This window comes from Rhizobium sp. 01L419 (assembly GCF_056400025.1).
Genome location: NZ_JBFTSM010000015.1, coordinates 112790 through 168246 on the forward strand (window position 1 = coordinate 112790; position 55457 = coordinate 168246).

59 protein-coding genes and 1 tRNA gene (2 of these 60 running past the window's edge) are annotated in these 55457 nt (G+C 57.7%); 35 read left to right on the top strand and 25 right to left on the bottom strand.

All coding sequences use genetic code 11. From position 1 onward, the window contains the following. Positions 1-82, top strand: partial view of an FMN-dependent NADH-azoreductase gene (locus AC1DUP_RS26295; RefSeq protein WP_477835549.1) — the final stretch only. It extends 533 nt beyond the left edge of the window; 82 of the gene's 615 nt are visible here — the last part of the coding sequence; its start codon lies beyond the left edge, outside the window; it ends in the stop codon at positions 80-82. Positions 83-234: 152 nt separating this feature from the next. Here the strand turns inward: AC1DUP_RS26295 and AC1DUP_RS26300 are convergent, their stop codons facing one another. Further along, positions 235-813, bottom strand: a complete 579-nt coding sequence (locus AC1DUP_RS26300) for a TetR/AcrR family transcriptional regulator (RefSeq protein WP_477835551.1) — start codon at positions 811-813, stop codon at positions 235-237. Positions 814-919: 106 nt separating this feature from the next. Between AC1DUP_RS26300 and AC1DUP_RS26305 the strand changes: the two genes are divergently transcribed. Continuing rightward, a complete protein-coding gene (locus tag AC1DUP_RS26305; RefSeq protein WP_113297843.1) occupies positions 920-1696 on the top strand; it encodes an SDR family oxidoreductase in 777 nt (258 codons plus the stop codon). A gap of 11 nt (positions 1697-1707) precedes the next feature. Here the strand turns inward: AC1DUP_RS26305 and AC1DUP_RS26310 are convergent, their stop codons facing one another. The 3 genes from AC1DUP_RS26310 to ilvA form a co-directional block, all read right to left on the bottom strand. Continuing rightward, positions 1708-2976 carry a GGDEF domain-containing protein gene (locus AC1DUP_RS26310; RefSeq protein WP_113297844.1) on the bottom strand — a complete coding sequence of 423 codons (1269 nt, stop codon included), beginning with the start codon at positions 2974-2976 and terminating at the stop codon, positions 1708-1710. A gap of 240 nt (positions 2977-3216) precedes the next feature. Then, positions 3217-3546: an HlyU family transcriptional regulator gene (locus tag AC1DUP_RS26315; protein WP_477835554.1), complete on the bottom strand. Its 330-nt coding sequence runs from the start codon at positions 3544-3546 to the stop codon at positions 3217-3219. A gap of 36 nt (positions 3547-3582) precedes the next feature. Then, complete coding sequence (ilvA, locus tag AC1DUP_RS26320) at positions 3583-4833, bottom strand: threonine ammonia-lyase (RefSeq protein WP_477835556.1); 1251 nt, start codon at positions 4831-4833, stop codon at positions 3583-3585. A 195-nt stretch (positions 4834-5028) separates the two neighbouring features. Between ilvA and AC1DUP_RS26325 the strand changes: the two genes are divergently transcribed. Next, positions 5029-5391: a VanZ family protein gene (locus AC1DUP_RS26325; RefSeq protein ID WP_477835558.1), complete on the top strand. Its 363-nt coding sequence runs from the start codon at positions 5029-5031 to the stop codon at positions 5389-5391. 295 nt (positions 5392-5686) lie between these two features. Here AC1DUP_RS26325 and AC1DUP_RS26330 read toward each other — a convergent pair. Then, positions 5687-5772: transfer RNA gene (locus tag AC1DUP_RS26330), tRNA-Leu, on the bottom strand. Between the two features lie 150 nt (positions 5773-5922). Then, the gene (wrbA, locus tag AC1DUP_RS26335; protein ID WP_113297848.1) at positions 5923-6519 is read right to left on the bottom strand and encodes an NAD(P)H:quinone oxidoreductase type IV; all 597 of its coding nucleotides are present in this window, start codon (positions 6517-6519) and stop codon (positions 5923-5925) included. A gap of 230 nt (positions 6520-6749) precedes the next feature. Here wrbA and AC1DUP_RS26340 point away from each other — a divergent pair, with 230 nt between their 5' ends. From AC1DUP_RS26340 to AC1DUP_RS26385, 10 genes are all read left to right on the top strand, one after another. Further along, entirely contained in the window at positions 6750-7526 is a 777-nt protein-coding gene (locus AC1DUP_RS26340; RefSeq protein WP_477835560.1) for a competence/damage-inducible protein A, read from the top strand. A gap of 99 nt (positions 7527-7625) precedes the next feature. Then, positions 7626-8468, top strand: a complete 843-nt coding sequence (locus AC1DUP_RS26345; RefSeq protein WP_113297850.1) for a universal stress protein — start codon at positions 7626-7628, stop codon at positions 8466-8468. A 168-nt stretch (positions 8469-8636) separates the two neighbouring features. Further along, the gene (gpt, locus tag AC1DUP_RS26350; protein WP_113297851.1) at positions 8637-9134 is read left to right on the top strand and encodes a xanthine phosphoribosyltransferase; all 498 of its coding nucleotides are present in this window, start codon (positions 8637-8639) and stop codon (positions 9132-9134) included. A 182-nt stretch (positions 9135-9316) separates the two neighbouring features. Further along, positions 9317-9907, top strand: a complete 591-nt coding sequence (locus AC1DUP_RS26355; RefSeq protein ID WP_113297852.1) for a hypothetical protein — start codon at positions 9317-9319, stop codon at positions 9905-9907. A gap of 582 nt (positions 9908-10489) precedes the next feature. Continuing rightward, entirely contained in the window at positions 10490-14302 is a 3813-nt protein-coding gene (locus AC1DUP_RS26360; RefSeq protein ID WP_477835563.1) for a vitamin B12-dependent ribonucleotide reductase, read from the top strand. 172 nt (positions 14303-14474) lie between these two features. Beyond that, entirely contained in the window at positions 14475-15977 is a 1503-nt protein-coding gene (locus AC1DUP_RS26365; protein WP_477835564.1) for an SAVED domain-containing protein, read from the top strand. A 2-nt stretch (positions 15978-15979) separates the two neighbouring features. Further along, complete coding sequence (locus AC1DUP_RS26370; RefSeq protein WP_477835566.1) at positions 15980-17119, top strand: SMODS domain-containing nucleotidyltransferase; 1140 nt, start codon at positions 15980-15982, stop codon at positions 17117-17119. A gap of 200 nt (positions 17120-17319) precedes the next feature. Next, the gene (locus AC1DUP_RS26375) at positions 17320-18906 is read left to right on the top strand and encodes a ThiF family adenylyltransferase (RefSeq protein WP_477835568.1); all 1587 of its coding nucleotides are present in this window, start codon (positions 17320-17322) and stop codon (positions 18904-18906) included. Further along, positions 18899-19438 (top strand): Mov34/MPN/PAD-1 family protein, encoded by a 540-nt coding sequence (locus AC1DUP_RS26380; RefSeq protein WP_477835570.1) that lies wholly within the window; start codon positions 18899-18901, stop codon positions 19436-19438. Before AC1DUP_RS26375 ends, AC1DUP_RS26380 begins: the two co-directional genes overlap by 8 nt. Before the next feature lie 142 nt (positions 19439-19580). Beyond that, positions 19581-19919 (top strand): PIN domain-containing protein, encoded by a 339-nt coding sequence (locus AC1DUP_RS26385; RefSeq protein ID WP_477835572.1) that lies wholly within the window; start codon positions 19581-19583, stop codon positions 19917-19919. Positions 19920-20397: 478 nt separating this feature from the next. Here the strand turns inward: AC1DUP_RS26385 and AC1DUP_RS26390 are convergent, their stop codons facing one another. Both AC1DUP_RS26390 and AC1DUP_RS26395 read right to left on the bottom strand, forming a co-directional pair. Next, a complete protein-coding gene (locus AC1DUP_RS26390; protein WP_477835574.1) occupies positions 20398-21588 on the bottom strand; it encodes an AlbA family DNA-binding domain-containing protein in 1191 nt (396 codons plus the stop codon). A 273-nt stretch (positions 21589-21861) separates the two neighbouring features. Next, on the bottom strand, positions 21862-23313 hold the full coding sequence (locus AC1DUP_RS26395) for a PIN domain-containing protein (RefSeq protein WP_477835576.1): 1452 nt from the start codon (positions 23311-23313) through the stop codon (positions 21862-21864). A gap of 183 nt (positions 23314-23496) precedes the next feature. On the opposite strand from AC1DUP_RS26395, the gene AC1DUP_RS26400 reads away from it, so the two are divergent. Next, entirely contained in the window at positions 23497-24207 is a 711-nt protein-coding gene (locus AC1DUP_RS26400; RefSeq protein WP_477835578.1) for a hypothetical protein, read from the top strand. A 22-nt stretch (positions 24208-24229) separates the two neighbouring features. Here AC1DUP_RS26400 and AC1DUP_RS26405 read toward each other — a convergent pair whose 3' ends face one another. Then, positions 24230-24826 carry a hypothetical protein gene (locus AC1DUP_RS26405; protein ID WP_477835580.1) on the bottom strand — a complete coding sequence of 199 codons (597 nt, stop codon included), beginning with the start codon at positions 24824-24826 and terminating at the stop codon, positions 24230-24232. A 168-nt stretch (positions 24827-24994) separates the two neighbouring features. Here AC1DUP_RS26405 and AC1DUP_RS26410 point away from each other — a divergent pair, with 168 nt between their 5' ends. Both AC1DUP_RS26410 and AC1DUP_RS26415 read left to right on the top strand, forming a co-directional pair. After that, entirely contained in the window at positions 24995-25510 is a 516-nt protein-coding gene (locus AC1DUP_RS26410; RefSeq protein WP_477835582.1) for a metallophosphoesterase, read from the top strand. A 300-nt stretch (positions 25511-25810) separates the two neighbouring features. After that, positions 25811-26164 (top strand): hypothetical protein, encoded by a 354-nt coding sequence (locus AC1DUP_RS26415; RefSeq protein ID WP_477835584.1) that lies wholly within the window; start codon positions 25811-25813, stop codon positions 26162-26164. Between the two features lie 474 nt (positions 26165-26638). Here the strand turns inward: AC1DUP_RS26415 and AC1DUP_RS26420 are convergent, their stop codons facing one another. Next, the gene (locus tag AC1DUP_RS26420; protein ID WP_477835586.1) at positions 26639-27349 is read right to left on the bottom strand and encodes a DUF2971 domain-containing protein; all 711 of its coding nucleotides are present in this window, start codon (positions 27347-27349) and stop codon (positions 26639-26641) included. Positions 27350-27396: 47 nt separating this feature from the next. Next, positions 27397-28497, bottom strand: coding sequence for a DUF4062 domain-containing protein (locus AC1DUP_RS26425; RefSeq protein ID WP_477835588.1), 1101 nt, complete (start codon positions 28495-28497; stop codon positions 27397-27399). A 388-nt stretch (positions 28498-28885) separates the two neighbouring features. Here AC1DUP_RS26425 and AC1DUP_RS26430 point away from each other — a divergent pair, with 388 nt between their 5' ends. Further along, on the top strand, positions 28886-29305 hold the full coding sequence (locus tag AC1DUP_RS26430; RefSeq protein ID WP_477835590.1) for a hypothetical protein: 420 nt from the start codon (positions 28886-28888) through the stop codon (positions 29303-29305). Positions 29306-29869: 564 nt separating this feature from the next. Here AC1DUP_RS26430 and AC1DUP_RS26435 read toward each other — a convergent pair. Beyond that, a complete protein-coding gene (locus AC1DUP_RS26435) occupies positions 29870-30070 on the bottom strand; it encodes a dehydrogenase (RefSeq protein ID WP_477835592.1) in 201 nt (66 codons plus the stop codon). Between the two features lie 223 nt (positions 30071-30293). Here AC1DUP_RS26435 and AC1DUP_RS26440 point away from each other — a divergent pair, with 223 nt between their 5' ends. Beyond that, positions 30294-31133 (top strand): hypothetical protein, encoded by an 840-nt coding sequence (locus AC1DUP_RS26440; RefSeq protein WP_477835594.1) that lies wholly within the window; start codon positions 30294-30296, stop codon positions 31131-31133. An 8-nt stretch (positions 31134-31141) separates the two neighbouring features. On the opposite strand, the gene AC1DUP_RS26445 is transcribed toward AC1DUP_RS26440, so the two are convergent. Next, positions 31142-31378, bottom strand: a complete 237-nt coding sequence (locus tag AC1DUP_RS26445; RefSeq protein WP_427147109.1) for a hypothetical protein — start codon at positions 31376-31378, stop codon at positions 31142-31144. A gap of 141 nt (positions 31379-31519) precedes the next feature. After that, positions 31520-31702 (bottom strand): DUF3606 domain-containing protein, encoded by a 183-nt coding sequence (locus tag AC1DUP_RS26450; protein WP_477835596.1) that lies wholly within the window; start codon positions 31700-31702, stop codon positions 31520-31522. A 335-nt stretch (positions 31703-32037) separates the two neighbouring features. Between AC1DUP_RS26450 and ku (AC1DUP_RS26455) the strand changes: the two genes are divergently transcribed. The 3 genes from ku (AC1DUP_RS26455) to AC1DUP_RS26465 are packed head-to-tail and all read left to right on the top strand — an operon-like array spanning position 32038 to position 34035. Next, a complete protein-coding gene (gene ku, locus AC1DUP_RS26455; protein ID WP_477835598.1) occupies positions 32038-32946 on the top strand; it encodes a non-homologous end joining protein Ku in 909 nt (302 codons plus the stop codon). A gap of 11 nt (positions 32947-32957) precedes the next feature. Continuing rightward, the gene (gene ku, locus AC1DUP_RS26460; protein ID WP_477835600.1) at positions 32958-33770 is read left to right on the top strand and encodes a non-homologous end joining protein Ku; all 813 of its coding nucleotides are present in this window, start codon (positions 32958-32960) and stop codon (positions 33768-33770) included. A gap of 4 nt (positions 33771-33774) precedes the next feature. Further along, positions 33775-34035: a hypothetical protein gene (locus AC1DUP_RS26465; RefSeq protein ID WP_113309191.1), complete on the top strand. Its 261-nt coding sequence runs from the start codon at positions 33775-33777 to the stop codon at positions 34033-34035. Between the two features lie 207 nt (positions 34036-34242). Here the strand turns inward: AC1DUP_RS26465 and AC1DUP_RS26470 are convergent, their stop codons facing one another. Then, positions 34243-34686, bottom strand: a complete 444-nt coding sequence (locus tag AC1DUP_RS26470) for a hypothetical protein (protein WP_477835602.1) — start codon at positions 34684-34686, stop codon at positions 34243-34245. Here AC1DUP_RS26470 and AC1DUP_RS26475 point away from each other — a divergent pair. Beyond that, complete coding sequence (locus AC1DUP_RS26475) at positions 34679-35278, top strand: hypothetical protein (protein WP_477835604.1); 600 nt, start codon at positions 34679-34681, stop codon at positions 35276-35278. The genes AC1DUP_RS26470 and AC1DUP_RS26475 overlap by 8 nt on opposite strands. Positions 35279-35341: 63 nt before the next feature. Here AC1DUP_RS26475 and AC1DUP_RS26480 read toward each other — a convergent pair whose 3' ends face one another. Further along, a complete protein-coding gene (locus tag AC1DUP_RS26480; protein WP_477835606.1) occupies positions 35342-35572 on the bottom strand; it encodes an HNH endonuclease in 231 nt (76 codons plus the stop codon). A 193-nt stretch (positions 35573-35765) separates the two neighbouring features. Here AC1DUP_RS26480 and AC1DUP_RS26485 point away from each other — a divergent pair, with 193 nt between their 5' ends. Further along, the gene (locus tag AC1DUP_RS26485; protein ID WP_477835608.1) at positions 35766-36512 is read left to right on the top strand and encodes a hypothetical protein; all 747 of its coding nucleotides are present in this window, start codon (positions 35766-35768) and stop codon (positions 36510-36512) included. Here AC1DUP_RS26485 and AC1DUP_RS26490 read toward each other — a convergent pair. The 5 genes from AC1DUP_RS26490 to AC1DUP_RS26510 form a co-directional block, all read right to left on the bottom strand. Continuing rightward, positions 36509-37318: a DUF429 domain-containing protein gene (locus AC1DUP_RS26490; RefSeq protein WP_477835610.1), complete on the bottom strand. Its 810-nt coding sequence runs from the start codon at positions 37316-37318 to the stop codon at positions 36509-36511. The two genes, AC1DUP_RS26485 and AC1DUP_RS26490, sit on opposite strands and share 4 nt — an antisense overlap. A 398-nt stretch (positions 37319-37716) precedes the next feature. After that, positions 37717-38931: a COG3904 family protein gene (locus AC1DUP_RS26495; protein WP_477835612.1), complete on the bottom strand. Its 1215-nt coding sequence runs from the start codon at positions 38929-38931 to the stop codon at positions 37717-37719. 14 nt (positions 38932-38945) lie between these two features. Beyond that, a complete protein-coding gene (locus AC1DUP_RS26500) occupies positions 38946-39434 on the bottom strand; it encodes a hypothetical protein (protein WP_113309196.1) in 489 nt (162 codons plus the stop codon). A gap of 24 nt (positions 39435-39458) precedes the next feature. Beyond that, a complete protein-coding gene (locus AC1DUP_RS26505) occupies positions 39459-40748 on the bottom strand; it encodes a trypsin-like peptidase domain-containing protein (RefSeq protein WP_477835614.1) in 1290 nt (429 codons plus the stop codon). A gap of 340 nt (positions 40749-41088) precedes the next feature. Further along, positions 41089-43437: a hypothetical protein gene (locus AC1DUP_RS26510; protein WP_477835616.1), complete on the bottom strand. Its 2349-nt coding sequence runs from the start codon at positions 43435-43437 to the stop codon at positions 41089-41091. A gap of 495 nt (positions 43438-43932) precedes the next feature. Here AC1DUP_RS26510 and AC1DUP_RS26515 point away from each other — a divergent pair, with 495 nt between their 5' ends. Both AC1DUP_RS26515 and AC1DUP_RS26520 read left to right on the top strand, forming a co-directional pair. Then, positions 43933-44133, top strand: coding sequence for a hypothetical protein (locus AC1DUP_RS26515; protein WP_113309198.1), 201 nt, complete (start codon positions 43933-43935; stop codon positions 44131-44133). A gap of 1035 nt (positions 44134-45168) precedes the next feature. Then, entirely contained in the window at positions 45169-46173 is a 1005-nt protein-coding gene (locus tag AC1DUP_RS26520) for a GlxA family transcriptional regulator (RefSeq protein ID WP_113309200.1), read from the top strand. 229 nt (positions 46174-46402) lie between these two features. Here the strand turns inward: AC1DUP_RS26520 and AC1DUP_RS26525 are convergent, their stop codons facing one another. Then, on the bottom strand, positions 46403-46939 hold the full coding sequence (locus AC1DUP_RS26525) for a carbonic anhydrase (protein WP_477835619.1): 537 nt from the start codon (positions 46937-46939) through the stop codon (positions 46403-46405). Positions 46940-47035: 96 nt separating this feature from the next. Next, on the bottom strand, positions 47036-47917 hold the full coding sequence (locus AC1DUP_RS26530; protein WP_477835621.1) for an NmrA family NAD(P)-binding protein: 882 nt from the start codon (positions 47915-47917) through the stop codon (positions 47036-47038). A gap of 818 nt (positions 47918-48735) precedes the next feature. On the opposite strand from AC1DUP_RS26530, the gene nthA reads away from it, so the two are divergent. The 10 genes from nthA to AC1DUP_RS26580 all read left to right on the top strand — a co-directional run bounded on the left by nthA (position 48736) and on the right by AC1DUP_RS26580 (position 54223). Beyond that, positions 48736-49365 carry a nitrile hydratase subunit alpha gene (gene nthA / locus AC1DUP_RS26535; RefSeq protein ID WP_113309203.1) on the top strand — a complete coding sequence of 210 codons (630 nt, stop codon included), beginning with the start codon at positions 48736-48738 and terminating at the stop codon, positions 49363-49365. 9 nt (positions 49366-49374) lie between these two features. Continuing rightward, positions 49375-49686 (top strand): hypothetical protein, encoded by a 312-nt coding sequence (locus AC1DUP_RS26540; protein WP_477835623.1) that lies wholly within the window; start codon positions 49375-49377, stop codon positions 49684-49686. A gap of 2 nt (positions 49687-49688) precedes the next feature. Continuing rightward, on the top strand, positions 49689-50051 hold the full coding sequence (locus AC1DUP_RS26545; protein WP_477835683.1) for an SH3-like domain-containing protein: 363 nt from the start codon (positions 49689-49691) through the stop codon (positions 50049-50051). Then, positions 50048-50488: a nitrile hydratase accessory protein gene (locus AC1DUP_RS26550; RefSeq protein ID WP_477835625.1), complete on the top strand. Its 441-nt coding sequence runs from the start codon at positions 50048-50050 to the stop codon at positions 50486-50488. The genes AC1DUP_RS26545 and AC1DUP_RS26550 overlap by 4 nt, the downstream gene beginning before the upstream one ends. An 11-nt stretch (positions 50489-50499) precedes the next feature. After that, positions 50500-50715, top strand: coding sequence for a CbtB domain-containing protein (locus AC1DUP_RS26555; protein ID WP_477835627.1), 216 nt, complete (start codon positions 50500-50502; stop codon positions 50713-50715). Between the two features lie 58 nt (positions 50716-50773). Next, complete coding sequence (locus AC1DUP_RS26560) at positions 50774-51205, top strand: OsmC family protein (protein ID WP_477835629.1); 432 nt, start codon at positions 50774-50776, stop codon at positions 51203-51205. A 91-nt stretch (positions 51206-51296) separates the two neighbouring features. Continuing rightward, entirely contained in the window at positions 51297-51758 is a 462-nt protein-coding gene (locus AC1DUP_RS26565) for a DUF302 domain-containing protein (RefSeq protein WP_477835631.1), read from the top strand. 85 nt (positions 51759-51843) lie between these two features. Further along, positions 51844-52473, top strand: a complete 630-nt coding sequence (locus AC1DUP_RS26570; RefSeq protein WP_477835633.1) for a hypothetical protein — start codon at positions 51844-51846, stop codon at positions 52471-52473. Next, on the top strand, positions 52445-53044 hold the full coding sequence (locus AC1DUP_RS26575) for a hypothetical protein (protein WP_477835635.1): 600 nt from the start codon (positions 52445-52447) through the stop codon (positions 53042-53044). Before AC1DUP_RS26570 ends, AC1DUP_RS26575 begins: the two co-directional genes overlap by 29 nt. 333 nt (positions 53045-53377) lie before the next feature. Continuing rightward, positions 53378-54223, top strand: a complete 846-nt coding sequence (locus AC1DUP_RS26580) for a class I SAM-dependent methyltransferase (RefSeq protein WP_477835637.1) — start codon at positions 53378-53380, stop codon at positions 54221-54223. Here the strand turns inward: AC1DUP_RS26580 and AC1DUP_RS26585 are convergent. Both AC1DUP_RS26585 and AC1DUP_RS26590 read right to left on the bottom strand, forming a co-directional pair. Beyond that, positions 54215-55087 carry a hypothetical protein gene (locus AC1DUP_RS26585; protein ID WP_477835639.1) on the bottom strand — a complete coding sequence of 291 codons (873 nt, stop codon included), beginning with the start codon at positions 55085-55087 and terminating at the stop codon, positions 54215-54217. The genes AC1DUP_RS26580 and AC1DUP_RS26585 overlap by 9 nt on opposite strands. A 281-nt stretch (positions 55088-55368) precedes the next feature. Continuing rightward, positions 55369-55457: the end of a lipase family protein gene (locus AC1DUP_RS26590; RefSeq protein WP_477835641.1), read on the bottom strand. The gene runs 1222 nt beyond the window's last position; the window shows 89 of its 1311 coding nt (coding positions 1223-1311); the start codon falls outside the window, past its right edge — the gene reads right to left on this strand; its stop codon occupies positions 55369-55371.

Consider the following 55457-nt stretch of genomic DNA (forward strand, 5'->3'; position numbering starts at 1 on the left):
CCTGGCCTTCGGCCCGGAAGCTGCGGAAAAGGCCATCGGCGCCGCCAAGTCGCGCGTCGAGGAACTCGCTCTCGCTGCCTAAAGCGTGTCGCGATCTTTCAGATCGCTTGCCACGCTTTAGATCTTTGTTCGATGCATGTCGTTATCGCAAAACCGCTGCACACTTTTGCGCGACATGCTTTAGCCGACAAATTCAAAAGTTCCACTCGAGGGGGCCGGTGCAAGCCGGCCCTTTCATTTTGCCGAGAAACCATCGACGAAGGACCGGACCGTCTCCAGGATTTCTTCAGAGAGTTTTTCGTCGTCGGCAATGCGTGCAAGGCCGATCGCCCCGGTCATCAGGCACGAAACGATGATTGCCTTGCGGCGCGCTTCCGCCTCGTCGGCCGCGTTCATACGGCCTGTCATATTTCCGAGATTCGTCTTCAGCTGATCGGTCGCAAGCGAGCGGCATTTCTCACCGCTGCGGGCAAGATCAGCGGTAAGCGCGGCAAAGGGGCAACCGCCGCTTACGTCATCGCGATGGACCTCGCTCAGGTAATTGGCGGAATATTCCGCCATCGGAATATCTGCCGGCGCCCTGCCCTCTGAACGCACCTTCGCTTCCCAGGAGCCGAAAGCCAGTTTCATGGCTTCGGCCACCATCTCGTCGCGCGACGCAAAATGCTTGTAGAAACCGCCGACCGTCAGGCCCGCCTCCTTCATCAGATCGGCCACGCCGAGCCCTTCCAGTCCTCTCTCTCGCAGGCGCTTCGAAGCGATCTCGACGATCCTGTCGTGCGTCTTCTGCTTTTCCAGTTGCGAATGACCCATCGAAAATCTCCCGATATGCGGACTTGACTCAAGTGGATTACAATCATAATCCTTATAGATGTCGATCATAATCCAGATCGAGCCATTTTCCAATAGGAGCCATTCCATGCGTCTCAAGAACAAGATCGCGCTCATTACCGGCGGTAACAGCGGCATCGGACTTGCCACCGCCAAGGTGTTTCTCGCCGAAGGTGCCAAGGTAATCATTACCGGCCGCAATCCGGAAACGCTCGCTGCAGCCGAAAAGGCGCTTGGTGGTCAGGTGCTGGCGCTGAAGATCGATCTCACCGACGTTGCGGCAGCGGAAAAGATCTTCGCCGAGGCCGCTTCAAAGGTCGGCAAGTTCGATATCGTCTTTGCCAATGCCGGCATTGGCGGCGCGACGCCTCTCGGTCAGACCTCGCTGGAACAGTTCGAGAAGATCATCAGCACCAACCTGACCTCGGTCTTCTTCACGGTCCAGTCCGCGTTGCCGCATCTGAACGATGGCGCTTCGGTTATTCTCAACGGCTCCGTCCACGCCGTTCTCGGTGCGCCGGGCTGGTCGGCCTATGCCGCCACGAAGGGCGCCGTGCGCTCCATGACCCGCAACCTCGCCTCCGAGCTTGCGCCGCGCGGCATCCGCGTCAATCAGGTAACGCCCGGCGGCACACGCACGCCGATCTGGTCGCCCTATGCGCAGTCGGAAGATGCGATGACGGCACTGGAAGAAAAGCTCGGGAACATGAGCGCGCTCGGCCGCATGAGCGAAGCAGACGAAATCGCAAAGGCCGCGCTCTATCTCGCCTCCGACGATTCCAGCAATGTCACGGGGATCGAAATTACCGTCGACGGCGGTATGACGAGCGCTCCCTCCGGCGCCAAGATTTTCCGCGCCGCCTGAGCGAACGGAAGCTAGCCGACTTTGACGACACCGGAGCGGCCGACAACACAGTTGCGGCCGCTCTTCTTTGCCTCGTAGAGGCGGCTGTCTGCCGCAGACAGCACGGTGGTGAAGCTGATGCCATCTTCGTCGGCGGTTGCAACCCCTATGCTCACCGATACCGATGCATCATCGGGCGTCTTTACACTGGTCACGATCGTCCAGCGCAGGCGCTCGGCGAGCAGCAAGCCTTCGTCATGACCCGTGCCGGGGCAAACGGCGACAAACTCTTCGCCGCCAAAACGGAAGATACGATCGCTCGAGCGCAGCGTCATTCCGAGCCTCGCGGCAATGGCCTTTAGAACCTCGTCGCCCTGTAGATGGCCGAAGCCATCATTGACGTCCTTGAAATGATCGGCATCGATGATGAGAACGGTGGCATACTGGCCCTGCCGAAGCGCCTCACGCACCATCAGCGGCGCCTCCAGCTCCATGCGGCTGCGATCATAGACGCCGGTCAGCATGTCGCGGCCGGTTCGCTCCAGTAGGTCGTTATAACGCTCACGGAATGTCAGATCGCCAAAGAGGTCGCTGATCGAGCGGGCGGAGGCGGCAACGCCGTCCCGGCGGATATGGTATTCATAGATGGCAAACATCAGAGAATAGAGGCAGACGGCCAGCATCTTGGCTTTCCATCCCGCCCAGAAGGCCGTCATCGGAACGCCCATGAAATAGTGCAGCCCGCTGAAGAATAAGATCTGGTCAAAGGTCAAAAGCACCAGGCCAGAGGTCATGAAACGCAGCACCACGCGCCGGCGCATGAAGTCGCCAAGCTTCTCGTAAAGCAGGATGATGCCGAGCGAGTCGAGATAGAGGATTGCCGTTCCCCACACCATCAGCCAGCCCATTTCCTTCAGGAAATTGACGTCTGCCGGATGGCCGGGCGACAGTTCCAGCGGCTGATGAAGCTGCAGCACCCAGGCAATGGCGACGGTCAGGAGATTACCGAGAAACAGACCATAGATCGGCTGGCGGACGGTTGCCGCATCCTCCTGCAGGTAGAGCATGAGGATCATCATCAGCTTACCGGAAAAGAAGATCGAAGACCCCGGCGAGACGTTCCCGAACGGCAGGGAAACATAGAAGACCGCGGCGAGATAGGTCTCCATGAAATGCATGACGCCGAGCGCAGTCAGGAAGACGCCCAATCCGAGGCGTTGGCGAAAATGCAGGAGACTGACCATCAGCACGAAATAGCCGACAGCTTCGACGATGAAGAGCCCGGCGTTGAAGAGCTCCATTACGGCCCTCCGCCGACAGGACCGCGCGAGACAGCCGCAGCCGCTGCGGCAGATCTTCTGGTCAATCGTCCGGAAAGTTCAAACACAAGCGGCGCCCTGCAAAACCTGCAGGCGCCACCTTCACCAAAATCCTTTAAGATTAGGTGAGCAAACCAGCAGTTTCCGTCACGGAAATGCTGTCATAGTTTTGAAAAACAACGGGAAATTTGGTCTTAAACAAGGCTTGCCGGCTAACGGCGCTCAGACCTGCCGAAGCTTCTCGCCATCGCCGAAGAGAGAAGGGCCGTGCTGATCAATGATCTGCTGCGCCTTGCGCACCGTGCATTCGATCGCATCATCGGACGAGGAAAAGAGATCGGCGCGAATGAACTTGCGCACAAGAACGTCCTCACCAACCTTCTTTTCGATGCGGCCGGCCAGACGATACTGGCCGCCTTCCTTCTGCGGCTCGGCATAGATAGTGCAATCGCCATAGAGCTGCGGCTCGCCGGAAGGACCCGCAGATGCCTCGTTGGAGGATTTACCGCCGCCGGAGAAGACCGAAAGAATGTTTGAAAGGAACGAAGCCATAATTCGCCTTTAGCACGCAGTGCAGTGGACGCAAAGTCAAATGATCAGGTTTGCGAGGATCTCGTTTTCGGTAATGTCCTCGAACCCCATGCCTGACCTTTCGAAATTGGCGACGAGCGTCGCGAAGTTTTCCGGAGCCGTCGTTTCGATGCCGATCAGGATCGAACCGAAATTGCGCGCCGATTTCTTGAGATATTCGAAGCGGGCGATATCGTCATGCGGTCCGAGAAGATTGAGGAAGTCGCGCAGCGCGCCGGGGCGTTGGGCAAGGCGCAGAATGAAGTATTTCTTCAAGCCGGCGTAGCGCATGGCGCGTTCCTTGACATCGGGCAGCCGCTCGAAATCGAAATTGCCACCCGAGACGACGGCAACGATCGTCTTGCCCTTGATGGCCTGGCGATCCATGGCGGCGATCGCCGTCAGCGACAGGGCGCCGGCCGGCTCCAGCACCACGCCTTCGACGTTCAGCATCTCCTGAATAGTGACACAGATGGCGTTTTCCGGCATCAGCCTGACCTGGTCGGGAGAAAACGTCTTCAACGCTGCGAAATTCAGGTCGCCGATACGAGCAACCGCTGCTCCATCGACGAAATTGTCGACTTTGGGCAGCGTCACCACCTGCCCCGCCTCGAGGCTGCGCCGCAGGCTCGGCGCGCCGGCAGGCTCGGCAAAAACGAAATCGGATGGCGGTACGATGCCATCGAGAAAGCCGGTGATGCCAGCCGCAAGACCGCCGCCGCCGACCGGCAGGACGACCATGTCAGGCACCGTGCCCTCGGGAAGCTGCTGCATGATTTCTGCGGCGACAGTCGCCTGCCCCTCGATGATATCGACGTGGTCGAATGGCGGCACCATGACGCCGCCGATTGCCTCAACGTGATCGCGGGCAGCCTGATAGCACTGGTCGAAGAAATCGCCGATGAGTTGGATAGTGATGAAACCGGCGCCGAACATGCGAGTCTTGTCGATCTTCTGCTGCGGCGTGGTGACCGGCATGAAGACGACACCCGGCACGCCGAAATGGCGGCACACGAACGCAAAACCCTGCGCGTGATTGCCGGCGGACGCGCAGACGAAGGTCTTGCCGCCCGCACCCTCGGCGATCGCCTTGCGGAAGAAATTGAACGCGCCGCGGATCTTGTAGGATCGCACCGGCGAAAGATCCTCGCGCTTCAGCCAGATATCGGCGCCATAGCGAGCGGAAAGGTGATCATTAAGCTGCAGCGGCGTGGCGGGGAAAAGGCTGCGCATCGCCTCTTCGGCGCCTTCGACATCGTGTCTTGTCACGTGCGTTCGTCCATTTTTCAGAAATCCAACGCCGCTATGACACAGCCAGCCAGCGGAAAGAAGCCCGTTTGCGCCATTTGCGGTTCGCTCGATGAAAGGCTTCCTTAAGTGCGTCTTCAGATCACGCCCACTATCCGCGTCACGTGGACGGCTTTTAACTTGATGGCGCATAGCGATTGCTAATATGACGATATCATGACATCCAAGATCGCAAAGCCACTGGCCTGGCTTCTTCTCGCCTTCATCGTGTTCGTGACAGTTTCGCCGATCGAATTGCGACCACACACGATCGAGACACCGGATATTGACCGTGCCGCGGCTTACCTGGCGGCAGGACTGGCTTTCGCTCTTGCTTATCCGAGACAATGGAAGACAGTCGCCGTGCTGCTGATCTTAGGTGCCATCGCGATCGAATATCTGCAGTACCTGTCGCCGACGCGGCATGCGCGCCTTCACGATGCAGGCGTCAAGGCAATGGGCGCGGCACTCGGCCTGATCGCTGGCTGGGTCTTCAACAAATGGCGTGAAGCGAAAACCGGGGCGGATGCCGCCGCGTAATTTGCCAGACGCTGACAAGGGACTTGGACGTTAAAGCCCGCGTATCTGCAAGGCCCAGAAGAACAGTGGCACTGCTGTCACCACCGTTGCCATTAGTAGAACGGCACTCATTTTGAAAAGTCTGACGCGCCGCGTTCTTGCTCCATCCCAATCGTAAACCATCGTCTTACTCCCACTAAGACAATACCTACTCAACCGCACAGTGCCTGCATTTCTTGCACCGTTGAGACCACAGACAAGCGCTGCCTATGGTTCATTCATCTTATACAAGCACATTCGAACGCGTTTATGAAGATGGTGCGAGCGACGGGGATCGAACCCGTATAGCCTAAGGCCGAGAGATTTTAAGTCTCTTGCGTCTACCAGTTTCGCCACGCTCGCGCGCCGTCCAGATCAACGACTTGGGCGGATTCGTCAAGAAAATGTTTGCGCGACCCCACGGCGACCGGAGAGCCTACCTAAGGTATCACCGTGTCAAAATAAAACGGCGGCCCCAAGGACCGCCGTCTCACAGAAAGATTTTAGCTGAATTCAGGCGAGCTTTGCAGTGATCTTGGCGACGTGTGCGCCCTGATACTTGGCAGCTTCAAGCTCGATTGCCGAAGGCTGGCGCGAGCCGTCGCCGTTGGTGATGGTGGATGCGCCGTAGGGCGAGCCGCCCTTGACTTCTTCCGTACCCATCTGCCCCTGGAAAGCATAGGGAAGGCCGACATAGGCCATGCCGTGATGCAGAAAGGTCGGGACGAAGCCGAGGATCGTCGATTCCTGGCCACCGTGCTGCGTGGCGGACGAGGTGAACATCGAGCCGACTTTGCCGACCAGCTTGCCGGTGAACCACAGGCTACCGGTCTGGTCCCAGAAATTGCGCATCTGCGAAGCGACCGTGCCAAAACGCGTGCCGGCGCCGACGATGATCGCATCGTAATCAGGCAGTTCGTCAACGGTGGCGATCGGCGCTGCCTGGTCGACCTTGTAGTAGGATGCCTTGGCGACTTCTTCCGAGACCAGTTCCGGAACGCGCTTGACGACGACATCAGCGCCGGCGGATTTCGCGCCTTCGGCTACGGCATATGCCATGGTTTCGATGTGGCCATAAGCCGAGTAGTAGAGGACGAGAATCTTCGCCATTGTTATCTCCATCAAAGGATTGATTGAATTTCCTGACCGCAACGGTTCTATCAGCGCATCCGGTTGAACACAGCCCTGCCCCGAAGAACTCACTGTTCACTGGCTGTAGACGAAAATTCACTTGCCCTTTCGTTTGGGGTTGAACGAGCCTTCAGTTTAGCCGCTTTGCCGTTTGCAAAACGGCCAAACGACGCTACCTATTTGCAAGCTTCACACCACGGAATATCCCCATGAGCAATGAGACCGTCGTTACCGCCGCCATGCTAGCCATCGGCGACGAGCTTCTTTCCGGCCGTACCAAGGACAAGAATATCGGCCACCTCGCCGACATGCTGACCATCTCGGGCATAGACCTGAAGGAGGTTCGCATCGTCGCCGACGAGGAGGATGCGATCGTCGAGGCGCTAAACGCGCTCCGCGGCAAATACGACTATGTCTTCACCTCCGGCGGCATCGGCCCGACGCATGACGATATCACCGCGGATGCCGTCTCGAAGGCTTTCGGCGTGCCCTGCGAACATGATGCGGCGGCGATGGTGCTGCTCGCCGAGATGTACAGGCGCCGCGAGATGGAATTCACCGAGGCTCGTCAGCGCATGGCACGCATGCCAAGCGGTGCAGCCCATATCGCCAACCCGGTTTCGACCGCGCCCGGTTTTGTCATCGGCAATGTCTATGTGATGGCCGGCGTTCCGCAGGTGTTTCAGGCGATGGTCGACAATGTGCTGCCGACGCTGCGGACGGGCACGCCCGTCGTCTCGCTCGCCATCGCCTGCCCATATGGCGAAGGGGAGATAGGCACGCCGCTGGCGGCGATCCAGAAGGCGCATCCGGAGACCAGCATCGGCTCCTATCCGCGTTACGTGGGGCAGAAATTTTCGACCGAGATCGTGGTGCGTGGTCGCTCGCAGGATATAGTCGAGGCTGCGGGTGCGGACGTGCGGGCCATGATCGAGGATATCAGACGCAGGAAGGACATTGCCGAAAACCATTCGGCGGAAGCGTGAAGACTGTGTGCGGCCTTGATCCCGGTCAAGGAACCGCCCCGCATTCCCGAGCATTTCTTTCCTCGCGGACCATCATTTCAGCCGCAACGGAGAATTGATATGTCTTATAAAACCATTCTCGCCATTCTGGATACAGCAGACAATAGTGGCGCTGTTGCCGATTTCGCCTTTGCCATCGCCGCAGAAAGCGGCGCCCATGTGATCGGCCTACATGCCGAAACGATCGCCGCCGTCCCGCTGGTCGCGCCGATGGAAATTCCCGATCCGGTCGCCGTGCAGGCGCTTCAGGACATGGCCCATGCCGAGACCATCGAGGTCGAGCGCATCTTCCGTGCCCGTGCCGATGCTGCAGGCGCTTCCTTCGAATGGCGAGCTTTTGTGACGTCGACCGGATACGGCTCTGCACCGCTGATCGAAAGCGCGCGCAGTGCCGACCTGCTGATCGCCTCGCAGGCTGATCCGGCACGGCCCTCCGACAGCCATGTGGACGTCGACGAATTCCTGTTCGAGAGCGGCCGGCCGGTGCTGATGATCCCCTACATCATCCGCCAGCCGAAGCCGATCAAGCGTGTGCTGATTGCCTGGAACGGCTCGAAGGAAGCGACGCGAGCCTGCTTCGATGCTCTGCCGATATTGAAGGCCGCTGAAGCCGTAGAGATCTTCTCCGTCGATCCGGCCGAGACCGCAACCCGATCGGCGACGACTGCCGGCGCGGAGATCGCCGCAACGCTTGCACGCCACGGCGTGAACGTGACGCTCGCCACGGCCGCAAGTGGCGACAAGAACGCCTCGCACGTCATCGAGAACCGGCTTTCGGACGACAGCATCGACCTTCTCGTCATGGGTGCCTACACGCATTCCTGGCTGTGGCAGACGATCTTCGGTGGCACGACGAAGACACTTTTGCAGTCCATGACGGCGCTGACATTGCTGTCGCGTTAACGTCGCTCTTGCGTTTTGCCTCCAAATCCCGCTAATTGCGGCGACCGATGATATCAGGCTTCGGCATCCATCGCGCAGTTCCGGCTGCGCGATTTGCGTTTTGCCAGCCGATACCCACGCGGTCGCCGGCAAACGGCGTGTTGTTTTTTCATGCCGCGGAGTAGCCCGATGTCCCTTCCCGATAAAGCCTTCCCCGTTTCCTGGGATCAGTTCCACCGTGATGCGCGTGCGCTTGCCTGGCGGCTTGCCGGACTCGGCCAGGAGTTCAAGGCGATCGTCTGTATCACCCGTGGCGGCCTCGTTCCGGCGGCGATTATTTCGCGCGAGTTGAACATCCGCCTCATTGAGACGGTCTGCGTCGCGTCCTATCACGACTACGTCAATCAAGGCGACATGGTGCTGCTCAAGGGCATTGCGCCTGAACTGATGGAAAACGGCGGCGAAGGCGTGCTTGTCGTCGACGATCTCACGGATACCGGCAAGACAGCCGCTCAGGTGCGTGGCATGCTGCCGAAGGCGCATTTCGCCTGCGTCTACGCCAAGCCGAAGGGCGTGCCGACGATCGATACCTTCATCACCGAAGTCAGCCAGGACACCTGGATCTACTTCCCCTGGGATATGGGCTTCACCTACCAGGAGCCGATCGCCAAGGGCGCTCGCGGCTAACAGCCCATGACGCGAGTAACCTCCGGCTTTACGACCGAAAATTGTCCCAATATTTGTCTCCCCGATAGCAGCTTCCAGCCCCGTTCGGTAACGTCCGTTTTATTTTATTAGCATAGGCTCAGGCAACTACCGGTCGCAATAACTGGATGTAAAGTGTAGCTGAATGCGGTTGGGGAAACGCAATGGCGTGCTGGGGCAAGATACGAACGGCAGCGGCCTTCGGGCTGATCGGCTGCCTGTTTCCCTATACTCCTGCCGGGGCCGAGCCGGCCTATATCAGCGTCGTGCGCGAATATGTCGAAACATTCGTCCGGCCGGTGGTTAAGGCTCCCGTCGTCCTGAAGGCGATCGAGGAGCAGAACGCCAGATTCAGCGATGTCAGCGAGATGGACATGCGGGTGCTGGACGAAACCTACCAGGCGGAGGTCGCCCAGGGCAATTTCCAGATGGTCAGGGCGCTGGTGGCGAAATCCGTCTCGCATTATCTCAAATCGAAGCAGGATGATTCGCAGGGAACGATCCTCGAATTCTTCGTCACCGACTGTCACGGGCTGAATGTCGGACAGAGCACCATCACGACAGACTACTGGCAGGGCGACGAGGATAAGTTTCTGCAAACCTTCGCCCGCGATTCGCAGGAGATCTATATCAGCCCGGCGGAGCGCGACGAGTCGACCCAGCTTCTGGAAACCCAGGCAAGCTTCGTGATCACCGACGAGGCGGGCAAGCCAATCGGCACGGCGACCGTCACGATTGCCATCGACGCCCTCTAGAAAGTGCTGATTTCCCTCAACGAATCGCCATGCGCATTTGCGTCTCAAAAGCCATCCCAACTTTTACCGCAGCCGGTTTTTTTGGCATTCCGGCCTCTTCCTAGCCTGGTCGTTGCTGCAAGCCCTTGTATTTTCAGGCTTACCCGACTTTCCCCAGTCTTCACAAGGCCATCCACAAGATGTTGTGGTTAGCATTCGGTTACGTTCCACCCCTTGACGGAATCAGCCGTTTCAAACTTAATGTTTCAGATGTTGCGGCGGCGACTGAACCGGAGGTAACGAGACCGGTTCTCCCAAGGAAAATTAAACGCAGAATCAGGGTGTTGGACCGCCGAACGCGGTGACGCCTGCAGGATTTTTTGCGCCTTTTTCCAGCCTCAAAAAGCGACATCGGGGACTGGTAAAAATAAGCTGTTAACACTATATTTAGTGTTTGCAGCCAGCCTCACCACAAGATACAGGACAGACATCTCCGGATGACATCCTGTCACAAGACGGAACGAGCACTGGCCGCGCGAAGGGACAACGCGTAGCCGGACGGGAATTTTGCGCCCTTTCGGGTGCCAACAAGAGGTTAAGAACATGCGCATCGAACGTCGGTTTACGAAGGCTGGTCAAGGCGCCTATGCGGATATCGAATTCCGCAAGGCGACGAGCGAGATCAAGAACCCGGATGGGTCGATCGTTTTCCGCCTCGAGAACATCGAAGTTCCCGCGCAGTTTTCCCAGGTCGCCACCGACGTCCTGGCGCAGAAATACTTCCGCAAGGCCGGTGTCCCTGCCCGCCTGAAGAAGGTCGAGGAGAACAGTGTCCCCTCCTTCCTGTGGCGCTCCGTTGCCGACGACGCTGCGCTGAAGGATTTGCCGAAGGACGAACAAACCGGCTCGGAAATCGATGCGCGCCAGGTCTTCGATCGTCTCGCCGGCACCTGGACCTATTGGGGTTGGAAGGGCGGCTATTTCTCTTCCGAGGAAGATGCGGCAGCGTTCAAGGATGAGCTTGCCTATATGCTTGCCACGCAGCGCGTTGCCCCGAACTCCCCGCAGTGGTTCAATACCGGCCTGCACTGGGCCTATGGCATCGACGGCCCCGGCCAGGGCCATTTTTATGTCGATCCCTTTACCGGCAAGATTACCAAGTCCAAGTCTGCCTACGAACATCCGCAGCCGCATGCCTGCTTCATTCAGTCCGTCGAAGACGATCTCGTCAACGAAGGCGGCATCATGGACCTCTGGGTTCGTGAAGCGCGTCTCTTCAAATACGGCTCCGGGACCGGCTCCAACTTCTCCATGCTGCGCGGCGAAGGCGAAAAGCTTTCCGGCGGCGGCCGCTCCTCCGGCCTTATGAGCTTCCTGAAAATCGGCGACCGGGCTGCCGGCGCCATCAAGTCTGGCGGTACGACACGCCGTGCGGCCAAGATGGTCGTCGTCGATATCGACCATCCCGATATCGAGGAATACATCAACTGGAAGGTCAAGGAAGAGCAGAAGGTTGCCGCTCTCGTGACCGGCTCCAAGGTCGTCGCCCAGCATCTGAAGGCGATCATGAAGGCCTGCGTCAATTGCGAAGGCGACAATGGCGACTGCTTCGACCCTGCCAAGAACCCCGCCCTGAAGCGCGAAATCCGCGCTGCCAAGAAGGATCAGGTTCCGGAAAACTATGTCCAGCGCGTCATCCAGTTCGCCCGCCAGGGCTACAAGGACATGGAGTTCAAGACCTACGACACGGACTGGGATTCGGAAGCCTACCTCACCGTTTCCGGCCAAAATTCCAACAACTCCGTCTCGATCAAGGACAACTTCCTGCGCGCTGTCGAAGAAGATGGCGACTGGAACCTGACCGCCCGCAAGGACGGAAGGGTGATGAAGACGCTGAAGGCCCGTGACCTCTGGGAAACGATTTCCTATGCCGCCTGGGCATCCGCCGATCCGGGCATTCACTTCAACACGACGATGAACGACTGGCACACGTCGCCGGCCGGCGGCCCGATCCGGGGCTCGAACCCGTGCTCGGAATATATGTTCCTCGACGACACCGCCTGCAATCTCGCCTCGCTGAACCTCCTGCAGTTCAAGGACAAGGCGACGAAGCGCATCAATATCGGCGACTACGAACATGCCGTTCGTCTGTGGACCGTCGTGCTCGAAGTCTCGGTCATGATGGCGCAGTTCCCGTCGAAGCGCATTGCCGAGCTTTCCTACGAATACCGCACGCTCGGCCTCGGCTACGCCAATATCGGCGGCCTGCTGATGTCGACGGGTATCCCTTATGACAGCTCCGAGGGCCGCGCCATTGCCGGTTCGCTGACGGCGATCATGACCGGCGTCTGCTACGCGACATCGGCCGAAATGGCTGCCGAACTCGGACCATTCCCGAACTTCGCGCCGAACCGCGAGCACATGCTGCGCGTCATCCGTAACCATCGCCGCGCTGCGCATGGCGAAAACACAGGCTACGAGGCGCTTTCCGTGAACCCGGTCGCGCTGATCCATTCGGAGAACCCCGACCAGGATCTCGTAGCCCATGCGAAGTCTGCCTGGGACAAGGCGCTTGAGCTCGGCGAAAAGCATGGCTACCGCAACGCGCAGGTCTCGGTTATCGCACCGACCGGCACGATCGGCCTCGTCATGGATTGCGACACGACCGGCATCGAGCCTGACTTCGCTCTGGTGAAGTTCAAGAAGCTCGCCGGCGGCGGCTACTTCAAGATCATCAACCGCGCCGTTCCGGATGCGCTGCGCACGCTCGGCTATTCCGAAAGCCAGATCGCCGAGATCGAAGCCTATGCTGTCGGCCACGGCAACCTGAACCAGGCTCCGGCCATCAATCCCTCGACGCTGAAGACCAAGGGCTTTACCGACGAGAAGGTGGAAGCCGTCAATGCCGCTCTGAAGAGCGCCTTCGATATCAAGTTCGTCTTCAACCAGTGGACGCTCGGCGCCGACTTCCTGAAGACCACTCTGAAGGTCTCCGACGAACAGCTCAGCGACATGAGCTTCAGCCTGCTCGACCATATCGGTTTCTCGAAGAAGGACATCGAGGCTGCCAACATCCATGTTTGCGGTGCGATGACGCTGGAAGGCGCGCCTTTCCTTAAGAAGGAGCACCTGCCGGTCTTCGATTGCGCCAATCCGTGCGGCAAGATCGGCAAGCGTTATCTCTCGGTCGAAAGCCATATCCGCATGATGGCGGTTGCCCAGCCCTTCATCTCGGGTGCGATCTCCAAGACGATCAACATGCCGAACGAGGCGACCGTCGAGGATTGCAAGAATGCCTATATGCTCTCGTGGAAGCTCGGCCTGAAGGCGAACGCCCTCTATCGTGACGGCTCCAAGCTGTCGCAGCCGCTCAACGCTTCGCTGATCGAGGACGACAACGATGAGGATGCGCTGGAGGATCTGATCCAGCAGCCGGCAGCGGCCCAGGCCGTGACGGTGACCGAAAAGATCATCGAGCGCGTGATCGAGCGTGTTTCCCGCGAACGCGAGAAGCTGCCGAACCGCCGCCAGGGCTACACCCAGAAGGCTGCCGTCGGTGGTCACAAGGTGTATCTGCGGACCGGCGAATTCGGTGACGGCCGCATCGGCGAGATCTTCATCGACATGCACAAGGAAGGCGCCGCCTTCCGCGCGATGATGAACAACTTCGCCATCGCCATCTCGCTTGGCCTGCAATATGGCGTGCCGCTGGAAGAATATGTGGAGGCCTTCACCTTCACCAAGTTCGAGCCGGCCGGCATCGTCATCGGCAACGACGCGATCAAGAACGCCACGTCGATCCTCGACTACGTGTTCCGCGAACTCGCGGTTTCCTATCTCGGCCGTCACGATCTGGCCCATGTCGATACGTCCGACTTCTCCAACACGGCGCTCGGCAAGGGTATCCAAGAAGGCAAGACGAACCTGCTCTCCACCGGCTGGACCCGCGGCTACAAGCCGACACTGGTCTCCAACACCGGTATCGAACGTCAGGGTGGCGAGCCGAAGGGTGCGGCAACCGCGGCCCCTGCCCGCGCCTCCTCGACCGGCTCGGTGACGTCGTTTGCTGGTGCTGCCGCCCGCAAGCTGGAGCCGACAGTGGCGATCTCGACTTCCGAAATCGTCGCCTTCAAGCGCGACTATGAAGAGCGCGCCAAGGAACTGGCCGAGGAGATCGCCGAAGAGGTGATCGAGGAAACCGGCACCGAGGCAACCGCCCTCTTCTCCGACAAGGCCGCAGCCGACGCTGCCTCCGCCAAGACGGAAGCCAAGAAGGTGGAAGCCGAACGCCGCGCCCGCTCGATCATGCAGGGCTACACCGGCAACATGTGCGGCGAGTGCCAGAACTTCACGATGGTGCGAAACGGCACCTGCGAGAAGTGTGACACATGCGGCGCGACGAGTGGCTGCAGCTGATTTCTTCGGGAAAATTCAGTGTAGCGCGCCACTAGGTTTTACATTGCGCCGCTGAGAATGACATTAAGTCGACCATTTTGGTCAAAACGCAAAACCTTCCGGGCACTTCAATGCCCGGAAAATGCCTCAAGGAACAAAACAGGAATCAACTAGACAGGCACGGTATTCGAGTATGGCAGACGCAGTGATTGCAAACTGGGACGGGCACGACTACCAGGCCCGGTTCTTTTGGATACATGCTTCAGGCCTTCGCAATCCGGAGACCCCGCATGTCGTCGAAGTCTCGTACGAGACTGACGGCCCGAAGGGCTTCGATGATGTCGTCGTGCGCTATAGCCCCGGCCAAACTGGGCGTCGTTCGTTCAGGGTCGAGGCTGCTCATCACCAGGTGAAATTCCACGTCAACCAGGCTGGTCGCTTCGGCTTCAAAGACCTGATTGAGCCCGAATTCATTGGAGCGACAGCCGTCTCGATCCTCGAGCGCCTAAAGGAGGCTGTGGAAAAGGCACCGCCCAATTCGACGTTTACGCTCGTCACGACCGACCGTGTGCGCGACGACGATCCTCTGTCCAAGCTTCTCAAAACAGCCGACAAGTCACTGGACGTGGAGAAGCTCGCTGTCGGAAAGACGGAGAGAAGCGAGATGGGCGAAGTCCGCGCTCTCTGGCGCAAGCATCTCAAGCTCGATACCGACGAGGAACTCTACGCCATCCTCGACACCTTCCACATCATGGAGGGCTACCACTCCCTGCAGGACATGAGGGAGCATGTGGATCTTCGGTTCCAGGTTGTCGGCCTGGCCAGCGGCGGAAACAGCCTCGAGTTCAAATTCGACGGCGCCGCCCGTGCCCTGAAAGTCACCCAGCGCAACAAGCTGACCAGGGAAGCCTTCGAAGAACTTTGCATCGAACAAGGCTGGATCAAACCCACGCAGCCGGAAGACCGGAAGAATATTTCCGTCAGGTCGTTCAGCGACGGCCCGGCGGACTATCTCGATGCGTCTCCCGAGAACACGCTGTCCCTGCTCCACATGTTTGACATCCGGCACCTGCAGCCGGGCGCCGACTGGAACACCGACGTCCGTCCCGCAGTGGAAGACTTTCTCAAGCGTGTTCGCGATACCGACAAGAACATCCGGTTGTTCCTCGACACCCACTCTTCCGTCGCCTTCCTCGCCGGGGCGATGCTTGGCTTCAAGACGAACACGCATGTGGAGCTCAATCAGAAAGGGCGCGGGCCGACGACGGTCTGGCGCTCCGATGATGGGAAGAAGGGACCACGGGCATCGACATCGGTAGTCGACATCGGTGACGGCGAGGAAATTGCTGTTGTCGTCAGCTTTTCCCGCAATGTCCTCGTCGACGTCGAAGAGTACGTGAAAGCGAAAGTACCGGGTATCGGACGGATCCTTCACGTCACTCCGGAAGGCGGGCCTGGCCAACAGTCGCTGACTGGCGGCGAGCATGCAGCCTTCCTCGCAGATCAGATAGCAGAGGCCGTTAGGGCGCTCCGTCCGGCCTTCGGATCGCAGCGGCACTTTTTTCTGTCGGGGCCGAACGCATTCGCATTTTTCTTGGGCCAGCATCGGGACGCGATGGGACCAGTCAAGCTGTACGAGTTCGATTTCAAGGGTGCCGTAGATGGTAGCTACCACCCCTCTTTCAGGATTGGTTGAGTATGGAACTTAGATCGCAATTCAGTGAATTCCTCCGCGAAATCCGTCCGACGGATCGGCAGAAGGAAAGTTGGAAAACAGGAGCGAGCACGCTCCGCTCACGCCTGTCGGCCGACGAGAACCTGAGCAAGATCGTCGTCGCCACCTTCCTGCAGGGAAGCATCCGGCGTTCGACAGCAATCCGACCGACCGGAGATAAACGGCCCGACGTGGATATCGTCGTGGTGACTGATATCGACTATCACGCCACGACCCCGCAGCAGGCTATGGACAAGTTCCTACCGTTCTTGGAACGCCACTATCCGGAAAAATGGCGTCCGCAGGGACGGTCGTTCGGCATCGAGTTGACTTATGTCGATATCGACCTGGTCATCACAGCGCTGCCGACCGATCCCGCGTCCCGGCAGGCGATGGAGAAATTGTACCGTTCACAGTCGGTTCTCACGACAGATACCCTGGAAGAAGACGCGAGCTGGCGCCTGAACGAGAGTTGGCAGCCCACACCTTTCGGGAACCAACCTCTGGCGATGGATGATGCGCCAGTCGCCAACTGGCGTCCGAACCCGTTGTTCTTGCCAGACCGCGATGTCGGCAACTGGGGGCGAACGCATCCGCTTGCCCAGATCCAATGGACGGCGGCAAAGAACCGCACATGCAATGGCCACTACGTCAACCTCGTGCGGGCGACGAAATGGTGGCGGCAGCAGAATCCCCTTATCGTGCCGAAGTATCCGAAAGGCTATCCGCTTGAACACATGATCGGGCACGTCCTCGAAAATGGCACCTCCTCGATTGCTACCGGCTTTGTGCAGGTGCTGGAATCAATGCGAGACACCTGGCGCCACCACGCATTGTACGGTTGGGTGCCGGAGCTTCCTGATCATGGCGTGCCAGAGCACAATGTCCTGAAGCGACTCTCTGCGGAGGATTTCGAAGCCTTCCATGGTGCAATCACGACAGCCGCCGGACAGGCTCGAGAGGCGCTGGATTCGGACGATGCGCAGAAGAGTGGCGAGTTGTGGCAGAAGCTGTTCGGCAGCAAGTTCCCTCTTCCCGGACCGAACGGTGGCGACCGTAAACCTGGCTTCTTCATTCCCCCGTCACAGCCTGCCGAGCCACGGAGGACCGATCGGTTCGCGTGAGGTGCTTCTAGTTGTTTGTCCCTGAAGTCCTTCAGAGCGTTGCAGACCGACTTGCGGATCATCCTCGAATTCGATGCACCAACACCTGGTCATCGGATTCGGAGGGTCGCTGGTTCCTGCCCTTCGTGGCCCTCTTGAGTGGCGATCCGACCAAGTTCATCTCGGCCGAGACGGCTTGGTATGTCGTCTTCATTCCGCGGATGAAAGACGTCACCGTTTACCCGGCGACGATCGGTGGGATTTCTGCGACCTTCCAGCACCAGTCCTTCAACCGCGAAGGAGCTGGATCGCTGCCGTGGAGGCTGGGAAATCCCTGCCTTGATCGTCCGGCGGCCGCATTCGGGCGCGCCTCGTGGAATGGCCAGCCCGATGCGATCGACGAGAAGATCGCCTGGCATCTGGAACGCCTGCTTATGTGGATTGACGCGGCGGCTATGGGCGAGTTGGCGATCGAAGGTGAACCGCTGGAGCTGCCGTCCGGAGCTGGGCAAACAAGCTTCCCAGTCGTCGGCTTCGTCGGTGCAAACGACGATTTGGCATTCTGGCAGGGTCGGGCCAATGAATGGGGATGGGTCGATCTCGCCAAGCTGCCGGCGGCGAAAACCAGCTATGCAATGACGACTTTCCGTGATCGCCAATTGGCGCCGATAAGAGAGTCGGCATGGGGGCGGGCAATAGCTGAAGCAACCCCAGCAAAAACTGGCCTCTGGATCGCGCTCGACAATCTGCCAGTGCTGGCGCCTTGGGAATTGCCGCGAACGTGGGCGGATCTTTCCGCTCAGCTCGCTTGTCAGGGCGTTAAGCTCGCTGAAGTGCTCGAGTTCGCTGGCGCCGATCGCCGGCGTCGAAAAGACGATCGGGGCATGGTGACGTTGTTCCTTGGATTTCCGATCTCGGAACTGATCGGTGGAACTCCCTCGAAATATCACTGGATCGCTGTAGGCTCGGTCGAACTGTCGGATCGGAAGACGAGGAAGAATGGCTTCCGCGCGAACGAGCACACGCGTCGCTTCATCGACCGGCTCCGGCCGACGGCGAATTCTTCATTGACCTGGCTGCGGACGGTCAATTGGGAGCCCGACCAGATCCGGACGCGCTCCGGCTTTGGCACTGGGATGGTTTCCAAGCGGGTGCTGGTTCTCGGCGCCGGGTCCCTCGGTGGCGCAGTGTCCGAAAATCTTGTCCGTATGGGCGTGACAAGGATGGGTATACTCGATCCTGATATATTGAATGTTGGAAACCTTACACGGCATGTACTTGGCATGGATGCAGTCGGCCACGACAAGGCTACCGCCCTTGCGCGCGCGCTCTCGTTGACCATGCCGGACGCCGATGTCCGAGGTATCGTCGCCAGCTTCCCTCCGGCTACCGGTGAACTCGCGGAGGAACTGCGCTCGTTTGATGTTATCATCGACTGCACCGGATCGGATGCGGTTCTCGATGCCATGGCCGAGTTCGACTGGGGCGGTGAGAAGATCTTCATCAGTCTGGCGATGACCTGGCGCGCCGAGGGCCTCCTCGTGTTCACTGCGTCAGAGTCCACCTTCCCGGCAATCGATGCGAAGGAGAGCTTTAACGAGATGAATGTGCCACCGACCGATTTCGGCGACGCCCGTATGGAAGGGATTGGTTGCTGGCATCCAGTGTTTCCGGCAACGGCCGCAGATGTCCGCATGTGGAGCGCTGTCGCGACGAGAACCATCCTAGAGGCAATCAGGTCGCCGAAACGCCGCTGCCAATATTTCCGGCAAGCGTTCGACGGCACGGTGGAGAAGCTCAATGGATGAAAAGATTGTGGTGGCATTTCAAGCTGCGAGCAAGACTGTCGAGGTTCGTCTGACAGACGCCGCCCTGCGATTGATCGAGAAGGAGGCGCTTGCGTCGGCCAACAAGGAGACGGGTGGCATCCTCATTGGTCGCTACGAGGAGGATGGGAACGTGGCGGTTGTCACCGCAGCGACAGAGCGTCCCGCTGATTCCAGCTCCGGAAGGGCCTGGTTTCAAAGGGGTATCAGTGGGCTGACGGCCAAACTTCGCGCCCGATGGGTCCGCGGTGAATACTATCTCGGCGAGTGGCACTCACACCCTGGCGGCGCCCCGGATCCTAGCAGCAACGACGTACGGGAAATGCGTTCGATCGCGATCGACACCAGCTACAAGTGCCCGAAGCCGATCATGGTCATCGCGGGGACGTTGGGGAACTCCATGCGCGTTTCGGTGAGTGTACTGGAGAACGGTGGGCTCATCAGGCTGAAACCTGCCCCTTCGCCACAAGGCAACGCGAGCGACAGCTCGCCGACCATCCTGGCCCCCGATTAGCCGCACAACATGATAGGCCACTCACCAAGGGTTCATTCCTATCGATCAGAAAAATCCCGCCGTTTACGGTTCGCCGGTGATTTCCTGCCAGTTTCCCTGGCGCCAGACGAATCCTTCGTCTGCGCCAGATAGGAAATGGAAAATGAACTTCATCATCACGACATGTGTCTTCAGCCAGTCGAGCAAACCGCGGCCGCTGGCCAGCGTGTCGGCGTTTCTCTCCAGCAACCGAATCTTCGTCACCCCATCAACTCTCGTCGACGTGGAACTTGGTATTGCAAGGCTCGCCGATGTTGATCCGGCAAAGGCTGTCAAGCTGCGAGAATGGCTCAAGTTCGAGAAGGACCGGTTTAAACTCGTCGCCGATCACAACGACGCCTACCGCAAGACAATCGCAAAATTTCTCGTCTGCAAGCCGATTCAGGGTCTATGGACGAATCAATCGGCTTCCAAGCAGCTCGCATTCCGTCACGCAGTATAGGTAGCCGCCGCTGCCCTGGCAAATGAACTGCCCATCGCGACGATGTCGCCGCGGATCTACGGCGAGATTGGCCAGCACTTTCCCCTGCCCGGCATCTACGATCCATCCGCTGATACCTGGTACACGCGCAAAACGTTCGCTCCAAAGCGGATGGCTTGAGAAAGCCATTGGCGGACAACGGTGCAACCGCGCCCGCCAATGTGATTTAACGAAAGCATTTCAAAGCAGGCTCGCGGATGGCGTCCGCGAGCTTACGCCCCCAAAACTTCGGCGCCCGGCGAACTCTAGGAAAAGCTGTCGGGCGCACTTGTTATCCCGGGAAAACCTTAACAGAACACCGGCGATCGCTCACCTCATCGCTTTCCACAATAATCAGCGTCAACGTCATCGCGCATGTGGAGGGGGAAACAGCCCACCTGCGCCGACAACGCACCGCTTGCGACCTAGGGAGACGTCCATGGGTCTGGGTTGTCAGACTTCAGCCCGATCCACCCTCGCCCAGCCATTTGCCGCCGGAATCATAGGCGTCGCATCGCTCCCGACCGAATGCGTTCCAAAGCATATCGAATGCAGGGAGCATTATGGCTGGAATGTCCACGTCCGCGTCATGCAGCAGGATCTCGGGCACCGCCAGGATTTCTCTTCCGGCAGGGCCTGTCTCGCCGTACCCGCCACCCGGCACCTCGTATCGGGTTACGGTCTTCGATGCGTTACAGATCGACAGGTTGATCGAGATGGGTAGTCCAGCTTCATAGGAATCGAGAACCTTCACGTACTGCCGAATCGTCTCGATGACCAACCGGGTCAACGACTCGCCTCTCAAGATCGACTTGCCTTCCCGATCAGTCTGGAGGTCGGCGACGCCTTCAATCGCCCCGTTACGGTGAAATTGTGCATATGCGCCCCGTTGCGTTCCATCTGACCGAGCGAAATTGACAAAGCCGTCGAAGTTGACGGTTGATTTCTTGATCAAACGAAGCTCGTCGGGGGGGAGAGGCACATGGGCGCCTTTCTCGATAATTCGCCATATGTCCGCGAGGCGTCCGTCCGCAAACGCCGGAATCGAGACGACATGGATCGCGAGTTTTCCGGATACGCTCATCGGAATGGGCGTATCCCCGGCGGTGATTTTGACCAGTCGGTCCAAGTGGAACGCTCTAACGCGCTCGCCAAGTTGAGGTCCGTTGGTGAAAAGTTGCCGAAGCTGCTCGACGTTCGGCTCGTACTTCATGGTTCCAGCACGTGCCCAGAAACGATTGCTTTTCCGTGCAATCACGCGATGCGGGGGCATGTAGCTTCTGGCGACGCGAACAATTATGACCGGTCCGCTGCTTGTTGGGATCGAACGCACTTTCAGACTAGCCAAGCGGGGTTCGATCCCGGTCATTGGAACTTGTTCGAGCCGAAGCATCTCCCTGTCGAGGTTACCTGGAAAGCCCACGATTTCGTCAGCAGCGCCATCTTGTTCGGCCAACCCAATGACAATATCGCCACCCACGGTATTCGCGAACGAGGAAATATCCTTAAGGTATTCGGAATTTCCGTCCTCCCCCGGATCGTAGCTCTCGCGCTTGTAATCCAGCACCAATGACTCGGCCACTCGCATGGTAACCAAATGCTCGATATCGGCCGCCGTAATTCTGTCGAGTGGAATATCCTGCAGCGACATGGTCTTCACCTCTCGAACCAGCAACGATCACCCAACGGTACCGTCCACGATCGGGCATCGCCTATAACGGGCCACGGTCGCGTTCAGCTGCGCCCGGGCCAGCCAAAGGATTGACGAAGATCGGCTTCAAAGCAAAGGAAGACGACCCAAGCCGCTTTGCGGACGCTTGACGCGGTATCCACCAGTCAGGCGGAAGGCCCCGTTCGCATTCCAGTCGCTTCCAAACTCCTTCGGTCGTCACGACGCTCGTACACAACCCAGGAGCCTACGAATTTAGTCAAAGGGCACAATACGAAGTCGTTGGATTAAATCCCGCGCATATTCAAAGGTTGATAAGTGTTTCGTGGTCAGCTCGACCGGTATCGTCTCACAGACGGGCTGCGACAGGTTGCTCGCGTGAATTCGAAACTCTATCGCACCTCGACCCTTGTCGGAACGGCTGAGATTCAGACGCGCCGTGAATGTTTCAGGTTTGAGTCCATGGCGCCACAGCTCGCAGTCGAGTTCCAATCGCTCGTGGGCCTTCGTGAAGTCGCGCTTCCTGTAATAGAAGCCTTCCGCCTCGCGGGGCTTCGGTATCCTAGGCATCAATACATCGTAACCGTAAACATTCTTGCGACCGCCAGCCAAGTTCTCCATAGCACGGAACGAAGCATACATATCTAGCAGCGCTCCCTTCGGCTCTGCGGGAGGAGATGGAAGGCTTTCGATATCCTGGTCCTGCCGCTCATCCTGGGATACCTGCAGCAAGCCAGTCGCGACGATCTCGACAAATACGTCATTTGCCGGGCGAGTTCCTACGTTTTCGGCGATGAACGAGATCTTCGGCCAAACGTCATGTTCCGCCAGCAGGATCCGATGGGCCGCCGTCAGAATCCTTGCCATTTCTTCGGTCCACCGATCGTAGGCACGATTGTAGGCGGCGATCTGTTCTGTGGTTGGCGGCACGTCGAGACCCATCAAGGATGCGAGAACAATTCCTTGCGGTCCCGATTTCGGAGAGCGCCCGTTGTTGACGCTGAAGTCCTGCTTCTTCGGAAACCGCGAAGTTGCGATCTCCAGAAGGCTGTCGATTTCGGGCTTCGTCAATGGATGCGCTACAGGAACTTCGAACTCAAGTGCGCCCTTCCTTTCGACATCTTCCGAACATCTCACCCGGAAAATCGGTTCCTGCAGCTGAAGCTTCTTGATTTCAGCATGCGCGGCTTTCAACTCCTTCGCCTCGTTTGTAGACGGGACTTGAAGCCTCCAGTGCTCCGGGATCGCTTTGAAATTCAACTGCGTTGCGCTCGCCGAGGCCATTACCCCTGTGTCATCAGTCAGAATTGCAACTTCGAGATCTAAGTCGGATGCTGCGAAACCGTGTGCAATGCCGACGAGGATGTCGTCAGGTTCGGCATAGTTGAGCGTACTTGCTAAGGTGGGATCAGGCCTTAGGTCGAGCCGAAGCGATAGCGTAACCTGTGGATCTGCATCGCGGATCAATAGCGGGGCGCGATCAGTAATTATGGATCGCAGTAGGCTGGAGGCATCTCGGGCTCTGCGCTGCCGTCTATCGTTTCCGCCGCTTTTATGGAGGTCAATCTCCTTCTGAACCGGACGAGGGACAAGGACTTCTATTTCACTGAAGTCACCGAGTTCGCGCCACGGAAGCTCCTGCAGCGTTCGGCACTGAAGGAAAAGATTTGTATCGGGAAAGACAGTGAGACGCCTGCTTCGTTCCATGGTCCGACCATGACGTTTAGCCCGGTGCGTGTCCAGACCGTCTGTGCCCAATCACATGGGAATTCAACTCGAAGTTTGTTGAGTGCGACTACAGTCACCGAGCCTCGAATTCAGGACTGGCAACCATCTTCTCGCATGCAAGCCCTGTCCTCATCATCTTCGGTAAGGTCAAGGAGATGATCAATGAACCAATACCACCCTGTCCGCTATCGAGCCCTGCAGACCACCATCAACGTTGCCCAGGCACAGCTCAACGAACAGATGCGCGAACTTGCCGAGAAGTACGGCCCCGGAACAGCAGAGTTTAGGGAAGCCGCCCATAGGATCGCAGACGAGGCAGTCGCGCGTGAAATTCATTTTGGGGGCGTCCTTAAGATGAAGAAGTTCATGGATCAGCAGCACGACCTCTGGGAAGAGGCCGGGTGCGCGGTCTACGATATGACCACCCTCAAAGGCGGAGATGCTTTCGATTGGAATACCGCCAAGGAAATGGATTTCACCCTCCTGGAAGAGAATTATTACATCCATCTCGGTAGGGAGGCTGGCTATTCGCTGGAACAGTGCCCCGCGCTCTTCTTCGATGGCATGTATTTGCACACAACGTCGCGGAACGACGAGCGGGGCTTAAAGATCACGTTCGTGTGCCATGATGCCATCCCTCGCCCGTTCAACTATGGAGATTCGATGGTGAGCGCCGCTCGGTTCGCAACCGGGTGGGGGCCCTTCGGCAGCCCGGTCTCCACGTCCTTGCGGGAACTTGGCATGGGTGGTGATCTCACGCTGCTGAACGACCCTACGATTCTGCGGGTGATCGATGATGTCAGCGAAGTCTTCGGCAGGCTATGTGCTGCCGAAGGAGTGATGACTCAAAAAAATGCTGCGGGCTTGCATTAGCTGGGATGGTTGGAGCCATCGATCAAGCAGCAGCTTGCAGGTTCAGTGTTTTTTCAAGAGCAGGCTCGATGACCCAGTCGTAGGCAGCCTGCCGGACAGCTTCAAAGTCCCCGACGCCGCTTGCAGGAAAATCAGGTCCGGTTTGCTCGGCTTCGAAACAACGGATGTCCGGGTTCCAGACTTCGAAGCTACCGAAGGCGCGCCATCCGCCGTCCTCTTCGTAGAGCCGAACCCAACGGTGCGTGTTGAAACGGACACTAATCGCGGCGTCGATCCATCCTTGTTCGATGCCGCCCCAGATCCGCAGCGCCACGTCACGATGAAAGTCGAATTCGACCTCCCCTTCCGTGATGTAGCCATAGGCGATCTTTTCGGCATGAGCGTACGTTAGGTTTTTGTCGACACCCACCACCATGCCCTGCCAGCAATATTCTTCATCCTCGGCCACTTTATCGAGGACGACAGTCCAACCCTGATAGCCCGACGGCTCCATGATCCACGCTCGCGCGAGAGCGTGGTCGCGCTCACCGGAAGCACAGATCCACTTTCCGTTTTCAGCGAAGAACATTCCTCCGTAGTGTCGTCCCCAGAAGAAGCCCTGCTCAATCTCGTCCAGCATGTCGATCGTCCTGTTTGTCGAGGATGGTCGTAGCGACGAACCCGGAAAAATTTTGCAACCAAGGATACCTAATCATCCTCTAAGATCGCAGTGAAAAGTGTTGCATGCATTTGCACGATTTCCAAACGCCTGCCGTGTAGAACGGCTGCAGTTACTAAGGGCAAGCGGATGTCGAGCAACCAGATCCACACCTTCGCCATCGGCGATGTCCACGGCCGTGCGGACCTTCTGAAGGCGCTCCTGAGCGATATCGCAAAGAAGGCGAGCCGCCTCGTCGATGGATATCGAGTCATCTTCCTGGGGGAAATCATCGACCGCGGGCCGGGGAGCCGAAAGGCCCTGGGCCTCGTCGCCGAAACCTTGTCAACGGTTCCAGGCTCGCGCCTGGTTCTTGGCAATCACGATTCCTATCCGCTGCGTATAATCGACGAGACCGACCCCTTCCGAAAGCAGGCATTGCTGCTGCACTGGATCTCGCAGATGGGCGGCGCAGCCACGCTCGCGTCATATGGTTTCGACTTCGGGGAAGCGACCTTGAATTTCGCCGCTGAAGTAATCGACCAAGAGCATATCGATGTCCTTCGGGCTGCGCAGCACTATGTGGAGCTAGATCACCACATTCTCGTGCACGCAGAGGTCTGGAACCCGGCGTCCCCCTCCGGAGTCAGGCCCCCTATAAGCTGATGTGGATCCGCGAACCTTTTCTCGACTATGCCGGAAGCTTCGAGAAACTCGTGGTCCACGGGCATACTCCGAACGACACGATGTGGGTCCAGCAACTTCCGAACCGGATCGCCATCGACACTGGAGCATATGAGTCCGGTCGGCTGTCGACGCTCCACATTCATCCCTCAGCACGCACCGAGGTCGGTCAGGCCTATTCGGTGGCCGGGATGATTGCCGTATCGCACGGATTGCCGACGCCGATCGAGCGTAGGAGACCCCAAAACTTTGCCTACAGCTATCAACTAAGGGAATAAACCATTGCGAACTGCTGCACTTGTACTAGCCTTCATCCTTTCCGTGTTTATCGCGATCGACGTACTGTCATCTTGGTTTGGCATGTTCACCGAGACGAGTTCGAACGCCAAAGCTTTCCTGTTCGTCGTGGCGTTGGTCATGGGTGGCCTCTCACTGCTTGACCTCTCCCATCTTTGGACTGGATCGTTGACGCTGCCTGTCGTCCTGCTTACGACCGCCACTACGCTAGTCGTTTGGTATGTAACAAGCGAAGGTACCGCGGCGGCCAAACGCGCCATCCATAGTGAAGAAAAAAGGAGCACAGACTCGGGCAATCAGATGCGGGCTGTGGAGAAAAACCTGGGGATCGGCAACTGACCATCGCCAGCGAACCGGTACGCAGGAACCTAGGCGCCGCTTGGCCGTTGACGGTCTCTATGGTCGGACCGAGAAGTTCTGGCGGTGGCAACGGCAGCGCGTCTCTGAGACCTGCGATTTCGACGTCCAACAACTCAACGATACGGATCTTAGGAGGCGGCAGCTTCGACGAGACGCCCGCCGAATCCATCATCTGCGACCAGAGCGACGCCACTTGGCTCGCGTTCTGTCCATGCTGCGTCGATGCCTAGAACCGCTCTCAACGCCGCTCTCCTCGCAGTCCAGTATAATCGGTTCCGCAGATAGCTCTTCCGCCCGTTGTCAGAGATGCAATAGCGCCCGCCACGCGGTCCCGTGCAATATGCTGCCGATCTGCAGGAGCACTCGCCGCTTACCGTTGGAGCCATTTCTGATCTAGTGCCGCCTAGCAGGTCTCCGGCATGAGATAAAGGCCGGGAGAACATCCGACCTTGATCATTTGAGCTTTTTGATTCTGGTCGTCTTCTTCGGCTCGAAGGCGATTGCATAGGTATCGACTTCCATCTTTCGGACGGGGATTTTGAGCGGCTGGAGCTCTGCTCGTATTATTCTCTCATGCTCTTCTGATATGCGCGATCCTAAATATACGGACGTGACGGCCGTCCGTAACTCGTAGGGGGCCGCCCCGATCGTCGGCCGGATTAATCTCCATTCTCTTTCGCTGGCCCATCTGACCGATTTGCATGAGAGGATCATCTTGGCACGGTTCTCGGCCGTCTCTCGATCTCGGTACAGCATCGGCGCTTTCTCGCCGTAGGTCATGCGAACGAGTTCGTTCTCATTGCCGAGATTGTCGAGAAGCCGCTTCACATTGTACTCGACACAAATCCCAGAGAAATCTTTTGCATAGTGAGCCCACATTGGTTCATGATCCATCGTCTCCGAGAACGAAGCGATACCCAGAGTATCGATGACTTGCCGCACTTCGGCAACGGTTCGATCGTGGCGGACGCTGCCCTTTAGGAGCGCGGATTCTCGATGGCTGCCCTCCATGGGGTCATTCATGGACTTGTAGCCTGGGCAATAGACGTGCCCCTGGACTACCGCGTCTAGCTCTTGCCGAAACTTCTGCAGCTTGTCCCCAACGAGCGATCGATATCGATAAAGTTGGCGCGGCCGTGCATAAGCTTTGATTTTTGCGACCATCGGTTCTCCCGCATAACGTGCTTTCTGCCGCTTACATACGAAGATGACTAGAAGGGAATATCCTTCTCGAGGTCGGTATTGTAGGCAGGAATAATGTTCACCGATATCTCGCCGTCAATTACGCCAAAGGAAGCTGCTTTATCGACGATGTGGTGCCTCCTGGCGACGCGCTGCGCGGCTTCGGTGAACGCACTCTGGCCATCTGTGGTGGAAACCATCAGCCCAGCCTCAGTGTAGTAGGCGATCAACCTATCCAAAGTTCCGCGGGAGATCGTGAACAGGTTCGTCGTGTCCACCCACGACAGTTCTCCTGCAATGGAGGATCCGAGAGCAACGCAGGATTTTTCGTGTTCGATATGCCAATAGTATTCCCCGTTCCAATCACCCGTCTGGACCACAAGGTTTGAGAAGAACAACGGAAAGAAGGATATCCAGGATCCTTGAATTTTTGCCGAGCTCCCCTCCCGCTTCTCACCGGACCGGTACTTTAATGTCAGAGGGATCAGGTTCAACACCGTCATGTCGCTGACCGCAGGGATCTGGGGCAAGGGAATATCCACGGCTAGGTTGCCCAGAGCCTCCTTGAATTTTTCGTTTTCCTTTCGGACTTCATTAAGCTCTTCGAGGGCGGTGAAACTGGCGATGGTGTCGCCACGGACCCATCCCGTCCTGGGCTTTGCCCTCTTTGCGTGATCGAGAGCTTCCCTGACGGCGAGCTTCAGGTCACCAAGCGTCTCCCAATCTTTTCGAATACGCTTGTGCTGTGCCTCGCCGATGAACTCTTTGAGCTTCTTTCGGCCTTCGTCCGTTTTCTCGGTCTTTCCGGATGCAATGTTTTCGGGCTTGCCGTGGATCATCACTAGGACAGGAACTTCCTTCTCGACTGCATACCGAAATTCCTGATGGGTGAAGCTCAGGCCGCCATCATCAATGGTTCCGTACCGGCCGCCAATAATCAGCACGTAGTAGTCGCTCTGCTCAATGAGCGGCTTGATGAAATCCATCTGCGTTTCGTCGGTCGCTGGGAACGACTCCATCTGCACCGGGAAATCGCCCATAGAAATTACGGCGTCCTGGACCGCTCGGCGCTCTTCTTGGAGATCTGTGAAGGTGCTGCTGATAAAAATCTGGTAGCGCTTGTCGGTCATGGAATTGCTCGGTGAGTCCTGTGCGCACACGATAGTTGTCCATGTGGAAAAGTCTACAATCGCCCTTGTGGATGAGAGCTACTATTCTGCTGACTCGAGGTCCTCTTGCCAGTCGCCTGCGGGGCCGATCCCGCCTTCCTCGCTCATCATCAGCATCGCGCGCTTGCCGGAGTCGTACCGGATGATGTGCGCATGCGCCCACGAAGTCTTTGTGACCTTCGTCAAACATAACAATGTTGACTTGCACCGAAGACTTCCCGACTGATCCCCGCAGGTCGTCGCTGAGTACCTTCGTGATATCGAACCCGTCCTCGAGGTCTTTCAGTTTGCCGTTTGACTTGCGAAGTGGGAGTCCGGTCGCCGGATCGTAGGCGATCCTGACAAGTCGATGGCTTCCTTCGTTCACCTCGCACGGGTCACCTCTCTTGTCGGCGTGCGAACCCGAGACATAGTAGAAGGCACCGTCGGCTGCGACCGCTTCCGCGTCCATTTCACTGTCGTCAGGACCAAGATCGATCGATTTCTTTCGAACTTCGTATTCGGTCTCGTTGATAGCAATGGTTCGGGCTGCGGCCCCCTCATCGAAGGCGACAAGGCAGACGTGCTTCCCTTCTACCGCGACAGGACATGCAACGCCGCTCAAGGATCTACGCGTCTTCTTCTCCAGATCGAAGTCGCCAGTAGTTGGCAGGGGTCCGACGATGACCTTGATTTCGGCACGAGAAGACGCAGCCGGCATCCACGAAATACCGAGCAAGGCCACAACGCTGAGGATCGTAACATCGTATTTGCCCAGATCTTTGGTTGATCAAGCAAAGCACATTTTCGCGCAATGGTAGAGCTTGAAATCCTTCGAAAGGCTTATTCTCTAGCAATAAACGGCGAAATATTGCCATAGGATGACAAGTGGGTTGTCTGCAGACTACAACCTTAAAGTAGATGTAGCTGCTGTCGATTTGCCTAGTCTCGGCGATTCAACCTTCCACGGTCAGAGCTTCCAGGATACGCGTCCAGATGCTCCCGCGGCCCAATGGTTCGAGCTCATTGTGAGGGCTTCAGACTGACAACGGTCCCGCTGTCGACGACGATCCAGAGAGTCCGGACCATATCTGCCGCTTCGCGAAGGGTTGCCGAAATATTCGCTTGGGAGATTGTGACGACGCCTTTCGCCACGGTGTCCAGCGGACGATCGCATCGTGTTCGGTACCACTTCCAGGGATGCCAGCTTGCTCGCGCAGATCGCGCACCGTGGTCATCGCACGAAGCAACAAGCTCTCGATTTCGCCCGCGGTCAGGCGGTCGGTTTCATTCGCCGCCCTCACGAGTTCTGCGACGAACTCCGGGGCGCTGCTCGTCTCCGCAGTTATCGTCATCACCCCTCGAATTCAGCGCCGGGCAGCCAACCGCGCGTATAGCCCTTGCTGATGCACTCCCGGGCGATTGCAAGCTGTTCGCACAGTCGTTCGCGATCCCTAAGCAAAGCGTCGATGGTTGCGCGCGGATCGCCTCCGTGCCAGGCCATAGCAGCGTCGACGGGGTTGGATTCCGGTGTCGTAGGACGTTCAGCAAGCATGTCGGATCCTCGTCAGTTCAAGAAGAGCATGCTCGGAGACAATGTTGCGGCAGCGAACTGCGTCATGCAACGGAGCGCGGATGCTCGAGCATCGAAAGGCTAGACACCAGAACGAGTCGTAGCAAGGATTTCGTTGAACGCTTAGCAGGTCACAAGATGCGGCGTGTCCTGACGGTTGAATTCCCCTTCCTGCCGGAGCAAAGATGGGGACGGGGGAAAATCGATGAAAACGCTAATAATGCTTGCAGTCGGAATGGTGGCGTTCGATGCCGTCGCCGCAGACTATCCCACCAATGGCATGCTCTATAACCAGCAGGAGGATTCCTCGCTGACGTATAGCTGCAAGCTTCAGGCGGGCCAACAGCGCCTCAGGTGCGACTTCCTCCAGACGGCCGTTCGCAAGAAAGTGAAGGCTGCCGATCTGGAAAAGAAGCTCGACGAAGCACGCAAGAGCTTCCCCGAGGCGGCGAAGGAATTCTCCGATCCCAAGGAATGCAACATGATGGGGGCGTGGCTCGGCATGGCCACCGGTCAGATTTCCATTGATGACGCTCTCGCCCGCAATCCTGGAATCGCGACGGATGCCGCGGAGTTTAAGGAAGGCATGGTCCGTCTGCGAGAGGACGCGAAGGCAAACCCCAGTATGCTCGAGACGCTCCGCGCTCTCGCTGGCATGTGCGATCATCCAACCGAGGAGAACTTCCTGACGATCACCAGGGCTGACCACGCGAAGGATATTCGGACCTGCCAGGTCAGCTCGAACGCGTTCACGCAGGAGTTCGTCTGGGTTTCCGACTTCGCGAGTAGTGGAGCTTGGGTCGTATCATCGCAGCCCGAAGGTCCATGCGGTGTCGTCCAACTCTCTCGTATCGAGAAAGACCAGTCCGACATCTCGGGTTTGTTCTGGCGATACATCGCTCGGAAAGCGGCGACCAATCCATCCGGTACCGTTTTGCCTGGAATGATCGGCTCGGCAATCGACCAGGGTGAATATGTCTATGACTGGAAGAAGACGCGGTCGGATCACATGCAGTGCGAATTCGTCGAGTTCAGCCCGATCTGATTTGCCTGTCAATGCACTGAGCTCGAAGATGGCGCGTTAACGCGCGTGGCGGCCAGCCCGACGTAAGTGCCGATCAAAACGGTCGCCATCTCTTCTACCGAGCGACAGCCCTCATTGTAGAGTTCGATGGCGGCATCACACAAAAACGAGGAAGCTTGATCGTCCCACTCCACCTCGTAGTACCGATACCATTCACGGACCGCCTTCGACATTAGCAGGTGGTCTTCCTGTGTGCTCTTGGACATGCGTTACTCCAGACGTGGAGGCGGCAGGCCTGTGTGGCTATGATTGCTTCGTTACGACACTGCGGCGTCGCCATGATCCCAGACTACAAAAGACAGGACATCCACGGGGACCTGTCCCGTCCGACCACGCCGCTCGGCCGCCTAACGGCGACCAATCTCGGCCTCGACCTTCTTCCGTGAGTTTCCAGCGCTCTTCACGGCCTTTTTGACGGCATCTTTCGAGACGCCTTTCTTCGTTGCTTCGTACTTGACCTCGTGATCCTGACCGCCGGCCACGCGGGCTCGATCCTGTGCGTGGCCGCGGGATGTCGGTGTCTGTGCCATCGGGCTTCTCCTTCGAATGAACGTCCGCAGTAGAAACTCACTACGATTCCGGTGGTTCCCCGGAGATATTGATGATGATGGTGCGCTTGAAGCGGCCACGGAATTCCCCAAGCGGTGCCCGGCATTGTGCTGGAGGAAGGTGGTTGCCGTGCCTCCCGAACTGAACAGATATTCACCGCTTTCCACCACCGTCGGACGCAATTCGATGAGCGTGGGCGGCTGAATCAATTTGAGAGAGAAATTCGGTAAAGTATTGAAAAATGATTCGTTTTGAGTCGGAACGAATCAACCTGACACGTCTTTGAGTCGCGTATTAGTGATTCGGAGATTTTGTCATGCCGTCAGGACAGCGTGCACAGTGGAAAGGCTTTCTGAAGTTCGGTGAGGTAAGCTGCGGCGTCGCTCTCTACACGGCAGCCTCGACCAGCGACCGCATCACCTTCAACACCATCAACAAGGCAACGGGCAACCGCGTCAACCGCATCTTCATAGACAGCGAGACCGAGGATCCTGTGCCGAAGGAAGCCCAGACCAAGGGCTTCGAGATCGACAACGGCCAGTACATCATCATCGATCCTGAGGAAGTTTCCGCCGCGATCCCTGAAAGCAACAAGACGCTAGAGATTGAGGCSTTCATCCCSTGCTCCGACGTCGACGACGTCTACTTCGACAAGCCGTACTATCTCACGCCCGACAAGATGGGCGGAGACGCGTTCGCGGCTCTCCGSGAKGCGATGAAGAAGTCGATGGTCGYWGCCATCGCCCGCACCGTCCTATTCCGTCGAATGCGTACGGTGCTGATACGGCCGCACGGCAAGGGCCTAATCGCCAGCACGCTTAACTACGACTACGAGGTTCGTTCCTCCGAAAAGGCTTTCGAGGAGATGCCCAAGCTCAAGATCCAGGGCGAGATGCTCGAACTCGCCAAGCACATCATCAGCACCAAGAAGGGCGAGTTCGATCCCGCGACGTTCGACGACCGCTACGAGGCCGCCCTCGCCGATCTGGTGAAAGCCAAGCTCGAAGGCAGGTCGCTTCCGAAGCCGAAGAAGGTCGAGGTGTCGAAGCCCAGCGATCTGCTGACCGCGCTCCGAGAGAGTGCTGGAATGATGAAGGCCGTTGACGACAAACCGAAACGCACTGCGGCCAATGCCAATCAAGGCACTGGCAGGCAGCGCGCCGCGCGCGGAGTGGCTTCGAAAGCCGCCTCTTCCGGGGCCGCTCCGCGGCGCAAGGCCAGCTAGGGAGATAGGTCATGGCTCCGAAATATTACTGGAAAGGCTATCTCAAACTCTCCCTCGTCACCTGCCCCGTGGCTATGACCCCGGCTACCAGCGAAAGCGAGAAGGTTCGCTTCCATACACTCAACAAGGAGACGGGCAACCGCGTCGTCTCCCGGTACATCGATTCCGTCACGGGCAAGCCCGTCAAGGACGAGAACGAAGCCAAAGGCTACGCTCGCGGGGAGAACGACTACGTTATCCTCACAGAGGACGATCTGGATGCCGTTGCCCTCGACACAGTGAAGACGATCGACATCGACAAGTTCGTCCCGGCCGACAGCATCGAGTGGATCTACCTTGAGAAGCCGCATTACCTGATGCCGGACGACGCCGTCGGCAACGAGGCATTTGCGGTGATCAGGGATGCCATGAAGGCCGACAAGGTTTTCGGCGTGTCGAAGCTCGTGATGGGCCGCCGAGAACGGGCGGTCGTCCTGGAACCGCGCGGCGAAGGCATCGTGCTCTGGACGCTGCGTTTCGGCGACGAGGTTCGACCGGAGGCGAATTACTTCGAGGAGATCGACGAGAAAGCAGATCCGGATCTCATTCCGCTCGTCCAGAAGCTCATCAAGCAGAAGACCGCGCGCTGGTCGCCGGACATGGTCAGCGATCCCATTCAGACCAGTCTGCTAAAGCTCATTGATGAGAAGAAAAAGGCGTTGAAACCGAAAAAAACGGCGAAGGGGAAAACTGCCGAATCCGCTCAGACGTCGAATGTGGTCAACATCATGGATGCGCTGCGGAAGAGCGTCGAGGCCGATCTCAAAGGCAGGAAGGCCGGGTAGTCACATGCACTTGCTGGAAACCAAAGTTGCACATGAGAAAACGGGCTGGCGGATAGATTTCGTCGGAGACGGCGGGGAAGTGGTGTCGATCAAGGTCGCGGACGGTCACGCTGGAAGCGAAGACGAGGCCATTGAGCGTGCGAAAGAGGTCATGGTTCAGTTGACGGCATATGGCACGCGTGGCGGCGGTCGGAGCATCAACCCGTACGATGCCGCCAGCAATGGAAACTTTGACGACGAGCCGTTGCTGGATACGTGGCACTGATCCCCCTGAGGAAACCCCAGCCTCTCAGGCAACAAAAAAGGCCGGGCGGAACCCCAGCCACTAACCCAATGGAATCAGGGTGAACACTCAGCAATAACCCCTATAATGCTGGTTATCGGAGAGGCTGGCGAAGATTTCTTCGGACGTGGCAGGTCCATAGGAAACCTTGAGTATAACGCGTCTCGACGGGATGAAGAGTTGCGGCCACTACAGCCCACCGCCGACCCACAGTCGAGACGGGGGATTTCCGATGAGCGCCGGGTTGCCCACTCGGACTGAGCGGGTTCTCCGCAGCAATCCTTTCTTCGCCGTAGTGTATCGCTGACAAAAAAGCACGCCGATTTCGGCTTGGGCCTCACCAGCTTCAACGCAAATAGCGTCCCATTTGCGCCCTTCAAGCGTGATGAATCCGTCCCAAGCTATCGCATACATTGCTGTCGCCCCAGTCGGCACGACACTATTCTTGGCGGCTTGCACACCATCTTCGAGCTTGTCCATGGCAAAGCGGGTGAGCTTTTTTTGACCCGTTGGGTCCACAAGCATTGTAAACGGAACAAGCGGACCCCCACCATTTTCAACACTCGCGAAGCCGTGGTCGATGGCAAGAAAGAAAAAGTCAGCGAAGGCTTGGGATGGATTGAAGTTGTTCATATTCCGCATTCAGGGCTTTGCGTCGGCTGAAAAGGTTTTAAAGCTCATCTGCTTACTGACCAGAAACACAAACCTGAAAACTTTTATTATTTCCACATTTTCGTTAGTGGCTGGGGGCGGAACCGCACCGACCTTCCTCATCATTGCCTTCTTACCGGTGCCAGTACATCGGATTGGAAGCAAGGAAGGTTTTACCGTGAGCAATTTTCGCTTCGTTGCGCTCGCTTTGATCGCGGGTTTTATTTCCCTAAACATAATCGGTTTTTGTTATGAGAAAATTTCCTTCTTTACTAACGGACGACTTATCGAGATAGGAATTGATAGAGTTTTGTCTGACGAAAGGAACACAATTCCCTCTGACATTACGACAGCAGAACAATTTCTGGATACGTTTAAAGATTGTTGCTCTGCGAGCTCCGGACAAAGTCCAATCGAATCGGTATTGCCCTTGATACTTGGAATAAGAGAAACGAGAGTCGACATCGGCTATACGTTCAGTAGAGACGGAAAAACATACATGTCCGATACGACATTCTTCTTGAATTGTTGCGGAATCGTCGGCGAGAGATGGCACGATACACAGAAAATGTAAAATATTGAGATCTGGAGATGACAGCGATAGGTGTCCAATCTACCGTCGAATTATCGATGTCACTCAGCTGCTGATTTCCCTGAAAACCGATAAGATCCTTGGGCGGCAATCAAACCGGACTGAACCGCTCCTGATGCCGCGCCACATACGCCGGATGCGGCCGCAGCCTCGCGTCCTTCGGCAAATGGATCGATAGTCGTCAGTCAGCGAAATCAGATGACGGTCGAACAGCCAGTGCACCGTGGCCGAGAGCGCGATCCCGTTCTGAACGACATCCGGCCCGCCCTCGGCCAACCGCGAAGGTGATCGTAGACGACCTCTGCGACAAAGGCGTTCTTGTTAGAGGTGCCGAGAGTGACGACAGCTACAGCTTGAGTGCAGCCGAGATAGAATGGATGTCGTTTCCCATTGCAGAGATCTGATCGCTTATTCTTCCAACTCCACGGGAAGCGATTTATCGTCGGCGGCAACACCGGGAGGCTATCCGATGAAAACATACGCCGTCATCAGCATCGCAGCTGCGGCACTCTTCTATGCGTCAACCACGCAGGCTGCCTGCTATGACGTCTCCAAGCAGCAACCCTCGCAACTTAGCGGCCATCTCAGCCATCGAATCTTCGCTGGGCCGCCAAACTTCGAGGACGTCCAAAAGGGCGACACACCAGAGCCGGGCTATATTCTCAAGCTTGATCATCCGATCTGCATCACGGGAGACGATTTCGCCGATCCGAAGCACATCTTCGATGAAGTTCAGCTGGTTCCGAACGAGGAAACCGAAAAGGAGATGACGCGCCTTCGAGACACGGATGTCTTCGTCGAAGTCGTCAATCCAATGCCTGCGATGACCGGGCATCATCATCGCCCTCTCCTCGCATGGGCGAAGTCCATCTCGCCCGACCGCGATATCACAGAAAGCTACGGAACAGCGGCGACCACGATCGAAGCATTCTATGCCGCCCTGCATTCCGGCGACGGCAGGCTTGCGTCGACTTTCGTCGTTCCAGAGAAGACGAAGGAGGGTGCGTTCAGTCCGAGGGCGCTGACTGGCTTCTACGGCGCTCTATCTGAGCCCATTACGCTGGTCGACATCCAAAGGACCGGCGACAGTCGTTTTGCCGTGCGCTATCGGTTCCGCAATGGGAAACAGACCTGCGACGGTTCCGCGACGGTGACCACTGTGAAGCGCGATGGGCGAGATTTCATTCAAGCGATCCACGCAGAAAACGGCTGCTAGGTCAGAGACCCGGGATGCGAACTTAAATCGGGGATCCAGATCGCGGACTCGTCATCTCCAAACGCCCTCGCCTTTCGGTCCATCACGCATGCTCCTACCCAGGCACAGACGACCGCATCGAGCGCGTCCTCGAACGCCTTCAGTTCGAATCCTCGAGCGGCAAGAACGGGCAGCGGAAGTGCCTTCGCTGCGCCTTGAACCCTGGCGTCGAGAAGAGCGATGATCTCGGCCCAGACTTTGATCAGATTCTCGCGCCGCGCACCCGAAACGGCGCCGGGCCAATATTTGCCGATCTTCGAAAGCTTGTATGGTAGCCGTCTGTTGGCGGCCGCAAGTTCTATAAGGGCCGGATGCGGGTACACTTCCACCAGCGCTTGTCCTTCGAATTCTGACACTGCCAGCGGATAGCCAATCGTCTCGAAGCCGATCCGAAGGTCGTCACTGATCCTTCCCGGGCGGGTGATGCTAGGCGTATGGGTGCTCGCGTGCCTTGCGCCATAGATCCTTGATACCTCGTTGTCAGACGCGCGTCGGCCGACGATCGGAGACATGGCCAATGGCATATCGATCGCAATGACATTGATCGGGGTGCCGATCTTGCTCGTGGCAGTCTGGACGATGGCTGACGCATCGGGAATTGATCCGCGATGTCTAGCAATCTTTTGGAATTGGTCGATCCGGGTGAACGCATCATAGGACGATGTGACATCCACGAGCCTCCAACCGGAGCCATCATCCGAGATCAACGCGACGCCGCTGGGCTCGCGTTCTGTCCAAGCGGCATCGATTCCAAGAACCGATCTCACTCCAGGTCCCTTCCTCGTCCGCAAACGACGTGTGAAAGAAGCGCTCGCCTTATGCCGCGCGTTCAATGCCTCAGATAACTTTTTTGCCCATTGTCAGTCATGCAGTACTGCCCTCCTCGGGGACCGGTGCAATATGCACCCGATCGACTGTCCGTCGACAGCAGGGGTCATTTGAGGCGATGCCCCTCCGAGAAGGCCAACAGCGCCTCCCATGTACGCCGAACACGATCGCTTGCTCGCGCTGACCGAGCCGTCGTTGCAAATAAACGTTTCGCCTTGGCAACTTGCAATACCGCCCTTCCGGCCGCTACAAGGAGTATTCGTGGCCTGGGCGGCCACCATGGCCGCCAGAAGAAACGCGGAAGCCCCCACGATCAGACGCATACGGCCGGATCTCTTCAACGGGCTTTCCAATTCATAACCTTTTCGGAATCGAAATATTGATCAAGAACGTTGGCGACGCTGCGCAGTTTCGTATCGGGCGGGACGAGGTCGATGTCGCGGATCATGTCGTAGATCCAATCGCCTGTTGAGGGCGCGATCATGTCGCTGTCGGTTGACAAAGTCATAAGATCGCCCTTTCCCTTGAAACTCGCGAACAACTCCTCGACCGATCCCGCGGCCTTGTAAAAGGTTTTGAGATCGGAGGGATCGGGGGCGAACAGGCACCAGACGAAATTCTTGCCATCTGCGGTCTTGGCGATTGGAAGGTAAGCCACCCACGTCCTGATAGCGCCCTGTCGGAACTGGTGCGTTCCGAATGCGATCTTGTCCTCGCCGTTTTCCATGAGCTGAGAGCCTTCGATGAACTCGTCAATCGTCGCTTTGGCGACTGCAAAGCCTTCTTGGCTGCTTCTCCGGTTGAGATGGTAGTATCGGTTCACGCATCCGTTCACGATCATTGAGCGTGTGATCCCGGGCTTGTTCCGCATCTGATATGAACGCTCGTCATAGTCGATGCCCAAGACTCGGACGCTGTCTGCATTGTCGGCAACGAAGAGTTCGTCCTTCGTCGGCGCAAGGAGCTTCGGCAATTCTGCGGGAACGACGTAAAGCCTGTCCGCAATTGCGACCAGCCTCGATATGCCGAGCACCGCCGAACGATATGCGTCGGCGACCGTCGCCGCATCGTAACTGTCGTTCGGGACGTCAAGGTAGGGAGCATGAAACCCGAGCACGGCTCCCGGTTCAAGAGATCGGTCCGGTAGCTGGTCCGGCAGGGGATCATCTTCGCCTACCGGGTTGGGATCCTTCGGAAGTTCGGCCCCGCCGAGAAAGGCGATCGCGCAGGCGGAGAGGCACTGATCGCCGGAGCGCACCACCGTGGACAGCCCTCTTCGACGAAACGCGAGGGCGAGATCGAGTCCTTCGTGGTAGGAGCCGCCCGGACTGTCGAGCGACACGACCATCTTGCGCCAAGGATCCTGCGCATGGGTGATCCCTGAGACCTGAATGGCCGCATCCAACCGTTGGACGTCACCTTCATCTATCTCGCCCTTCAATTTGAAGCGCGCTTCAGTGATTGGCCCGTTCTTCACACCCTCGAAGGAGAATTCAGCAGATGCTGCAGGATTCGATAGCGCGGATATCAACCCGAAAATTGCCAGCGTCAAAGGCCTTCCGGGGCTCATTTCGCGATGCCCGGACAGAGTTGCTGGAATATCGTGAGGGCCACGCCGTATCCGGATGCCGAGGATCCATCGAGGACCTCTCCTGACTTAAGGTCACGCACAGCATAGTCCGCCATGATGTCCGAACTCTTGGGTTTGCCCTCGAAAGCGTAGGACTGCCCGTACATGTCAGTCCAGGTGCGCTTTACACAATTGCCTGTCACCCGGTCGCCGACCTTGACCTCCGCCATAGTGCGCTTCACGCAAGCCATCGAGTTGTCCTGGTCATATTCGACGCAGACCGCCTTCGCGTCCTTGGGCGTGTGCTTGACCATGATCACGGCATTGGCGGTTCCGATGCCACTCTTTGAGATCGTCGTCAGATGCATGCCCGCCCGTGACCCGTAGTAAATCGAGTGATCTTCCGCCGAGAATGCCGGGACAGCGCTGAACACGATAACGAGCGCGGCCAGGGAGACCTGAAGATTTCGAAACGTCGCTCTCATAACTTTCCTTTCAATGAACCGATGTCAGTCGCAGCACACCTTGCGGACGTATGTGTTTCCGTAGGTCACCATCGCGTCTTTCGCGATCAGCCCATGGGCTTTCAAGGCGTTGGACAAATCTTTCGCTTCCTGCTCTCCGTAGACGTCATGCAGGGTGACAGCGATCCAACCGTTTGCGGCCAGATGGGCAGAGAGCGGGATCGGCGCACCCCTGATAAACGAGCGAGCCTCATCAAGGGCATGGAAGCTTTTTACCTGCACGAACCGTCCGTCACCCGCTGGTTCCTCGAACTGATTCACGCGCACCCACGAGTAGTGCATGTACCCGGCGGATCCGCCAACGAGGACGCGATACCAGTCGTCGCGCAGTTCCAGAACCTCGACTGGGCTTCCGTTGGATGCCTGCCCGATTGTCTTAGCGTCGCCGTTGGCCGCCGACTTGATGGGTGCAACTCCCTTGGGATGACGTACGAATCCGCTCCGAGCGCGCGGAACCTCAAGGGAAGGTTCATTGGTCACCGCGCTCTCCGTCGGTAGGTTGACCGAACTCGCCGGCGGCTGTGTTTGCACTGTGTTCGGTGCTTCGGACGGCACAGCCGCTACCTGCGCGTCAGCGCGTGGGTAGCACAGTATCTGAAAGACCGAAGGCGTGACACGATCCGCTAGATCGGCCGTCGACAAGGAGGCCATATTTTCAGTATTGTCAGCAACTTGTTCGGCGAGGCTCTGAGATTGCATGAAGAGCTCGGCGACCGAGGCACGGATCGCAAAATTGACATTCTGCGCAGTGATGCCGATCTCGTCCGCAGTCCTTTTGGACAGCGTGGCGGTGGTGATGCCAAGGAGGTATCCATTCCGATCGACGACCGGGCCTCCGGAGTTTCCAGGCTGGATGGGTGTCGAAATCTGGATGTATCTGGTGTCGTTGCGGATCCCGGCGAGAGCGTTCACGTTCCCTGTGGTTATCTTGACCGAGTCCGCAAGCAGCGTGGCCAGAGGGTAGCCAACAGCAACGATGTCCTCGCCGAGCCTTGTCGGGGATTTTCGGAATGAAAGCGGCTTGAAGGGATCACTGCCGGAGATCTTGACCACCGCCAGATCATTGATTTCATCGATGCGAGGATCGGTGGCATCGCCCTTCCCCTTCACTTCGATCCGCCCGCAATCCTGGACCACGTGGGCGTTGGTCAGGATCCAGCCGTCTGGGGTCACGGCAAAACCGGTTCCCGAGGAGCTGGACTCATCGGCGAAGCAGTGCGAAGCGACGGCCATGGACATGCCAGCGGCTATGATTGCGCGGTACGAGACAAACATGCGGATTCCCCAGACGCCGAAAACTAGAGCTTCCGTCGCATCCGTTTCAACCTATTCTTGCGGAGTTGATTAATTGTCAGCGTATACTGTTACCGACCTGCATCACACGTATGGCAGCGCCGTCAAGAGGTCGAGCTTGCTGGCGCAGAATCTCATTGTTGATGCTCCTCCAGACTGGGGGCGCTTGCCAGGTAAAGCGTGAGCTATTCTTATCGCTCGCACGAAGGTCGCAACTTTCTCTACAACGCCATGGCATTATTGTGCGGGAGACCATCGATCGATTGGGCTTTTTCGGCCGAGGCACCGGGATTCACCCTTGATGCCTCGCGCCTTCGACTACTTAGGCGGCTTCCCAAACCTGATTGAGGATTCGCGCAGCCAGCGCCGCCTTATCCTGCGGGAGGAAGCGACCATAGTGTTTCGCCACCATGTCTGCTGTGTCCTGAATGGCGTAACTCGCCTGCTCGTAGGACCCGGTTTGCTTGAGAATGTGGGTCGCTAAGACATCGCGGACATTGTGAGGGCCATGAGGTAGCAGGCCCTTAATCGCGCCCCTGCCCGTGTACGGATTGTAGATGCCGTAGCGTTGAATAATCAGACGCCAAGCCTCGTAGAAGGTTGTGATGTCATAGGCGGCGTTCGTGCTGGTGGTCTTCACCGTCTTTACGAAGAATGTCCCCGGATCTGATGCGTTGCGCAACAAGACCGACCGATGACGCTCGACGTAAGCATCGATGTATTTGTAGAGGTCGAGCAGATCCGGAAGAAGCAAGCGAAATGGCTTGTCACCGAAGAATGACGAATGGGCGTTCTTGAACGCAATCGCAGGGATCAGGACTTCCCAGCCACCTTCACGATCATTCCAACGGATTTCCCCACGCTTCGTCTTTTCGAGCAAACGCTCCGACCTCGGCATCTCACCACGTGGGCAGAGCATCAGTTGGCGCAGGTTCTTCTGCCGAAGACCGAGATGCAGTCCGAGGCGCAGCATCAAGAAGGACCGCACCGCTTCAGCGGCCGGACGCGGATAACGATCCTCATCCGGCATCAAGCGAAGGATCTCCTCCGTGATCTTACGGTACTCACCAACAGGACTTGCCGCCTCGAGGACTGGCATGATCGGCTCGAATGGATCGCGATGAACGCGGGCGATGCGCTGGATTTCTTTCACCCTGTGAGACGCATGCTTGTGAAAATCATCGCAGGCGCCGTGCCAGTCCTCTCGTGCGTAGTCGATTTCATTCTGGGAGACGAGGCCAGGGATCGGCTGGACGCGCTGCAGAAGCTCCGGATGCTGCCGGAGCCAACCGGTGCCTTGCTTGGTGATGGCCAAAGCGATGCGCAACATGTCCACTTCCCACGCGGTGTAGAAGCCGCGGCGGCTTTCCCGCCATTGCAGATACCAGTCCCAAATGCCGGGAAACAGAAGCAAGCCGAATGTCAGTTGGCGAAGGGGCACGCCATATCCGCCGACCTCACCTTGCTTCGACGCCGCCAATGCGCCGAACATGAGCCCCAGATGTTCGATCTTCTGTGATGCCGTGTCCTCCCCCCACACGCCATTGCGCTGGAAACCGATCGAGGTGAGCGCCGAGGTCTTGAAACGAACGAGGTCGGCCATTTCCATGGCAAGGGCTGGCGGCGCATCGATCACGCCGGACAGAAGGTCGGGATCCTCGATCCAGGTTTGCTCGTGGTCGGCGGGAACGCTAATCTTGCCATCTCCCAACGCCCGTGCTCCATACGAGACGCCCGGAAAACGGATCGCGTATCGCTGCTTTGATGCAGCCGCCTGGAATTTTCGGTAGTCGGTCGATCCGCTGATGATCACCCGGCGAACCCAGTCAATGATTTCCTCGCGCTTCTGAAATGGCAACGAATTGAAGTCTTCCGGCAGATGCCACGCGATACGCCGCCGCTCGGCGGGGTCGATCTCGGAAAGATTGAAACCGGATGCGGAACGTGACGGATGCGGCAATTTGGCCTTGAAATATCCTTCCGGCAGGCGATAACGTCGCTCGATGCGACGCAGGATATCGAAGCTGTCGGTGCTACGTGGCACGCGACGGCCTTCTATCCAGCTTAGCAGGGTGCCCTTGTCCATCGCCTCATCAGGGCCGACGATCGCGCGATGAAGCTTCCAATATGTCTCGCCATGCCGACGAAGATGCAATTGAAGCGCCTGAGCGAAATCGTTGGGCTCGATCCATTGATCAAACAATGGCGTGGGAAATTCCACAAATCCGACGTTTGCCGGAGCCGATCCTCCTGAAGAGGGTTGGACGATCGGCTGTCTCGATACAGTCTGCGCTCGCGCCGCGTCTGATTGTGCCGCTCGCTTTGGCTTTACCTTCGTTGTCATCTTCTCCTTCGACGTACCAACAGGTTTTGTTGGCGCTTTGCCGGACAAAGAAGCACTCCGGATCCAGCGAGCGACAGCATCCAAGCCTGGGTCGATGAGCCGGGCATTGGTCGAGAGGATCTCCTTCTTTACGCCGCAAGAACGCGAAACCGACGACCAGTCAGTCTGACCGTGGACGCGCGGCGGGAGACTGCAGGTTTGGATGAGCGTGCGCATGTAACCCTGGAATCGGTCGAGCTCTTCGGCCGTCAGGAATTGCGCACAACGCAGGTGGCAGAACGCATCGATTTTGCGTTGGAAGGCTTTCGCAGAAAAATTGTCAGTCATTTCAATTCGCATAGTTGTTGTTGTTCGGTCCCGCAGCGCGGGGCGAGCGGACTATGCGATGCGGATTAAGTTTAGGTTCGACTCCTAGTCGCCGAACGTGAAACGAACTCGGGCGCAGATTGTAGTCGGCAGTTAAGCATTTTTATCAACCGACAATCCTGTATTCGCGGATCGATGATCTGACGGAATTGCTAGGGTCGAGAGACTGCTTCCGGAAAGGCATTGTCGAATACTTCGAGGGGCCAAAGGTGACGCCTCGCCAGAGTCTCGGCATGAGGATTCTCAACTGGGCCTTCGGCAAGGAGGCCGCGCCGAAGCGGTTCCGATATTTCTGCAATGCATGCGCAGCAGTGGATCGACGACTTGAAAATCTGCCGGAGCATGTCTCATCGGTTTCGCCAAACAGCTAGGCCCTCAGGAACGTCGAAGATGCAAACGATATTGACAGAATAGTAAAAATAGAACAAAAGAAGAACATAAGACTCGGAGGTGACCATGAGCGACATCGAGCGGAAAACTTTATCAGACGCGCCTATCCTGATCGCCAGGAAATGTCACTGCGGAGATTGGGCTGGCTTCGGATTCACGAAGGGAGACCGTGACGATTGGTGGTGCTGGAAACATTATCCTTACAAGACGTCTGCTCGACTTGAGGCCGCCGAGATCGCCGCGGAGTTCGGCAACAGGGCTGCGTAGCGCAGGCGTCTTGCTCAAGTTGAACCGCCGCAACCCTTGGTGCCAATGTAGGCGAGCAAGCCGTGGCTGGTTTCGATGAATAGGTCGGTCATTTTAGGTAGTTCCCGCTGATGCCTATTTGCGGGCATTCAACAGGCTTAAACGACCACGTCAAGATTGGCGATTCTCCGAACTCTTGCGAAAGGCATGCGACGCGCCCGGCGCATCCGATTTAAAGCGCGCTTTCGAGGTCTGAGCCAGGAATTCTGGCAACAAAAAGGCCGGGGCGAAAACGCACCGACCTTCAATACCGGAGGATCCTGAAAAAGGAACCAGACTGCCCCCTTAAGACGTGGTCCCGCGGGTCTAACCATACGACAAGATAGTAGGAGTTCGGCCCAATTTGGCCTAAACTCGTCCGAGCGCGGTCAACTTTATCAATTGGAAATGGCAGAAGACCATAAGAATTCGGGGCGCGACCCCTCGCAGCTTATCGTTGGAACTTTCCTGCTTCTGTCCGTCGGAGTGCTGCTCTCCGAGATCCTGGACTATATCGAAACTGGAACGTGGATGAATATGTCGGTCATGGATTTTCTGGATCTACTGACTGAAAATCGTGAAACAGCAGATGCTCGATCCCAGCTTTTGGGTCTTCGCTCTTTGTTTGGGATCTTGCCTATACTCCCTTTGGTCCTGATGTCCGGATTGCTTGCGATGTTGTGGACGCTTTTCAAGGGCCATAGACGGTCGCACGACCCTCGGTGAACTTCGTCCTTGTGGCCGACATCGTACGTCATGCCGCGAATATCCGTCATGTCGAAGGGCCTCGTGATCCTCGCTCTGGTCGCCGCATCAACAGAAGACGAGCTGAAATCGCATTGATCGGTGCCGCCCATGATCGTTTACATCCGCTGCAGTTTAATCCTGTCGTCGCTCAACAGGTGTCCACGGGGGTTCGCCCGCGAGCCAAAACCATACAGATGTATGGGATCCATTTTGCACCAAACATGCTATGTCTAGGAGATCCAAATACCGATAACGATCCAGAGACCGCAGATGAAACGCGTCGGCTTCATTGTCAGTCCGAATTTTCAGATGATGAGCCTCGCAGCCCTCCCGGTTTTCGAGTTCGCCAACCGTGTGATGGAGCAGCCATTCTATCAGCTCGAGGTGCTCTCGGAGTCCGGCGGTCTTGTTTCGTCATCTTTCGGGGTGGCAATCGACACGAAGCCATTCGACGATCCCGAGTTCGACACGCTTCTCGTGGGTGGCGGCACCGAGATCGAGCCCACGAGCCCGGAACTTCTTTCCTTCCTCGGCAAAGCTCGCGCTTCATCGAGAAGGATCGCGTCGATCTGTGCAGGCGCGTTCGTTCTGGCTGATGCAGGCCTTCTCGACGGCCGGAGTGCGACGACGCACTGGTACAACGTGCCGGAATTCGAAAAGCGCTACCCGGGCGTCCGCATGGAAGGCGACAAGATCTTCGTCGTCGACGGTCCGATCTGGAGTTCCGCAGGCATGAGCTCCGGCATCGACCTCGCCCTTGCTCTTGTGGAGAGCGATATTGGTGCGGAGGCGACGAAAATGATCGCAAAGCTGCTGGTCGTCTACCATCGCCGCCTCGGGGGCCAGCTCCAGTTCTCGGCCATGCTCGACATGGAACCGAAGACCGATCGCATCCAGCGGGCACTTGTCTTCGCAAGATCGAATCTGACGGGCGATCTCTCCGTCGAACGTCTCGCCGAAGCCGCGAGCCTTAGTGTTCGGCAGTTCAACCGGGCCTTCCAGGCTGAAATTGGTCAGACCCCTGCCCGCGCCGTCGAGGCGCTGCGTGTGGAGGCCGCACGGCTACTTCTCGAGGGCGGCAGATTGCCAATGGAAGAGATTGCGGACCAGACCGGACTTGGGGACGCAGAGAGGATGCGGCGTTCCTTCCTCAAGATCTATGGAACGACACCGCAGACAATTCGCCGGAATGCGAGATCGTCGGACGAGATCTTCGACCTGGCCAGCATGAGACCGAACGCGTTCAGATCAGGCGCCGATCAGGTGAACGCGTAATTCGAGAGTTCCCTTCCTTGACGATCCCGGGTGACGTGTCCGGGTGCGAGGAGGCGTGCGTTCAGTAACCGGAGTACGTGCAGCCATTCCGCCCGATTCAGAAGCTTCGTGTAGCGGGCGTAGGATTGGAATTCCTTGGGGAGGGATGGAACGAGCCTCCAGACATGCCTGAGGCGCCCGATACCTTCGGGTACCATCAGGCATGTAAGCCGATCTGCATGAACGGCTTTTAATCCCGGAGTCGGTGTGGCGGCACAACAGTCTCGGTCTTCCCCGTCGCCACGTCGTAGACAAGACCCGCAACGGTGAAGCCGGAAGAGACGACCGTTGCCTCCTTCAGCGCCCTAACGTCGATCTCGACCGCCTTGTAAGGATCCATGACCGCCAGCTCTTCGAGCTTCCCAGTCGGAACCTGCATGTATTTGGCGAGCAGATCGGGCGCGTTCTTGTAGCATCCTTTGATGCCGCAATCGGTATGATGGAGGACGACGAGGTTCCAACCCTCGCCAACTTCCTTTCCGGCGACCTTTGCCACCGTTGCAAGGATATCGATGGTTTCGACGATCTCTTCGTTCACGCGGCCGCCGACGTTGCGGATGACCGCTGCCTCGCCCTGCTCGAGCTTGAAGATCTCCACCGGATCCACGCGGGGGTCCACACAGCCGATAATGACGGCGCGCTTGTGCGGAAGCATTTTGAGTTCGGGCTGGAATTTCTCGGCAGCGAACTCGGCATTACGCGATGTCAGTGATTCAACGTAGTCCATTTTTGATCTCCTCGAATAGTGATGGCGCTGCCCGGCTGCCGGGATGCGGTCTGGATGCACGGGTTGCAGAGAAACGGATTGCGCCCGCGGCATCGGCTACTGCTTCGCGTTCAGCACGTCGGCATGACGCCTTGCGTACTCGGCGACGGTCATCGGGCGTTCGCCCGTGAGCTGCTCGATGTTGTTGTCAGCTCCCGACATGTGTCCGTGCTGGTAGTCCAGCATCGCGCCGCTGAAGTGTTGCAGTACGTATGCCGGAACGCCCATCTGCTTGAGTGAGGCGATATATTCCTCGATGGGCAAATCCTGGAAGACGATCTTCCGTCCGAGAGCTTCGGTCAGTTCTGCGGCCATCTGCTCATGATTCATTTCCACGGGACCGGACAGCGGAATAGTCTCGCCGATGTGTTCTTCCGGGTTCTTCAGCAGGGAGGCGATGGCGCGCGCCTGGTCGGCTGCCGCGATCGGCGAATGGCGGCCCTTTCCGACTGGCATCCGTAGGACGCCCTGCTGAAGGAATGGGAGCTGCCAGGGGTAGAGGAGCCATTCTAGGAAATAGGTCGGACGCAGGTGGATAACCGGGATACCGGACCAGTTAAACACCTGCTCCGAGATGTAAGTATCCCGGCAGGAGTCGCTGTTCGAGTGACGGTCGGCGGAACGCTGCGAGAGATTGAGGACAGCCTTCGTTCCGACTTCTTTTGCAGCCTGCGCGAAGTTGACCGTCGCGTTGATCAATCCAGGTGCCACGGGCCAGACGAAGTAGGCCGCCTCGGCTCCCTCGAGAGCGGGAACCAGCGTGTTTATGTCGTTGAGATCGCCAACAACGACTTCGGCGCCCTGTTTGGCGAGAGCGTCGGAGCGTTCGTCGATCTTGCGAACCATTGCACGGACGTCGAGGCCCAGTGCGAGGGATTCCTTTACAGCCGCGCGACCGGTATCGCCTGCGGCGCCTGTGATGAGTACTTTCTTGGACATGACTGGAGATCCTTCGGAATCGAGGGTTCGGTTGATCGGTACTGCTGTCGTTTCGGATCCTGTTTGCTCGTGAGACGCTTCAGGATCCGATGGAGTAAAGATCTGTCGGTCAATGATACGGAAGGAGCACTCACGGCAGCGCTTGGGGTAACCTCGACGACTTCCTGGGCCTGCCGGGAAGACATCGACCGTGGAAGGCTCGTCAAACTGCTTCCGGATTGGAAGACTGCCAACATTCCGGTCACGCCTACTTCCCCGTCGCGCGGGCAATGCGGCTGTCCGTTAGATCCTTCGTGGGCTTTCTGGTCGAGAGCTGGCAACGCATCCTGTGTGACCTCCCTACATTCATTGCCTTGATTAGGACGCCGCTACCGGGGAAGAAGATACCTATCTATGAAGATGGTTGGACGTCTCTTGACGACCGATCACCTCTGCATCGAAAACCGCGTCAGAAAAGTCGTAAGTGCCATCGGTGCACGCGGAGATCCCGAGCACGCCTTCGATAAGTCGGCGTCCGTAGACTTTCACGCGGCCCACTGCTGTCGGATTTCATAAAGGACCTGATAGCGTTCGAATTCAGCGGCCCGGTATGCAATTTCGACAGCGTCTGCGGTTGGTATGCGCTCGATCAGGAAGTGACTTTCCCTGACTGCGCAAAGATCGCTGAACACAAGACGACAAACCCTCCAGGTCACGACCATACATTCGTATAGGTGGCGGAGCTGCCTGAGCGCGCCGACAATCTCGCAACACGGATACCCCGGAACGAACGCGGTTGCGGCTGGGCCACTTCACGCCCGGCAGCATTGGAGGGCGGCATGTCAGATCATCACCACGACCATGAGCACACGGAACCACCTTCAGAGCTGGAACTCAGGGTGAAGGCGCTCGAGTCCCTGCTCGTCGAGAAGAACCTGGTCGATCTTGCCGGGCTCGACGCGATCGTCGATGCGTACGAAAACAGGATCGGCCCTCGGAATGGCGCCGCAGTGGTCGCGAGAGCTTGGGAGGACCCAGAGTTCAAGAAGCGACTTCTCTCCAGCGAAAGCACGGCGGCCATCGCCGAACTCGGCTTCTCCGGACTTCAGGGCGAAGACATGGCCGTGGTTGAGAACACGTCGACCGTCCATAATCTTATCGTTTGCACGCTGTGCTCCTGCTATCCTTGGCCGCTCCTCGGTCTGCCGCCCTCCTGGTACAAGTCAGCTCCGTATCGCTCGAGAGCGGTCATCGACCCGCGCGGCGTCCTCAAGGAGATGGGCGTCGATATTCCCGCCCACAAGGAAATCCGGGTCTGGGACAGCACGGCCGAGACACGTTATCTCGTCCTCCCGGAACGTCCTGCTGGAACTGATGGCTGGGGCGAAAACCATCTCGCAGACCTCGTCACACGGGATTCGATGATCGGCGCGGGCTTCCCCAAGGATGCCGAATGGAACCATTGCTAGGAGAGTCAAATGAATGGTGTCCATGACATGGGTGGCATGCACGGCCTCGGCCCGATCGCTCATACACCCAAGGAACCCGCATTCTTTCAGCCATGGGAAGGTCGTGTGTTCGCGATGCTCGTTTCTGTGAACGGTGTCGGGCACTTCAATACTGACGAATTCCGGCACGCGATGGAGCGAATGCATCCGGTCGAATACATGACTGTCAGCTACTACGAACACTGGCTTCACGCGACCGAGACGCTCCTTCAGGAAAAGGGACTGATCACGGCCGAGGAGCTGGCAGCGACGTTGGCCAAGGTAAAGGAGGAATACTCGTGACTATGGTTCTCACTGCTGACATCGTGCCGTTTGCCCTGAGCCGTGGCACGCCCACGCGGGTGGATCTTCCGATCGAACCAGCATTCACGGTCGGCCAGCGAATTCGGACGAAGAAGATACAGCCGATCGGCCATACTAGACTCGTCCGCTATGCCCGCGGTCGCGAGGGCGTCATCGCAGCGGATCTCGGTGTCTTCACGCTGCCGGATACGATGGCCCATGGCGACATACCGTCTCCACAGCACGTCTATAGCATCAGCTTCACCGCTCAGGAGCTATGGGGACCGAACGCCGATCCTTTGAACACGCTTCGGCTCGGACTTTGGGAAGAATACCTCGAGCCGATCGGAGGAGCCGCCGAATGATGATCGACAACAAGCGGGTACCCACCCCGAACGGCGGAAAATCGTTCGAGCACCCGTCGCATGCTCAAGCCTTCGCGATGGTGGTCCGCCTGAACGAGACTGGACTGTTCGCATGGGACGAGTGGGTGGAGATCTTCAGCGAAGAAATCAAGCGCGCGCCCGCGGGACCTGGTGAAAGTCCCGATCAGGCCTACTACAGACAATGGGTCTCTGCGATGAACCACCTGCTGATCTCGCTAGGCATTCTGACTGAGGGCGACGTGGCCGAACGCGCTGCCGTGTGGCGTCAAGCGTACCTGAACACGCCGCATGGCGAACCTATCGCTCTCGTCAACGCGACCTGCATTCCCCGGCACACTCACCATCATTCGCGAGTACGTGGCCCGATCGCAGTGAGCACAGCCAGCGTTCAAGACCCCAAAACCAGTGCCGCATAGGAGACGACATCATGACGGAAGCTATCGCCATACCAGTCGCAGGCACCCTGCCCGCGCCGATACCGATCCGTGAGCTGATCCCCTGGGCCATCTTTGGCGGCCTTCTCTTCATGCTCGCCATCTACTTCGTCGGCGCCGAGGAAGGCGCCACCGCCATCTTCGACAGCATGTACGTGCATGAGTTCGTCCACGACGGACGTCACTTGCTTGGGTTCCCGTGCCACTAGCAGGCCATCAGATCGACTATTGCCGACTACGGCTCAGTAACAAAAGGAAGTGACAGATATGAAGATTGTTCGCAACGGTTCCGCAGAATGGGCTGGCGGCATGAAGGACGGCAAGGGCTCCATCTCGACCGCGAGTGGCGCGCTCAATGCCTATCCCTATGGGTTTTCGTCCCGCTTCGGCGACGTGGAGGGAAGCAATCCGGAGGAGCTCGTTGGTGCCGCGCATGCGAGCTGCTTCTCGATGGCATTTTCGCTCGTTCTCGGAGAGGCCCAACTCGTCGCCACCAGCATCAAGACAAAATCCTCGGTCGCGATCGAAAGCGTTGGCGAGGGATTTGCCATCACCTCTGCCCATTTGACGGTGGAAGCGCAGATCCCCGGAGCGACCGACGAGCTCTTCCAGAAGCTCGCTACGGCCGCCAAGGAGAACTGCCCGGTTTCGAAGCTGCTGAATGCGAACATCACCATGGACGCCGTCCTCTTCGGCTGAAAACAGCGCGCGGCCGCGAACGGTTCTCCCGCGGCAGCTTCTATCCAGACCCAGACAGGTAATCCAATGACCGACTTCGTCGAGCAACACGTTGAACGTCGAACACAAGAAGATCGGCTCTCCCAAGCCATTCGAAGAAACTGTAGCGGCCTTGGAAGCGCAAGTCCCACACATCGATGATGGCATTTGGGATCGACTTGCTAAGGGCGACGCAGAGGCTGTCCGACGCGAACTTGAAGCCGGGCCACCGCTGCTGATTTTTGTGAAGCGCGATCATGGGATCGCCAACGAGATGATCGACCGCCGAAGGAAGATCGTCCAGTATGAAATCGGAAATCCTCTCACCGCATCCAAGATGACCAGCAAGGTCTGTGCCGCGGGCATCTACGCCCCGCTTCGCATCGTTCTTTACGAGGACGCGTCGGGCGGTTCGACCTTTGAATACGATCTTCCCTCGGCGCAGTTCGGTCAGTTCGAGAACGCTGATGTTCTCGAAGTCGGCAAGATGCTGGATCAAGAGATCGAGAAGGCGCTGAAGATGGCTGCCAGCTGAGCTGACGATCATTCGCCCACAGCTTGAAAATTCCCAAGTTTGAGGCATTCTCGGATCCCATCGCATACACGCTCTGGGGGCAAATTTGACCGGGACTAGGACGGCGATCGTTGAGGCTGCGGCGGCGGCGACGCCGCTGGCGTTTGTGTACTTCAGCGGCTGGGCGTATCTGTCGGCATACTTGGGCAAATTCGACATCGATGCGACGCAGGTCGACGTTTCTCTCGCGACCGTCTTGGTCTACGCCTTCGTGCCACTCAATTCCTGGCCCGTTCTTCTCACGATTGCTGGTCTCGCTGTCGTTTATCTGCTGTCGGCGTTTGTTCGGCCGCTCGTGAAACCCGTCAGGCGAACGGGGCTCGTTCTGATGCTTGCGGCTCTGGTCGCGTTGCTTTTCGTTGTCAGGAATTCAGCGGATGCGGCTGCCGAGGAGATGGCGGACTTGGTGTGGTTTGGGCAGAAGTCGATCACCAACGCCGTAGTCAAGCCTCCTGACAAGGCAGATCAGAGTTATGAGGAATACGCGCGTTGCAGGGATTCTCGCCGCTTGCGCCAGATACTCGGGACGACCGATACGATGTACCTACTATGCCGAAACGATGTCCTGCCTTGTTGGCATGCGGTGCTCTTTGCAGTCCGGAACGATGGGGCGATAGCGTATTCCGCCGAGAGAAGGAGGAACAACGATGGCAATATGGCAAGCTGCAAGAACTGAGTTCTGTGCCGTAGCACTGGCGTTCGTCGGTTGGACCGGTGCCGTCCTCGCGCAAGACCTGCAGCGTTTTGAAGCGAAGATCGACATCCGGAAACTCATGATCGTCGACGGACCGTACGAACTCCAGGGATCCACTGGGATCTACGGGTTCGTTGTCGCGCGTTCGGGAGGCAAGGCCACGTTTCGCCCTTGCACCGGGCCGATGGTCGATGTGGACGACAACAGACTCAAGCGGACGAAATCGACCTGCGCGGACGAGCCCCCTACCGATGGCAATCCCTTCAGCGTCGGCTGTGGCGGAGGTGTCGAAGTGCCCTCGCAGGTCAAGGCCGCGATCGCCAAGGAGGGGCCAACAAGTGCTTTAGGCACGATCTTCGAGATGGGGAGCACGTCCGAGGTCCAGGTCTACGCCACGTACGACAACACTGCTGCAAGCAAGATCAAAGGAATCGACCGCATGGCGACGTGTGGTGACTGGAACATCGGCTTCGACGCGAGCGGTGCCGACATCATGCACTTCCTTTCGAAGGACAATGCGACCACGGGAAATTACGGCGACCTGAAGCAATGAACTTCGTCATCGTTCTCACTTCACGCCTGCAAACAGCATGTTCAGCCCTTCGGAAATCGTCGGGTGAGCAAATATGCCATCTCTGGGGCGGTATAAGGAAGTCCTCCCATCATGGCCGTCTGCACGACGGTCATGACCTCGCCCGCGTTCTCCCCAGCATCTGAAATCATCCGTCCGTTCCTGTTCGCGGGAGTTGAATTTGAACTCATCCGCGGCATACCACGTAACCTATACGTTCATATAGTTCGTCACCGGAGGCTTTCCCTTTAAACCAGTTGCCACAAGATCCAGCAGGGTCGGCACGACTTGATGATTGTCCAGGGAGGGATGCAGATGGTCGAGAAGCGGAAGGTTGAGGAATACTACAGGAGCGACGCCCTGATGGACCGCCTTCAGGCGGCGCTGTCGGATGCGGGTCTGGACGACGGGAAATTGACCATCGAGCAACTGGCTCCGCTGGATCAGTTTCATTCCCGTGGGCTGCTGGCGACGGTCGAGCTGGCGAAGGCGCTTTCCACCCGTCCAAACGAACGCGTGCTCGATATTGGATGCGGCCTCGGTGGCCCGTCGAGATATCTGGCGGCAACGTACGGATGCGTCGTCGCCGGGATCGATCTGAGTGACAGCTTCGTCGCCGCAGCGACATATCTTGCCGAACGTGCAGGCTTGGGCGAAATGGTCTCGTACCAGAAGGGTGACGCCCTCGCCCTTCCCTTCGATGACGAAGAGTTCGACATTGCGTGGACCCAGCACGTTGCCATGAACATCGCCGATCGGACGGGGTTCTACTCGGAGGCGAGCCGCGTCCTGCGACCGGGCGGTCGTCTCGCCATCTACGATGTTCTTGCAGGAGGCGGAGGCCCGCTCGTCTATCCGGTTCCGTGGTCCAAGACCCCGGAGGGGAGCTATCTGCTCACGCAGGACGAGATGAAATCCCATTTGGCAAAGGCAGGCCTTGAGATCATGACTTGGACAGATCGAACCGATGCCTCCCTCGCCTGGTTTCAGGCGCTCCACAAGCAACAGGCTGCTCAACCTGTCCCGCCCCTGGGACTCCATCTCGCCATGGGGACGGAATTCAAGGCCGCGACAGCCAACCTCGCTCGCAATCTCGACGAAGGACGAGCCGTGCTGATTGAGGCAATTGCCGTTAAGCGCAGAGCGCCCGGCTCACGGTAAACAGCTTACTAAGCGTTCCAGGGGATGGGGGAACTCATACATGCGATGAACGCCCTGTCGGAAAGCGTCGAGGATCTCAGGACGTTCCGTGGAGTAATAGATCGCGTCCTTGGCATACACCTGGACCATGTCATTCAAAAACTTGGTCTCGTCTCGGGTTGCGACGAACGTCATGAACCTCGGCTCGGTCGAGTACATTGTCGGTCTCGCGTACAGCATTGAGATATGTGGGGTGAGCGGTGCGAGGATCCGAGGTGCTATCGTAAGATTGACGGTCGTGATGTTGTGGAAGAATCCGTCTCCAAAGATAAACTCACGATCAGGCGAGTAAATTGCCAGGAATTTCCCACGAACTCCGATATCCTTGACGGCAGCTTTATGCATGTTACGCATATTCAGGCCAATGATGCGATTCCGCTCGCGGGTCTCGAGGCGGCCCCTTAGACGCTCCGCAAGCGAGACGGCTGCTTCGCGAGTCATCGGGCTGCGTACCGCCAGCGAAACCAGGCATTCCGCGAGAAGTGCGATTTTGTTGTCCGGCGCGGGAAATGGATCGAATCTCTCTTCCAAGCGTCCCTCCCGCTTCTTCCGAGGCAGCGCTTCAAGCCATTCAATAACGTACTTGAAGTTAGAATCGGCGGTGTCGAAATGGCCCTCGAAGGATTCGTCCCAAACCGTTTCCTCATTGGGGTTGGAGCTAAATTTGATGTGATGCCCATTTCCGATCACACCTAATTGCTTTGCAGGGAGGACTTTTTCGCTACCGTCCGGACGGAGCCAGTGCACGCCCCCTTGGCTGTTTTTCCAGAATTCGGAAACCGTCTCCGGCCACCAGTGATGCCTTTCAGATTTCAATTTTTTCATCGTTGATCAACACCGCCACCTAATCTCGACCGCGCACATTGCCGCACCCGATAGGATTAAAATGGGCATCCTTATGTTTATGCACCTCGATAGCACGCCCGAATCGTCGAAAGGGCTCTTCCCCGCAACGGTTTATTTTGTCATCGGCCTGCGGCGCCATGGAGCCTGGCGGCTACGGAGACATTGAAAAATAAGGCCGACAGAAGGCGGCTGCTGCGATGGCGCCTATCGACCGGCCCCCTGCTTCAAAAAGCTATTTGCAGAGAGTTTATTCTACTTTTTCAGTCCTTGATCGCACGAACGACGCGCCCGACACATATGCCAAATGGTGAGTTGTTGTTTCCCAATCTCAATGGAATTTTGTCTGAGC

What these genes read in the sequence shown, in the direction of transcription:
- AC1DUP_RS26300 (WP_477835551.1), bottom strand. Translation starts at nt 813, where the DNA reads ATGGGTCATTCGCAACTGGAAAAGCAGAAGACGCACGACAGGATCGTC.
- AC1DUP_RS26305 (WP_113297843.1), top strand. Translation starts at nt 920, where the DNA reads ATGCGTCTCAAGAACAAGATCGCGCTCATTACCGGCGGTAACAGCGGC.
- AC1DUP_RS26310 (WP_113297844.1), bottom strand. Translation starts at nt 2,976, where the DNA reads ATGGAGCTCTTCAACGCCGGGCTCTTCATCGTCGAAGCTGTCGGCTAT.
- AC1DUP_RS26315 (WP_477835554.1), bottom strand. Translation starts at nt 3,546, where the DNA reads ATGGCTTCGTTCCTTTCAAACATTCTTTCGGTCTTCTCCGGCGGCGGT.
- AC1DUP_RS26325 (WP_477835558.1), top strand. Translation starts at nt 5,029, where the DNA reads ATGACATCCAAGATCGCAAAGCCACTGGCCTGGCTTCTTCTCGCCTTC.
- wrbA (WP_113297848.1), bottom strand. Translation starts at nt 6,519, where the DNA reads ATGGCGAAGATTCTCGTCCTCTACTACTCGGCTTATGGCCACATCGAA.
- AC1DUP_RS26340 (WP_477835560.1), top strand. Translation starts at nt 6,750, where the DNA reads ATGAGCAATGAGACCGTCGTTACCGCCGCCATGCTAGCCATCGGCGAC.
- AC1DUP_RS26345 (WP_113297850.1), top strand. Translation starts at nt 7,626, where the DNA reads ATGTCTTATAAAACCATTCTCGCCATTCTGGATACAGCAGACAATAGT.
- gpt (WP_113297851.1), top strand. Translation starts at nt 8,637, where the DNA reads ATGTCCCTTCCCGATAAAGCCTTCCCCGTTTCCTGGGATCAGTTCCAC.
- AC1DUP_RS26355 (WP_113297852.1), top strand. Translation starts at nt 9,317, where the DNA reads ATGGCGTGCTGGGGCAAGATACGAACGGCAGCGGCCTTCGGGCTGATC.
- AC1DUP_RS26360 (WP_477835563.1), top strand. Translation starts at nt 10,490, where the DNA reads ATGCGCATCGAACGTCGGTTTACGAAGGCTGGTCAAGGCGCCTATGCG.
- AC1DUP_RS26365 (WP_477835564.1), top strand. Translation starts at nt 14,475, where the DNA reads ATGGCAGACGCAGTGATTGCAAACTGGGACGGGCACGACTACCAGGCC.
- AC1DUP_RS26370 (WP_477835566.1), top strand. Translation starts at nt 15,980, where the DNA reads ATGGAACTTAGATCGCAATTCAGTGAATTCCTCCGCGAAATCCGTCCG.
- AC1DUP_RS26375 (WP_477835568.1), top strand. Translation starts at nt 17,320, where the DNA reads ATGAAAGACGTCACCGTTTACCCGGCGACGATCGGTGGGATTTCTGCG.
- AC1DUP_RS26380 (WP_477835570.1), top strand. Translation starts at nt 18,899, where the DNA reads ATGGATGAAAAGATTGTGGTGGCATTTCAAGCTGCGAGCAAGACTGTC.
- AC1DUP_RS26385 (WP_477835572.1), top strand. Translation starts at nt 19,581, where the DNA reads ATGAACTTCATCATCACGACATGTGTCTTCAGCCAGTCGAGCAAACCG.
- AC1DUP_RS26390 (WP_477835574.1), bottom strand. Translation starts at nt 21,588, where the DNA reads ATGTCGCTGCAGGATATTCCACTCGACAGAATTACGGCGGCCGATATC.
- AC1DUP_RS26395 (WP_477835576.1), bottom strand. Translation starts at nt 23,313, where the DNA reads ATGGAACGAAGCAGGCGTCTCACTGTCTTTCCCGATACAAATCTTTTC.
- AC1DUP_RS26400 (WP_477835578.1), top strand. Translation starts at nt 23,497, where the DNA reads ATGAACCAATACCACCCTGTCCGCTATCGAGCCCTGCAGACCACCATC.
- AC1DUP_RS26405 (WP_477835580.1), bottom strand. Translation starts at nt 24,826, where the DNA reads ATGCTGGACGAGATTGAGCAGGGCTTCTTCTGGGGACGACACTACGGA.
- AC1DUP_RS26410 (WP_477835582.1), top strand. Translation starts at nt 24,995, where the DNA reads ATGTCGAGCAACCAGATCCACACCTTCGCCATCGGCGATGTCCACGGC.
- AC1DUP_RS26420 (WP_477835586.1), bottom strand. Translation starts at nt 27,349, where the DNA reads ATGGTCGCAAAAATCAAAGCTTATGCACGGCCGCGCCAACTTTATCGA.
- AC1DUP_RS26425 (WP_477835588.1), bottom strand. Translation starts at nt 28,497, where the DNA reads ATGACCGACAAGCGCTACCAGATTTTTATCAGCAGCACCTTCACAGAT.
- AC1DUP_RS26430 (WP_477835590.1), top strand. Translation starts at nt 28,886, where the DNA reads ATGGCTTCCTTCGTTCACCTCGCACGGGTCACCTCTCTTGTCGGCGTG.
- AC1DUP_RS26435 (WP_477835592.1), bottom strand. Translation starts at nt 30,070, where the DNA reads ATGCTTGCTGAACGTCCTACGACACCGGAATCCAACCCCGTCGACGCT.
- AC1DUP_RS26440 (WP_477835594.1), top strand. Translation starts at nt 30,294, where the DNA reads ATGAAAACGCTAATAATGCTTGCAGTCGGAATGGTGGCGTTCGATGCC.
- AC1DUP_RS26445 (WP_427147109.1), bottom strand. Translation starts at nt 31,378, where the DNA reads ATGTCCAAGAGCACACAGGAAGACCACCTGCTAATGTCGAAGGCGGTC.
- AC1DUP_RS26450 (WP_477835596.1), bottom strand. Translation starts at nt 31,702, where the DNA reads ATGGCACAGACACCGACATCCCGCGGCCACGCACAGGATCGAGCCCGC.
- ku (WP_477835600.1), top strand. Translation starts at nt 32,958, where the DNA reads ATGGCTCCGAAATATTACTGGAAAGGCTATCTCAAACTCTCCCTCGTC.
- AC1DUP_RS26465 (WP_113309191.1), top strand. Translation starts at nt 33,775, where the DNA reads ATGCACTTGCTGGAAACCAAAGTTGCACATGAGAAAACGGGCTGGCGG.
- AC1DUP_RS26470 (WP_477835602.1), bottom strand. Translation starts at nt 34,686, where the DNA reads ATGAACAACTTCAATCCATCCCAAGCCTTCGCTGACTTTTTCTTTCTT.
- AC1DUP_RS26485 (WP_477835608.1), top strand. Translation starts at nt 35,766, where the DNA reads ATGAAAACATACGCCGTCATCAGCATCGCAGCTGCGGCACTCTTCTAT.
- AC1DUP_RS26500 (WP_113309196.1), bottom strand. Translation starts at nt 39,434, where the DNA reads ATGAGAGCGACGTTTCGAAATCTTCAGGTCTCCCTGGCCGCGCTCGTT.
- AC1DUP_RS26505 (WP_477835614.1), bottom strand. Translation starts at nt 40,748, where the DNA reads ATGTTTGTCTCGTACCGCGCAATCATAGCCGCTGGCATGTCCATGGCC.
- AC1DUP_RS26510 (WP_477835616.1), bottom strand. Translation starts at nt 43,437, where the DNA reads ATGACTGACAATTTTTCTGCGAAAGCCTTCCAACGCAAAATCGATGCG.
- AC1DUP_RS26515 (WP_113309198.1), top strand. Translation starts at nt 43,933, where the DNA reads ATGAGCGACATCGAGCGGAAAACTTTATCAGACGCGCCTATCCTGATC.
- AC1DUP_RS26520 (WP_113309200.1), top strand. Translation starts at nt 45,169, where the DNA reads ATGAAACGCGTCGGCTTCATTGTCAGTCCGAATTTTCAGATGATGAGC.
- AC1DUP_RS26525 (WP_477835619.1), bottom strand. Translation starts at nt 46,939, where the DNA reads ATGGACTACGTTGAATCACTGACATCGCGTAATGCCGAGTTCGCTGCC.
- AC1DUP_RS26530 (WP_477835621.1), bottom strand. Translation starts at nt 47,917, where the DNA reads ATGTCCAAGAAAGTACTCATCACAGGCGCCGCAGGCGATACCGGTCGC.
- nthA (WP_113309203.1), top strand. Translation starts at nt 48,736, where the DNA reads ATGTCAGATCATCACCACGACCATGAGCACACGGAACCACCTTCAGAG.
- AC1DUP_RS26540 (WP_477835623.1), top strand. Translation starts at nt 49,375, where the DNA reads ATGAATGGTGTCCATGACATGGGTGGCATGCACGGCCTCGGCCCGATC.
- AC1DUP_RS26545 (WP_477835683.1), top strand. Translation starts at nt 49,689, where the DNA reads ATGGTTCTCACTGCTGACATCGTGCCGTTTGCCCTGAGCCGTGGCACG.
- AC1DUP_RS26550 (WP_477835625.1), top strand. Translation starts at nt 50,048, where the DNA reads ATGATGATCGACAACAAGCGGGTACCCACCCCGAACGGCGGAAAATCG.
- AC1DUP_RS26555 (WP_477835627.1), top strand. Translation starts at nt 50,500, where the DNA reads ATGACGGAAGCTATCGCCATACCAGTCGCAGGCACCCTGCCCGCGCCG.
- AC1DUP_RS26560 (WP_477835629.1), top strand. Translation starts at nt 50,774, where the DNA reads ATGAAGATTGTTCGCAACGGTTCCGCAGAATGGGCTGGCGGCATGAAG.
- AC1DUP_RS26575 (WP_477835635.1), top strand. Translation starts at nt 52,445, where the DNA reads ATGGCAATATGGCAAGCTGCAAGAACTGAGTTCTGTGCCGTAGCACTG.
- AC1DUP_RS26580 (WP_477835637.1), top strand. Translation starts at nt 53,378, where the DNA reads ATGGTCGAGAAGCGGAAGGTTGAGGAATACTACAGGAGCGACGCCCTG.
- AC1DUP_RS26585 (WP_477835639.1), bottom strand. Translation starts at nt 55,087, where the DNA reads ATGAAAAAATTGAAATCTGAAAGGCATCACTGGTGGCCGGAGACGGTT.